This window comes from Pseudoalteromonas sp. Z9A6 (assembly GCF_011378805.1).
In the GTDB taxonomy this organism is placed as follows: domain Bacteria; phylum Pseudomonadota; class Gammaproteobacteria; order Enterobacterales; family Alteromonadaceae; genus Pseudoalteromonas; species Pseudoalteromonas distincta.
Window position 1 is genome coordinate 1 of the sequence record NZ_WTKZ01000009.1, and the last position, 57,369, is coordinate 57,369.

Below are 57,369 nucleotides of genomic sequence, written 5' to 3' on the forward strand. Positions count from 1 at the left end.
ATACTGTTAGTTCATTGATATGTAAAGGCTAATTCTGGGGATACTTTAGGTATCAACCTCAACTTTCATTAGGAGACTTGTCTTTAATTGGGTGTGAGGCATTACTTAGGTGGCCCACCGGTAACGGATCATATATATCGCCAGCGGTATTTGTTCCACTTGCAGAAGATGCGGGCTTGATTGTTGATATAGGGCAGTGGGTTTTAGAGCAAGCTTGCCAACAACAAAAGCGCCTAGAAAATATGGGTACCGAAATTTGTATTGCGGTTAATGTGTCTGTTCCGCAGTTTAAAGTAAAAGGCTATGCTCAAAACGTTAAAAATACATTATTAAAATATGGCGTTAAGCCAAAAAACATAGAATTAGAAGTCACTGAAAGCGTAGTAATGGATGAACTCGAAACTGTTATTAATACACTTAGAGAGCTTCAAGAGTTAGGGATGGAGGTTGCTATTGATGACTTTGAGACTGGCTTTTCATCGCTTAGTTATATACAAAGTTTACCCTTGGATAGATTGAAAATAGATCGTGCATTTATTAAGGATCTGCCAAATGATGACACTGGCGCTATTGCTGCCTTAGTTATTTCTCTTGGTGCTAAGTTGGGTTTAAAAACGATTGCTGAAGCCGTTGAAACACAAGAACAAGCCCAGTTCTTAAAAAACTTAGGCTGTGATGAGGTACAAGGTTTTATGTATGCTAAACCCATGCCTGAGCATGAATTGATAGAATTTATAAATAAACGCTAAAAAAGATTAACTTATTATTTAAGTTAGGGCGTGTTGAACTTTTGTGGTTAATTTTGCAGCAGATTGTTTGGTATTTAGGCAAGGCAGAGCCTATGTAGTGTGGTTGTTCCCCATAAATAGGCGATAACGCAGCATAAATGCCAAACATGCGCTGCCCTTTGGGTTCTTTCTAGGGACGATTAACTCTTTGTTGCTCGGTTTTTACTTAGCCCGCTAGGTTACAAACCTCGCGCCGCGATTAAATCGCCCCTAGATTGAACAAATTTCAATCCACAAAGATCAACACGCCCTAATGAACGATTTAGAATTTAAAGCGCGATATGCTTTGACTACTTTGTATATATAAAGAATTTAGTAGGGTATAATTCGCGCCTTTTGTTATTCTACGGCCACAATTATGAGCACACTCAAAGCTAAGCGCGCCTTATTTTCATACCCGAAATACTGGGCTGAATGTTATGGCACCGCGCCATTTTTACCAACTACACGTGAAGAAATGGATGCACTTGGCTGGGATAGCTGCGACATAATAATAATTAGTGGCGATGCGTATGTTGACCATCCTAGTTTTGGTATGGCTGTAATTGGCCGTGTACTTGAAGCGCAAGGCTTTAGAGTGGGGATTATTGCCCAACCTGCATGGGACTCTAAAGATGCATTTATGGAGCTCGGCAGACCGAATTTATTTTTTGGTGTAACAGCCGGCAACATGGATTCTATGATCAACCGCTATACAGCGGAAAAACGCATGCGCCACGATGATGCTTACACGCCTAATAACGTTGGCGGTAAGCGCCCAGATCGCGCCGTGATGATTTACTCGCAAAAATGCCGTGAAGCATACAAAGGTATCCCAATTGTTATTGGCGGTATTGAAGCCAGCCTTCGCCGTATTGCTCATTACGACTATTGGCAGGAAAAAGTACGTCGTAGTATTTTGTTTGATGCAAAAGCCGATATTTTAATTTACGGTAACGCAGAGCGCCCGCTAGTTGAAGTTGCACACCGTATTGCGGCGGGTGAAACGATGGATACGATTCAGGATATTCGCGGCACGGCTGTTATTCGAAAAGAGCCTCTACCTGGTTGGCGTGGCAGTGATTCTACCGCTATTGATAAAATTGGTAAAATAGACCCTATTCCAAACCCATATGGCGCGGATGATGTTGGCTGTAGTAAATCTGAATTTAAACAAGCGGGTATTGATTTAAAAGCAGAAGCGGCAAAACCAATCATGGTTCAGCCTGCACGTCCTAAGCCGTGGGAAAAAACCTATGTTAAGTTACCTGCTTATGAGCAAGTAAGTGTTAACAAACCTTTATACGCTCATGCCTCGCGAATTTTACATCAAGAAACAAACCCTGGTTGTGCAAGAGCGCTTTACCAACGACATGGCGATCGCTCTATTTGGGTAAACCCGCCAGCATATCCATTAGAAACACATGAAATGGATGCTGTATTTGGTTTGCCGTATCAGCGTATTCCTCACCCAAGTTATGGTGATGCTAAAATACCTGCTTACGATATGATTAAAACGTCAGTTAATATTATGCGTGGCTGTTTTGGTGGCTGTTCGTTTTGCTCAATTACAGAGCATGAGGGGCGCATTATTCAAAGTCGTTCGCAAGAATCTATTATTGAAGAAATTGAACAAATTAGAGATAAAGTCCCCGGCTTTACTGGTGTTATTTCTGATTTAGGTGGCCCAACGGCGAATATGTATAAGCTGCGCTGTACTAGTAAAAAGGCCGAGAGTACCTGTAGACGCTTATCATGTGTGTATCCAGATATTTGTAAACACATGGATACAGATCATACGCCAACAATAGATTTGTATAAAAAAGCACGTGAAGTTAAGGGTATTAAAAAGGTATTGATTGCTTCAGGTGTACGTTACGATTTAGCTGTACGCGACCCGCGTTACGTTAAAGAATTAGTAACGCACCATGTAGGCGGTTACTTAAAAATAGCGCCAGAGCATACAGAGGATGGTCCATTATCAAAAATGATGAAACCAGGTATGGGAGCGTACGATCAATTTAAAGAACTATTTGATAAGTACTCTAAAGAAGCCGGTAAAAAGCAGTATTTAATTCCTTACTTTATATCTGCTCACCCAGGTACAAAAGATGAAGACATGGTAAACATGGCTTTATGGCTTAAATCAAACGACTTTAAGCTTGATCAGGTACAAAATTTTTACCCATCACCTATGGCTAATGCGACGACTATTTACCATACAGAGATGAACTCTTTGCGTAATATAAAAAACAACTCAGAAGTTGTTCCAGTACCTAAAGGCGCACGCCAACGTAGATTACATAAAGCTATTTTACGCTACCACGATGCAGCTGGTTGGCCAATGATACGTGAAGCTCTACGTAAAATGGGTAAAGCTAATTTAATTGGTAAAGGGCCTAACTGTTTAGTTCCAGAAGAAGGGCGCGATGAAAAAGCAGGTAAAGGTGGTAAAAAAGGTGGGCGTCCAGCACTAACGCGACATACCGGTTTTAGCCAATTTAAAAAGGCAAACACTAAGCCAAAAGTAGGCGGTAATCGACAAAGCACACGTTAGTAATTTTATTTGCTAATAGATAAGGCTAATTGCGGCACGCGTTTTTTAGCTTTTGTATACGTAAATTAAGTCAGCTTTGCTCTTTATTATCTATATTATTGTAGGTGATATAGGGTGAGGTTTTAGAGCCCCTCTCCTTAGATATCCTGTGCTAAGTTTAGTTTTTTTTTAAAGCATTGATGATAACCACAAACGCAATTTAAGTGACCATAACGGCTGAATGCCGGTGAGTCCTTGCGTCATTTTATTATCTTTTAAGATTATATAAGATGGCGTGACTTGTCCCTGCCAATCGGAAAATATCTCCCCGTGTTGATCGTTAACAGTACTGAAGCTGTAGCCCTGCTCATTTAAATAATCATGCAGCTCTTGATCAGAGCCTGATTTTATCGCGATGCTCACAACGGGGTATTTATTCTCGTTTGCGAGTTCGTTTATGGCAGGGGAGGTAATACTACAAATAGGACACCAAGTTCCCCAAAAATACACAAGCGTGGGTTTATCTTGGCTCATTGCTGCTAAATCAATGTTTTGCCCTTTATAATCGATTAATTGTAATTGAGGATTTGCTGGCATGACAGGTTGCCGCCACCAATTGACGGCGGTATAAAGGACGAAAAATATAGAGCCATATACCAGTACACTTTTTAATATGGATACGCTTTTTTGTTTTAGCGTTTTTTTAGGTATGTCATTTTTATGTTTGGTATCCGTTGCCATAGCTACTGATTTACCCTAAGTATTTTTGCTGTAGTTTTTTACATTTAAAGCGTTTAATTTATATCAGCAACCATGTAGCAGTACCTAAAAAGGCGAATATACCAACAATATCAGTCACCGTGGTTAGCACCACACTCCCTGCAAGAGCAGGGTCTATATTCATTCTTTTAAGAATTATTGGAATACTTGCACCAGCAACACCTGCCACCACTAAGTTCATAAACATAGCGAAAGCGAGTACGCCACCAAGCATAAAGTCCCACTGCCATAGCGCAATAACACCCGCAATTAATAGTGACCACAAAATACCGTTTAGCGCGCCAATGGCCAGTTCTTTCATCATCAAGAAACGTTGGTTTGTTTGGTTTATATGACCTACTGCAATACCACGGATAACAAGCGTTAATGATTGGCTACCAGCAACACCACCCATAGAAGGGACAATACCGTTAAGCACAGCCAAAATAGGTAGCACATCTAAAGTGCCTTCAAAAAAGCTAGCTACAAAAGCAGCTGCAAGTGCGGTTAGTAAATTAACTCCTAGCCAAACTGAGCGTTTTTTAGAGCTTTTTAGTACAGGCGCGAATGTATCCTCTTCATCATCAAGACCGGCTAGGCTTAATAAGCTATGCTCGGCATCTTCTCGGATTACATCAACGATGTCATCGATAGTAACACGACCGAGGAGTTGGTCGTTATCGTCCACCACAGGGGCCGATATCCAATTATGGCGCTCAAATAATTGCGCTACTTCACTTTCATCCATTGAGATTGGGATAGACTCACAATCTTCATCCATTAAATCGCGCACAATTTTTTCTGGCGGATTAGTTAATAATGTACTCAGCGATAAAGCGCCTATAAAGCAGTTATGTTTATCAACAACATATAAATCATCTGTACCCTCTGGTAACTCACCACGCAGTCTAATATAACGAAGTACAACATCGAGTGTTACATCAGGGCGAATGGTCACCGTATCGGTGTTCATTAGCGCACCTGCTGAACGCTCTTGATATGACAGTGCTTGCGTGGCACGTTCACGGTCTTGAATGTCCATCGCGCTAACAACGTCTTTATAGACGGTATCTGGCAGGCTACGTAATACTTCACCTAAGTCATCGTGGCCCATGTCTTCAGTTGCGGCGGCAATGTGCTTAGGTTCCATTTGGGCAATAATGCCTAAACGAACATCTTCAGATAATTCTTCAAGAACATCACCCTGCACATCAGGATCGACCAATTGCCAAAGCAGTCGGCGAATTTTATGCGGTGATGATTCTAATAATAATGCGGTATCACAAGGAGCCGTTTTTGCGAGCATGCGCCTAACTTGAACAAATTGACCACTATTGAGTGACTTCGTCACCTGTTTTAGTTGCTGTAGTGGGTAATCTTGTTCAAAAGCTTCAGGCATTGGCGTCCTTTATAAATTGTTATATTACTTTATGGGGGGGAGGTGAGTTAACTGGCGTTACTAACCTATCTATTTTATATATCTGTTTTAATTGAAGCATTAGTAATGCGAATATTGTTTTTATAAAACAGGTTATTCTTGTTCATTAAAGCGTTGTGCTATTAATTCTCCAACAGCGTGTAAAGCTTGCTCAGAATCAGGGCCTTTACAAACAACTTTAACTTCTTTTCCTTGGCTACTTTCAAGTAACATTAGTGCAAGTACGCTATCGCCTGCTGCTTCTTTGTCATCTTGGAATAATGTGATTGTCGCATCAAATTGTACTGCTAATTGCGCAAGCACAGTAGCTGCTCTGGCGTGTAAGCCTAATTTGTTTTTTATTAAAAAGGTATCTTCACAATGCATAACTTACTCTACCTAAGCTGAACAGGTGATTATTCAGCTATATTATTTTTCTTGCTCGCGATGGCGAATTTTTACATTGGGATGTGTCATTGCGAAACTTTCACCGATAGTTTGCGCTAAATACACAGAGCGATGTTGCCCGCCTGTACACCCAATAGCAATGGTTAAATAACTGCGGTTATTTCGTTCTAAATGTGGTAACCACGTTTGTACAAATGTTTGAATTTGCCATGTGAATTTTTGCACTATGCTGTGATTAGCTAAATAGTCTTTAACCGGTTGATCTAACCCATTTAAAGGCTTTAACTCTGGTTCCCAGTGTGGATTTGGTAAAAAGCGTGCATCAAATACGTAGTCTGCTTCTTTTGGTATACCGTGTTTAAAACCAAATGATTCAAATGTGACAATCAGTTGCTTATCTTTTTTACCTAAAATCTTTTCACGAATAGATTCAGCGAGTTGATGAACACTTAAATCAGTCGTATCTATCATAAAGTCGGCGCGAGTGGTTAATACATCAAGTAATTCTTTTTCTTTTTTGATGGCTAAATCAAGGGGCAACGAGTCTATTGATAGTGGGTGTAATCTGCGTGTTTCAGAAAAGCGTTTGATCAATGTCTGATCGTCGCTATCTAAATAAAACAACGTAGGGTTTGCAAAGCCAGGCAAGTATTCAAGAATATCGTTAAATTCATCTTGTTCTTTAGGGATGTTGCGCACATCTATGCTAACAGCAATTTTATCGTAGCTATCAGACACACTGCGAACTAATGAAGGTAGTAGGTTTACTGGAATATTATCTACGCAATAATAACCTAAATCTTCTACAATGCGCAAAGCAACCGACTTTCCAGAACCAGAACGGCCGCTTATGATAATTAACTCCATTTAACACCCTTTATAAAACTATGATTGATCGACAATAACTTGGTAAAGCTCAGTATCAGATTTTGCACTGCGTAACTGTTTACAAAAATCTTTGTTGTTTAGTTTATCAGCAATGGTTGCTAGAGTCTTTAAGTGCTGCTGGTTATCGCCATCTGGTACGATGAGTGCGACAAAAATATCAACAGGGCGATTATCGATTGCATCAAAGTTTATTGGAGTTTCGCTAACGAGCACTAAAGCCAAAGGCTCTTCTGCACCGCTCATTCTTCCATGAGGAATAGCAATGCCACGCCCTATACCTGTACTACCTAATTTCTCTCTGCTCATTAAAGCGTTAAGAATATCTTGTTGCGGTAAATACGGAAGTTTGTCGTGAGCAAGTTCGCTAATGAACTCTAAAATTCTTTTTTTGCTATTAAAAAGGACCGCAGCTTTGCTGCAGTCCTGGCATATAAGTGAACTTAATTTCATCATATTAGTGTCGAGCAAGCTTCTCTTTGTGTTTGATTACTTGGCGATCGAGCTTGTCGATCAACGAGTCAATAGCGGCATACATATCTTGATGTTCTGTAGAGGCAAATAGCTCAGCACCGCTTACGTGTATTGTGGCTTCTGCTTTTTGATTTAATTTTTCTACATCGAGAATGACATGAACATTATTAATATGATCAGAGTGTCTTTCAAGCTTCGCAAATTTAGTATTAATATAGTCTCTTAGTGAATCGGTTAATTCTACGTGACGACCAGTTAAGTTTAGTTGCATAAGCATTACCCTCTTAGTTTAGCGTCTTAAATCAGACTTTTACGCTGATTTGACGGTGGAATAGCAAGAGATTCACGGTATTTTGCGATTGTACGTCTTGCTACTTTAATTCCTTGCTCAGCCAATATATCCGCTATTTTGCTATCACTCAATGGTTTTGCTGAGTTTTCTGCTGCGATTAATTTTCGGATAAGCGCACGTATTGCTGTAGATGAACATTCACCACCGTTTTCAGTACTTACATGGCTTGAGAAAAAATATTTAAGCTCAAATATACCACGGGGTGTATGCATGTACTTTTGAGTAGTCACACGCGAAATTGTCGATTCGTGCATTTCTACCATTTCAGCGACATCATTTAAAACCATTGGTTTCATGGCTTCAGGGCCATGTTCAAAAAATCCTTGTTGTTGCTTAACAATACAATTAGTAACTTTTAATAGCGTGTCGTTTCTACTTTCTAAGCTTTTAATAAACCATTTAGCTTCTTGTAAATGTGAGCGAATAAACTGGCTGTCGCCACTTGATTTTACAGTGCGAGACATTGCCGCGTATTGGCTATTAACACGAATTTTAGGCATGCTATCTGGGTTTAATTCGACAACCCAGCGACCTTTAATTTTTTTAACTGACACATCAGGAATAACATACTCAGATTCTTCCCTTACAATAGTATCTGCAGGTTTTGGGTTGAGAGTATGTATTAGTGTCATCACTTCTTTAAGCTCTTCTTCTTTAAGCTTAGTTTTTTTCATTAATGTACGATAGTCGCGAGCTGCTAATAGATCAATATGCTCGGTTAAAATCATTTTCGTTTCATTAATGTAAGGTGTTTCTTTATCAAATTGATTAAGCTGAATACACAAACACTCTTGTAAACTACGTGCAGCAATACCAACAGGATCAAACAGTTGAATGCGTTTTAATACCGCTTCAATTTCATCAAGTTCGACTTCGTTATCATCTTCGTTTTCTTGATTAAAGCTTTCTAAAATTTCTTCGCAACTGAGAGTTAAAATACCTGAATCATCGACGGCCTCTACAATCGCAATCGCGATGGCTTCATCGGTAGGGCTAAATGGCGTTAGTTGTAATTGCCACATTAAATACTCATGGAGCGTTTCAGTAGAGGCGCCTTGGTATATAGATTCGTCTTCAGGCATTGGACCTGATGAGGCTGCTGGGGCGGCACTCATGTACTCATCCCAACTAACATCCATAGCCATGTCGTCACTTAGCGTGTCTTTTGCAAGTGCTTCACCAGTATCTTGTTCGTATTCGCTCGGAGCATCATCAGCAGATGCGCTAACAGTTATGTCATCGGTATCAGCTTTTTGCTCGTTTTTACCAGCAGCGTCTTCAGAATAGTCTGCCTCTTCAACCTCTAATAGTGGATTACTGTCGAGAGCTTCTTGTATTTCTTGCTGGAGATCCAATGTACTGAGTTGCAACAAACGAATAGCTTGTTGCAACTGTGGAGTCATTGTAAGTTGCTGGCCCATGCGCAGCTGTAGTGATTGCCTCATGTATCTCTAACAATCCTTTTATGTTGTTATAATTAATACTAGCAGATGCTTAAAGACATGGCGTAAATGTTACAGCCTAAATTGCTCGCCTAAGTAAACATCGCGTACTGTTTTATCATTTAATACGTGTTCTGGAGTACCTGATGCAATCAGCTCCCCATGAGAAACAATGTAGGCTTTTTCACAAACATCAAGGGTCTCTCTTACGTTATGGTCGGTAATTAATACACCAATCCCACGATTTTTAAGATGTTCTATTATTTTCTTTATATCTAATACCGAAATAGGGTCAACACCGGCAAACGGTTCATCCAGTAATATAAATTTAGGATCTGCTGCCAGTGCTCGTGCTATTTCTACACGACGACGCTCTCCACCCGATAATGCCATACCTTGGCTATCACGAATGTGTTGTATGCTAAATTCATCTAATAAGTTATTGAGCGTGTCTTCTCTGGCTTGTTTATTTAGTTCTTTGCGCGTTTCTAAAATGGCCATTAAGTTTTGATAAACAGTCAGCTTTCTAAAAATCGATGACTCTTGTGGTAAGTAGCCTATGCCTAATCTAGCACGACTATGCATAGGTAAAAGAGTAATATCGTTATCATCAATAGATATTTTACCTTTGTCGCTAGGAACAAGCCCTACAATCATATAAAAAGTCGTTGTTTTACCAGCACCGTTAGGGCCAAGTAAGCCAACTATACTGCCAGCTTGTACTTCAAGGCCGACGTTTTTTACAACTTCACGACCTTTATAGCTTTTTGCCAATAGTTCTGCTTTTAATGTGCTCATGGTTGACCTTTATCGCCTTTTTTACTTTTTTTAGTTTCGATCGGTACTAAAATTGTGTGAACGCGGTCAGTTGAGTTTTCATCTTTTTCGGCACTGATGAGCTGCTGCTCTATGTCGTAGGTAATGCTTTTAGCATTTATTTTTTGTCCGGCTTGCGATACTTGTGCATTACCAACAAGCGTTAAAAAACGCTTAGATACATCATAACGTACTTCGTCAGCACTGGCGCTCATAGTCGTGCCGTCTGATTGCTTTTCTTCAAAGTGCGCAGGGCTACCTGTGGCAATTAATAATTGTTTATTATCACCAAGTTCATCACGTTTGTGTACTTCGAGGCGATCGGCTGTAATGCGGCGATTACCGTGAATAATCTCAACGTTTTTCTCAAAAATACCCACATTAGCTTTCAATTGACCTTCTTGCTTGTCGGCACTTATTGAAATTTGATTGGCAGCAGGTTGCGTGTTTTGCTCTGCAGCACTACTATTAAACGCTAGTATAAGTGTAGGAATTATAAGTGATTTTAATATTTTATTGGTCATAGTATATGGTTCGCGTATGGTTAATTAGTTTTATCACTTCGGCTTTTAAGTCGGCTTCTAGGCCTTTACCGGTGATTTTTAAATTGGGTCCAGTGATGATGACGGGTTGCTCCGAACGCATTGTTAATAGCTTTATATCAACCTGAATATTATCAGCATTGATTTTGTCTATCATGGCGTTATCGGTTAAATTTTTGGCAACCACATTACCTTCTAAAATTAATTGTTTATCTTCGTATAATGTTGCTTCGTCTGCATTTATTTGCCACGTTTGTTGTTCGTTATATAAAGTAAAAATGGGTTTTTCGAAAAACGTGAAACCTAATTGCTGGTATAGCTCCATTTTAGCCGCAGTGACTTTGTGGCTAATTTTACCTTGCTCATCATAGGCTGTCTGTTTGAGCTCAATAGCTATGTAATCAGGCTTAGCAATAACTTCAGGCTCAGCCTGAGGCACAATATTTGTTTGTGCAAAATAAGGGTACCAAAGCCAAACCATACAGCTAATGAATAAAACGCTTAATATTATGCGCGCTGCATTCATGAACTAGTGCCTTGTGTAGTCAATGCTTTACCATTTTCAAGCATGAGCAAATCGGTGAGTTCTCTCACAGCACCAAAACCACCAGGCATTTGCGTTACATAGTGTGACAAACGCTTAATAAGTGGGTGGGCATCATTTACTGCAACGGCAAAGCCTACTAACTCCATAACAGGCATGTCAGGACCGTCATCACCAATATAAGCAATTTGTTCATCGCTAAGGTTGAGTTTATCTTTTAATTCTTGATAGGCAATGAGCTTATTTTCTTGGCCTTGATAAATATGCTGTACGGTTAAGCTGCTCATACGTTGTTGTACTATCTGTGAATGACGACCAGTAATAACAGCTACTTCAAAGCCACTGTTTATAAGTGCTTTAATGCCAAAACCATCTTTTGTATTAAATGCTTTTAGCTCTTCACCTTGATTGCCAAGGTAAATACGGCCATCAGAAAATACACCATCAATATCGCATATAAGTAGTTTTACTTTTTTAGCGCGTGCTTTTGCATCATCGCTCAGCGGTTGATAGAGTTCTTCAAATTGCATTTATAACACTCCTGCTTTCAATAGGTCTTGCATATTTAATGCGCCAATAGGTTGGTTTTTCTCATTGACGACGATTAGGCCATTTATACGTTTACGTTCCATAATATTGAGCGCTTCAGCGGCTAAAATATCTTGCGTAGCTGTAGTGCATGACTTAGTCATAACAACATCTATTTGTGTTGTATGAATATCAATTCTTTGTTCTAAAATGCGACGTAAGTCACCATCGGTAAATAACCCTACGAGTTGCTGATTTTCACCAACAATGGCTGTCATACCTAATCCTTTAGCTGACATTTCTATTAGAGCATCTTTAACTGTTTGTGAAACATCAATAATAGGTGTATTTGCGCCGCTGTGCATAACATCTTTTAAAGTAAGTAATAAGCGCTTGCCTAAACTACCACCAGGGTGAGATAGCGCGAAGTCATCAGCTGTAAAGCCGCGAGCCTCTAATAATGCAACTGCCATGGCATCGCCCATCGCAAGCGTTGCAGTGGTACTTGATGTAGGGGCTAGACCCAATGAACAAGCTTCTTTTTCTACTTTAATGCACACATGTACATTAGCAAGGGTTGCCATTGTTGATTGTGTATTGCCAGTCATCGCTATCATTTTGGCACCAAGTCGTTTTAAAACCGGAATGATATTTAAAACTTCGCTGGTTTCCCCTGAATTAGAAATAAGCATAACCACGTCATTTTTAGTGATCATACCTAAATCACCATGACTTGCTTCACCAGGGTGAACAAAAAACGCAGGGCTGCCAGTGCTTGCAAGGGTTGCCGCTATTTTATTGCCAATATGGCCTGATTTTCCCATGCCAATAACAATAATACGGCCTTCACAGTCGTACATTAATTGGCACGCGTTATGAAAATTTTCATCTACATATTGTGCAATATCACTAAGTGCTTGGCGCTCAACATCTAAAACGCGAAGGCCTTGTTCAATAAAGTTTAGCGTTGCCATCATTTACCCTACTTGACTAAAAATATACCCTTGGTAACCCAAAAACGCTATTAGCAATAAGCCACCTTCTACCCTATTGATACGCTGGGTGCCTCTAAAGTTCAATGACATAATAATAAGAGCAAGTGTTGCACCAATCATAATTAATATATCTCGGCTTACTAACGATGGATCAATTGCTGAAGGATTAATAATACCTGCTAGAGGTAATACAGCTAAAATATTAAATATGTTTGATCCAACAATATTACCTAGTGCTAAATCATCTTCATTTTTAAGTACACCTGCAACCGAGGCGGCAAGTTCCGGCAAGCTAGTACCAATGGCAATAATTGTTAAACCAATGACTAAGTCGCTTAAGCCGAAGTATTTAGCAATATCAACAGCTGAGCCGATTAAAAAATGAGAACTAACCGGCAAGAGTATCATGCCGACAATTAACCAAAATACCGCTTTTTTAGTAGGTACATCGTTTGGTACATCGTCGCAGGCTTCTGAGACAAATGGGTCATCTTGGTTTTTTGCACGCATAGATACAATGATTAACCCACCGATGAATACGATAAAGCCAACTAAAAGCGCAACACCTTCACTAAATGAAAAGTAGTTATCTGAGAACACATACCAAGTAGCTAAAGATACGAGCATCACTAATGGCATTTCACGTTTTAACGTACTAGATGAAACTGAAAGAGGGCGAAATAGAGCAGTGATACCTAACACAAGTAAAATGTTTGTAATATTAGAGCCAACAGCATTGCCAACGGCTGTGTCGGTTTTGTTAGCCAAAGCGGCAGAGGCTGAAACCATCATTTCAGGGGCTGAAGAGCCCATGGCTACAACGGTCAAACCAACAATAAGTGTAGGTACACCAAAGTTTTTAGCAAGAGCCGCAGCCCCATAAACAAACCTATCGGCACTCCAAACAAGAGCTGCAAAACCAAGAATTAAAATAACAAACGAGGTAACCATTGTGTTAAGCCAGTTATACAAAATACGGATGGCGCGAATAGTAACAAAAGCCAAGATGAAAGTATAAATAAAAGAGTAAGGTCAACTAGGTAACAATGTTGCTTTTAAACAGCTAATTTAAAAATTTAAGCCGGGGTTAAGCTGTTTTAAGCGAGTCTTATAATCCTTTTCATGGGTGTATTACAAAATCTTACGAATTGTTTTTTCCATCTTTGACAAAAAAGCTTTAAAATAGGGGCACTAGTGAACATTTTTATGGAGAGCGACTTGTCGCAATCAATAGTAGAAGTCAAGGATGTTAGCTTTTCGAGAGGCAATAGAACCATATATAAAAATATGAGTTTTAGCGTTCCTAAAGGTAAAATTACTGCGATTATGGGGCCAAGCGGAATTGGTAAAACCACTATGTTGCGTTTAATTGGTGGTCAGCTTAAACCAGATTCAGGTGATATTTTATTTGAAGGTGGCAGCATTCCTAAAATGTCTCGTAAAGAGTTATACGAAGCACGTACTAAAATGAGTATGCTTTTTCAAAGTGGTGCGTTGTTTACTGATATGTCGGTATTTGACAATATCGCGTTTCCTATAAGAGAGCACACAAAGCTAAGTGAAGACCTGATTCGATTAGTTGTGTTAATGAAATTGCAAGCTGTTGGACTACGTGGCGCTAAAGATTTAATGCCCTCTGAGTTATCCGGCGGTATGGCAAGGCGTGCTGCGCTTGCACGCGCTATAGCACTTGATCCAGAGCTAATCATGTACGATGAACCATTTGCAGGGCAAGATCCTATTTCGATGGGCGTATTGGTTAAGCTAATTAAGTCGCTCAACGAAGTATTAGGTTTATCGTCTTTAATCGTGACGCACGATGTAACAGAGGTAATGAGTATTGCCGATCACGTTATAATTATCGCCGATCAAGGTGTAATTGGTTGTGGTACTCCAGATGAAATGCGTAATCATGAATCTCCTTTAGTTCAACAGTTTTTAAAAGGCTTGTCGGATGGTCCAGTACCATTTCATTTTCCGGCTCAGGCTTATGCAGACGAACTACTTGGAGAAAAAGCATAATGTTGGATTTATTTCAAAAGCTAGGGCATAAAACGCTAGGACGTTTTGCGGCCCTTGGTCGTTCTGCTTATATGCTGTTTAGTGCATTAGCGCATTTTCCTAATTTTAAAAAAGGCACACCTTTACTTGTTCGCCAGCTTTATATGGTTGGTTCGCAATCGTTACTCATTATTATGGTGTCGGGTTTGTTTATCGGCATGGTGTTGGCTCTACAAGGTTACACCGTATTGGTTGGTTATGGTGCTGAAGATAGTTTAGGGCCGTTAGTGGCACTGAGCTTATTGCGAGAACTAGGCCCGGTTGTTACTGCATTATTATTTGCAGGACGCGCAGGTAGCGCTTTGACAGCTGAAATTGGCTTAATGAAAGCAACAGAGCAACTTTCATCACTTGAGATGATGGCAATCGATCCGCTAAAACGTATTATTGCACCGCGCTTTTGGGCGGGTTTTATAAGCATGCCATTGCTTGCATTGATATTTTCAGCTGTAGCAATTATAGGCGCTCATTTAGTGGGGGTAGATTGGCTGGGGGTTGATACAGGTAGTTTTTGGTCAATCATGCAATCGCAAGTGTCGTTTCAGCAAGACATACTAAACGGTATTATTAAAAGCTTTGTATTTGCCATAGTGGTGACCTGGATTGCGCTTTATAAAGGATATGACTGTGTGCCGACCTCAGAAGGGATCAGCAAAGCAACCACCGAAACGGTTGTTCATTCGTCATTAGCAGTTTTAGGTTTTGACTTTATTTTGACAGCGGTAATGTTTACCAGCTAATAGGGTATAGATAATGAATTCACGGAAATTAGAAATTTTAGTTGGTTTTTTTGTAGCACTTGGCATTTTAGCTTTTGCGATGCTTGCACTTAAAGTTGCCAATTCAGGTATTAGTGGCTCTGGCGAAACATATACGCTTAATGCCAAGTTTGAAAACATCGGCTCGTTAAAAGCGCGTGCGCCGGTAAAAGTAGGTGGTGTTGTAATTGGTCGTGTTGAATCAATTTATGTTCACCCACAAGAATTTTTACCAGTCGTTAATATGACCATTGACGCACAGTACTTATGTCGTTTTTCAGACACAAGCTCAATCTCTATTTTAACGTCGGGTATTTTAGGTGAGCAGTACTTAGGTATTCACCCTGTAATTTCTCCAGATTCTGCTAAGCAACGTTGTTTAGGCGAAACAGTGACAGAAAACAAGCAAGATGAAGCAATTGACGATTTATTTGGTGTGGAAAGTAAAGCACTAGGTGATGGCGATTCAATCACTGATACTAAGTCTGCCATTGTACTTGAAGAATTAATCGGGCAGTTTTTATTCAACCAAGGTAGTGAGTAATTATTATGTTGAAAAAGTTTTTAGCTATTGTAGCAATTGGCACAATGACGCTAACTCAAAGCGTAAGTGCAGCAGATGTGAAATTAATCGATCCTAATAAAATGGTACGCCAAGTTGCCGATAATACATTTGCGCGCATTAAAAAAGATCAGCCATTAATTGTTAAAGATCAAGAGTACCTTCGCGTAATAGTCGAAGAAGAATTAATGCCTTACATCGACTATAAATATGCAGCACTTCGTGTACTTGGCAGTGAAGTATCTAAAGTTCGTGCAATTACCGACGAGGCTGAAAAGGCCAAAGCAATTAAAGAAATTCAACGCTTTATTGGTGTATTTAGAGAGTACTTAGTTGCTACTTATGCAGGTGTATTTACTCAATACACAAACCAGAAAGTTGAGTTTGGTGCAGAGCAAGCGTTTAAAGGCAAAGACGTTGTTGTTATTAAGACTAAAATTATTGAAGACGGTAAACCTGATATCAGAATCGATTTTAAAGTACGCGAAGACCGTGACGGTGAATGGCGCGCGTACGATATGATTGCCGAAGGTATTAGTTTACTAGACGCAAAACAAAGTGAGCTGCAAGGTATTTTGCGCCAGCAAGGTATTGATAATGTAAGTAACCTTTTAGAGCAAAAGAGTCAGCTACCAGTTCAGTTTAGAGGCAGTAACTCGAATGACTAAATTGGCAATAAGCCAAGTTGATGGACAACATTTTGGAGTAAGCGGTGAGCTTACTCGAAATTCAATTGGCGATGAACAGCTTCTGAACAATAAGTTATTAACTAAGCATAAAATCATCTATTTCGACCTAAGTGGAGTATCAAGGGTTGACACAGCAGGCTTAGCTTGGTTAATTCACTCTTTTGCAGAATTAAAGCAGCAAGGCATTCGCCTTGAATTGCAAAACCTACCTGAGCAATTGCAAAATTTAATGCAATTGGGTCAGGTTACAACCCTATTTGAGTGAGAGTTATGGAAACTAGCCAAGTCGAAACATTATTACGCGAAGAACTTCAATTAGCTGAAGTGCATGTAAAAGCCAATGGTAGTCATTATGAAGTTGTTGCGGTAGGCGAATGCTTTGACGGTTTAAGCCGAGTTAAAAAGCAGCAGCTAGTTTATGGTCCATTAATGAATACAATTTCAGATGGGACAATTCACGCAGTATCTATTCGTGCATTTACTCCTGTAGAGTGGAAGCGTGAACAAAAATTCATTTTACCGCAATAACTAGGGCCTCCTAATGGATCAATTTGTAATTCAAGGTGGCACTTCACTTGCTGGTGAAGTGACTATTTCGGGCGCTAAAAATGCCGCACTGCCTATTTTATTTGCTTCACTATTAGCTGATGGCAAAAGTATATTTACTAATGTACCGCGTCTTCGCGACATAGTGACCACTGAAGCCTTATTAAAAACTTTAGGTGCAGATGTTAATTGGCAGGGCGATACCCTAGTAATTGACGGTGCAACGGTTAATAAAACATTAGCGCCTTACGACTTAGTAAAGCAAATGCGTGCCTCTGTGCTTGCATTAGGACCTCTAGTTGCACGTTTTGGTGAAGCTCAAGTGTCTTTACCTGGTGGGTGCGCCATTGGCGCTCGCCCAGTTGATATTCATATTCAAGGTTTGGAGCGCATGGGCGCACAAATAAACGTTGAAAATGGTTATATTAATGCCAAGGTAAATGGTCGCTTAAAAGGCGCTGAAATTTTTATGGAAATGGTAAGTGTAGGCGCTACCGAAAACCTATTAATGGCAGCGGCCCTCGCTGATGGTAAAACCATACTTGATAATGCGGCACGCGAGCCTGAAATAATTGATTTAGCTAACTGCCTAATTGCTATGGGCGCTAAAATCACAGGTGCAGGTACTAGCCGCATTGAAGTTGAAGGCGTTGAGCGTTTAGCTGGCTGTGAACACAGTATTTTACCTGACCGAATTGAAACTGGGACGTTTTTAGTCGCTGCAGCAATGGCAGGCGGTGAAGTACTTTGTAAAAACACTGACTTTCATTCTCTTGAGCCTGTGATTGAAAAGTTACGCGCAACAAATGCACATCTAGAAGTGCATAACGACAGTATTTACCTTGATATGCGCGGCCGAGAACTGAAAGCCGTGAATATTAAAACAGCTCCACACCCAGGTTTTCCTACGGATATGCAAGCTCAGTTTACAGCATTAAATGTAGTAGCAAATGGTAGTGCGACTATTACAGAAACGATTTTTGAAAACCGTTTTATGCATGTACCTGAGTTGCAGCGTATGGGCGCTAATATTCGTTTAGAAGGGCATACCGCAATTTGTGGTGAGACTGAGAGCCTAACGGGCGCGCAAGTGATGGCAACCGATTTACGCGCTTCAGCTAGTTTAATTTTAACGGGTATAGTGGCACAGGGTGAAACGGTTGTTGACCGTATTTATCACGTTGATAGAGGCTATCAGCGCATTGAAGATAAGCTAAGTGCGTTGGGTGCAAACATTAAACGTAGAAGTAGATAACTAGTTAAGCTATTTTAAAAAGGTCGGATACGCAAATTGCTATCCGACTTTTTTATTGACGATTGGTATTACTATTTATTAAAGCTTTGTTTCAAGTTCAGCTACCACCACCATGATTTTTTCTATTTTTCCATCTCTGTATAGCTCAAATTCTATTTCTTTACCGGGCTCCGTATTACCTATTTTTTCAAGCACTTTTTGTGGGTTTGCTACCGAAAGCCCTGCAATTTTAATGACGATATCTTGCTCTTCAATACCCGCTTGCCATGCTGGCCCCAAAGGGTCTAAATTAGTAATGCGCATGCCGGTAACCGGCGTTAGGCTGTCGTTTACTTCTTTACCTGTACTATCTACTGCTGTGCCTTCAAAGCCTAAATAGCCGCGTACAACCCGACCGTGACGAATGAGTTTACCCATCACTTTTTTAGCAAGTGAGTAAGGAACCGCAAAAAATATTCCTTGAATATTCAAGTTCTCACGCGTTTTAAATTGTGCAGAAGTAATGCCGACTAAATCACCATTGGAGTTAACTAATGCCCCGCCGGAGTTGCCCACGTTAATAGCTGCATCCATTTGCAATAAGTTATTGTAAGGGCTATCTGTAATTTTTTGCTTACCGGTTGCACTAATAATGCCTTGAGTGATTGTTTGCCCTAAGTTAAGCGGGTTGCCTATAGCAAGTACAACATCGCCTACATTTGATACATAGCTATCGTTTACGGGAATTACCGGGAGGTGATCTGCATTGATTTTAAGTAAGGCTAAATCAGTAATGGTATCAAAACCAATTAGTTGCACATCAAAAAAGCGTCGGCCATCGGTTAAGATAACCATAATTTGGTCTGCATTATTCACAACATGGTAGTTAGTAAGAATATAACCGTCTTGCGACATAATGACGCCAGAGCCTAGCTCTTGTACCGTGTTTTTTCTTTTATAACGAGGTTCTTTGGAAATGCTTTCTGAAAAAATAGTAACTACAGAAGGAGCTGCTCGTTTAACTGCATCAGAAAAACTCAGGTGACTCGCACTCATCGCGCTTGGAAGGGGAACATTAGGGAGTAAGGCGGCTCGCATATTAGGGCTGAAAAAAACCACTAAAAAAGCAATACTTAGACCTGCAAATAAAGGGGGGAGAATAAATTTTATTAATTTCAGCACAGTTTTCTTATTATGTAAGTGAGCAATCTCTTTATGATGACATAAAAAAATAACAGCGGCAAGTGCCACTGTTATTTTTATTACATTAATAGTGCTATTTATTACTGAATTAAAATAAATATAGACTCACGACCACGTTGTACGCCAAGTACGATATTACCTTTAGTGTTTTCGATAATCTTATTCATATCACGAATAGTCTCTACTCGTTGGCGATTCACTTGCATAATAATATCACCTTCTTCAAGGCCAACACGGGCAGAAGGTGAGCGAGGGTCTACAGACGTAACCTCAACACCTTTATTACTATTTTTTTGCACGTTTTCAAGTGTCGCGCCTTGGAACGCAGGATGCAGCTCTTCGCCAGTCGCTGTAACACCTGATGCACCATCAAGAGTTACTTTTACCGTTTTAATTTTACCATCGCGGTAAATACCAAGTTTTATTTCGCGGCCTTCACCTAGCGTAGCAATTTTGCTGCGTAGTTCATGGAAACCACTAATATCACCGCCATTAATGCTAACAATTACGTCACCTGCTTTTATACCTGCTTTACTTGCAGCAGTGTCGTCCATTACTTGCATTACATAAGCACCTTGTTTAACGTCAAGTTGCTGCGCTTTAGCAAGGCCTGCATCAAGTGGTCGGCCAGAAATACCCAGCGAACCTCGGCGTACTTCACCGTGTTCAACAATTTGATCAACTAAGTTTTTCATCATGTTTGATGGAATGGCAAAACCAATACCCACGTTACCGCCAGAAGCACCTAAAATAGCAGTGTTAATACCAATCAATTCACCGTTTAAGTTAACTAGTGCACCACCAGAGTTGCCTTGGTTGATAGCAGCATCGGTTTGAATGAAATCTTCGTAGCCCTCAATATTTAAACCACTACGGCCAAGAGCGCTAACAATACCAGATGTAACTGTGTGGCTAAGTCCAAATGGGTTACCAATAGCGACGGCAAAGTCGCCCACTCGTAAACTATCTGAATTTGCGAGTTTTATTTCAGTTAAGTCATCAGCGTCTATTTGTAAAAGAGCGATGTCTGATTCTGTATCAGTACCAATTTTAGTTGCTTCAAATTCACGGCCATCTTCGAGGGTTACTACCATTTTTTCGGCATCTTGGATTACGTGATTATTAGTGACTACATAACCCTCATCAGCATCAATAATTACCCCAGAGCCTAACCCACTAAATTGACGCTTTTGACTGCGAGGCTGTTGCTGTCCAAAAAAGTATTCAAGCGGATCTGCACGGCGGCGTACTTCTTTTGAGCCTGAAACTTGGATACTTACAACACCTGGAGATATTTTCTCTAGCATGGGGGCAAGAGTTGGTAGTTGTTGACCATTTACTGCAATTGGCATTTTTGCATAAGATGCTACAGGGCTCATTAATAAGCTTGTAGATAGAATAGCTGCGCTGATAAGTGATAATTTCATTTTCATAGTCAGGGGTAACTCCACTTAAGATAAAGCAAAACAAAAAGGGCTACTTTACAGCAGCCCTTTTCGGTTTATTAAGATAAAACAACAAAGCTGTTATATCTAAAGACTATGGGGTCAAAAAAAAGTTCATCAAGATGCTTTAGAATGTTCTGAAACTTTATTTTGACCAGCAAATAAACCGGATTCACCTGATACATAATCAGCTGGTTGCGCTTCTGCAGAAGAGCGGTCTGAACGACGCTCTTTTAAAGATGCTTGTAATTGTTCGGTTGTTTCTTTAGAGAAATAAGGTTCAGCTGGTGCTTTATTTCTATCTTCTAGAAGAAGCTGGTTTGTTTCTTCAACGTGACTAAGCAGTTGATCATAGTTTTCTTTCATTTTATTTACGAGCTTACCAGTATTCGCTAAATGATCAGCGACATCTTGGCGATACTGCTCAAGCGCACTTTGTGCTTGTTCCGCTTGCTCTTTTAGTTCATCTTGTTTGAACTGTTTTTTAGTTACAAATGCACCAATAAAAAATGCTACAACAGCAACAATAACAATCAAACCTACCCACATAACTGTGCCCATAAAAACTACCCCTTTGGGAAAATAACTAACGAATGCCGATTCAATTATAAATCATACTAAGTGTAATATACCCCGAGTTATGATGCGTGTTAATATGCTTTGCAAATTAAACTGTGTTTTAACTGTAAATAGATATGACTCCTTGGCAAACATACCAACAAGACTTAAAGCGAGATGACTTTGTACACGACGCAGCACAAGAAAATGCTGTGCGCCATTTACAACGTCTATACGATGACCTAACTCAGACAAAGCCAAAACAAAAAGGCTTTTTTGCTAAGCTATTTAGTAAAGAAGAACCTGCGCCTGTAAAAGGTTTGTACTTTTGGGGGGGAGTAGGGCGTGGTAAAACTTATTTAGTTGACACTTTTTACGAATCATTACCGGGCACACGTAAAATGCGTGTGCACTTTCATCGATTTATGCACCGAGTGCATAACGAGCTTAAAAAGCTAAATAATACGGCTAATCCATTAGAAAAAATTGCTGACACTTTTAAAGCAGAAACAGACATTATTTGCTTTGATGAGTTTTTTGTACAAGACATTACTGATGCCATGCTATTAGGTGGCTTAATGGAAGCGCTATTTGCACGGGGCATAGTACTTGTAGCAACCTCTAATATAGTGCCTGATGAACTTTACAGAAATGGCTTACAGCGAGCGCGTTTTATGCCAGCAATTGAGCTTGTTAAAAAAAATACCGAGATAGTTAATGTAGATTCAGGTATTGATTACCGATTACGTACTTTAGAGCAAGCTGAAATTTTTCATAGTCCGTTAGATGAAGATGCGGATAAGAACCTATTTGAGTACTTCGATAAGTTATCGCCAGAGCCAGGGCAATTAGATGAGCCGATAGAGATAGAAGGGCGAAAAATCAAAACGCGTAAAGTAGCTAAATGCGTTGTGATGTTTGAGTTTAGTGAATTGTGCGAAACAGCACGTAGCCAGGTCGATTACATGGAGATTAGCCGCTTATACAATACGGTGATTATTTCTAACGTAAAACAGCTAGGGCAAACTAATGATGATGCTGCTAGACGCTTTATTGCTTTAGTGGATGAATTTTATGAGCGCCATGTAACTTTAATTATATCGGCTGAAAAACCTATTACCGAACTTTATACCCAAGGTAATTTAAACTTTGAATTTAAGCGTTGTATTAGTCGTTTACAAGAAATGCAATCCTTAGAATATTTAGCTAGAGAGCATTTAGTTTAAATAAGTAAGTAAATGTGTAATAGGGCAACTATAAAAAAGAGGTACATATATAGTACTTCTTATTTCTGAAATTTCTTGTGGAAAAAACAACCGGCGAGTAGCAATGTGTTTTAAGTGCTGGTATACTCCCGCGTCTGCCACGTTGCGTTCTATGTCCTCATATAGTCTAGCCACTTGTGAGCGGCGCAAAAGTCTAAAACTCGAAGGGGTTATAGCAAACTTAGAGCAGTAGTTAATATTAACTACTTGTGGTTTTAATTGAAAAACATTGGATTTTTATAAATGAAAACGTTTGTTGCTAAACCAGAAACAGTAAAACGTGACTGGTACGTAGTTGACGCTGAAGGTAAAACTTTAGGTCGCATCGCTACTGAAATCGCTCACCGCCTACGCGGTAAGCATAAAGCTGAATACACTCCTCACGTAGATACTGGTGATTACATCATCGTTATCAACGCTGAAAAAGTTACTGTAACTGGTAACAAATTCAAAGATAAAGTGTACTACGCTCACTCTGGTTTTCCAGGTGGCCTTAAGTCTACTACTTTTGATAAACTTCAAGCTGCAAAGCCTGAAATGATCATCGAGAAAGCTGTAAAAGGCATGTTGCCACGTGGTCCTTTAGGCCGCGCTATGTACCGTAAACTTAAAGTTTACGCAGGTACTGAGCATAACCATGCTGCACAACAGCCTCAGGTTCTAGACATTTAAGGAGCACCATCATGGCAAATCAATACTACGGTACAGGTCGTCGTAAAAGTTCAAGTGCTCGCGTATTCTTACGCCCAGGCACTGGTAACATCGTAATCAACAAACGCTCTCTAGAAGAGTATTTTGGTCGCGAAACAGCACGCATGGTTGTTCATCAAGCTCTTGAGCTAGTTGATATGACTGAAAAATTTGACCTTTACATCACCGTTTCTGGTGGTGGTACAACTGGTCAAGCTGGTGCTATCCGTCACGGTATCACTCGTGCACTTATGGAGTTTGACGAGTCACTACGTCCACAACTTCGTAAAGCAGGTTTTGTTACACGTGATGCACGTAAAGTTGAACGTAAGAAAGTGGGTCTTAAGAAAGCGCGTAAGCGTCCACAGTTCTCAAAACGTTAATCTATACGTTATCAAGAATTCAAAAACCCAGCTTATGCTGGGTTTTTTGTTTTCAAATCAAAAAGTTTACATTTGCTACTTAATTTAAATTTGTTTATAGCGGTCGCCATACTTGGTATTGCTGTAATTAATGATGATCAAATTTATTAATAACTGCGTATTAATCGAACGAAAGTTAAAAAACACTCAGATAGCTGCAAAAAAGTTAAATAATTATCGTAATTAGTTTAAATCCATCAGTTAATTGGTGGAATTTTTTGCTACAATTGGCGTGGAAGTAAAATGAGTGAGTTTAACGACACTATGTACAGTTTTTACTGTTTCCTCTTAGTGGTGTTGATCTCGGTCAGTATATTGTTTTTACAGAAGCGTTATTATAGTCGTTCGGCTTTATTCTCGAGCTAGCTTAATCAAATTTTTGATCAAGTCAGGTTTATTCGAGCATGGGGCTTTGAATAACCTTGTTTTAATCAAGGGTTTTAATTATGATCGCTTCTATTTTAAAAATTTCGAATAATTAACCTGCTGTAACTGATGTTCTCAATATAGCAAGTGTTGAGAATCATAGTGGAGATAAGTGGATGAGCAATGCGCCTGTAGACAATGGCCGACGTCGCTTTTTAACCATAGCTACCTCTGTTGTAGGTGGTGTTGGTGCGGCTGGGGCTGCTGTTCCTTTTATTGCGTCTTGGAATCCAAGTGAGCGAGCTAAATCTGCGGGTGCGCCTGTAGAAGTAGATATCAGCAAACTTGAGCCTGGACAATTAATACGTGTCGAGTGGCGTGGTAAACCTGTATGGGTTGTATCACGTACCCCAAAAATGCTTGAGCAGATGAAAGAACATGAAGGTCAACTTCGTGATCCGCAATCGCAAGAGCCACAACAATTAGAATCATCAACAAATGATTACCGTTCATTACGTCCAGAAATATTTTTGGCTGTAGGTATTTGTACGCATTTAGGATGTTCACCAGGCTTTTTACAAGGTAATTTTGGTGAGAAAGTAGAAGGGACTGATGACGGTTTCTACTGCCCGTGCCACGGTTCTAAATTTGATATGGCTGGTCGAGTATTTCAATCGGTACCTGCACCATTAAACTTAGAAATACCACCTTATACTTTTCTAGATGACACCACTATTTTAGTGGGCGAAGAAAGAGGGGTAGCCTAATGTTTGGTAAGATTATTGGTTGGATAGACGACCGAATCCCAATGACACGTGTTTGGAACATGCACATTGCACAGTATCCAGCACCTAAAAACTTTAACTTCTGGTACTTTTTTGGCTCACTAGCCATGTTAGTACTAGTCAACCAAATACTAACAGGTATTTGGTTGACGATGAACTTTGTTCCGTCTGCTGAAGGTGCTTTTGCCTCGGTAGAGTACATCATGCGTGATGTAGAATATGGCTGGTTACTACGTTACTTGCACTCAACAGGTGCATCAGCGTTTTTCATCGTTGTATATATGCATATGTTCCGTGGCATGATCTACGGTTCTTACCAAAAACCGCGTGAATTACTGTGGTTATTTGGTATGTTCATTTTCTTAGCGCTAATGGCTGAAGCATTCATGGGATACTTATTACCATGGGGCCAAATGTCGTTCTGGGGCGCACAAGTAATCATTTCATTATTCGGTGCTATTCCGGTTATTGGTGATGACTTAACACTTTGGATCCGTGGTGACTACGTAATATCAGGTGCAACGCTTAATCGCTTCTTTGCATTACATGTAATTGCACTACCACTGGTTATTGTAATCTTAGTTTTCTTACACATTGTTGCTCTACACGAAGTGGGTTCAAATAACCCTGAAGGTATTGAGATTAAACGTAAGAAAGGCTCAGTAGCTGAAGAAGATAAGCCTAAATTTAAATTCCATGAGTATTACACTAACAAAAAAGACATTGTTGATGCGATACCGTTCCACCCTTACTACACAGTTAAAGATATTGTGGGTGTGGTTGGTTTCTTAATACTGTTTTGTTGGGTTGTGTTCTTTATGCCGGCGATGAATGGCTTCTTTTTAGAAGGTCCAAACTTCGAGGCAGCTAACCCACTTAAGACACCTGAGCATATTTTCCCGGTTTGGTACTTTACGCCATTCTATGCAATCTTACGTGCAATCCCTGATAAGCTAATCGGTGTTGCGGCGATGGGTGCATCGATTGTAGTACTTGCATTACTACCTTGGATTGACCGTGGTAGAGTTAAATCGGTTCGTTACCGTTGTGGTTTCCATAAATGGAACATTGCAGGCTTTGTTGTAACTTTCGTTCTTCTTGGTTGGGTGGGTGCAACTCCACAAACTGATATGAAAACGATTATTTCTCAAATCTGTACTGTGACTTACTTTATGTTCTTCGTACTGTTGTTTGTATACAGTAAGAACGAAAAAACTAAGCCATTGCCAGAGAGGTTAACGAAATGATGAAGAAGCTTATTATTGGTTTATTTGCTTTATCAGTAAACTTGTTGCCTAACATGGTTATGGCAGCAGGTCCGTCGGTTCCTTTAATGGAAGCGAATAACGACCTTACTGATCAACCATCTTTACAACGCGGTGCAAAGTTGTTCATGAACTACTGTCTTGGTTGTCACCAAATGCAGTATCAACGTTATGAGCGTACTTTTCGTGATATCGGTATCCCAACAGAAGTTGGTTTAGAGCAGTTAATTTTTGACGGCTCTAAAGTCGGTAGCCATATCACAAACGCAATTACAAAAGACGATGCAGCAAAATGGTTTGGTGCGGCTCCGCCGGATTTAACTCTTATTGCACGTGTAAAATCACCAGATTATATTTACACGTACCTAAAATCGTTTTATAAAGATGAATCTCGCCCGTTTGGAGTTAACAATATTGTTTTTCCATCGGTAGGTATGCCTCATGTTCTTCAAGAACTACAAGGTTTACCAACGCCTATCACTAAAGAAGTAGAAGAACATGGCCACACTGTGACCAAAGTTATTGCTACTGAAACTGATGGTACGGGTGAATTAAGCGTAGATGAATACGACCAAGCGGCTCGTGATTTAACAAACTTCCTTGAGTACGTGGGTGAACCTTCACGTCTTGAATCGGAAGCGCTAGGTATTAAGGTAATAGGATTCTTAATAATTCTATTTATCTTGGCATTTATGCTTAAGAAAGAATACTGGAGAGATGTTCATTAAGTTGAACATTTTTAAAGGTAATTTTGCAATAGGGGCTTAAGCCCCTTTTGCTGTTTTAGTTATTTAATGGAGGTATAGGCATGGCCGTAGCTGCCAATAAGCGCCCTGTAATGACCCTTTTTTCTGGTGCTAACTGTATGTATAGCCACCAAGTACGTATTGTACTTGCGGAAAAAGGTGTAAGTGTAGATATTCATTTGGCTGAAAAAGATAACTTGCCAGAAGCACTTCACGAAATTAACCCTTACGGCACAGTGCCAACACTGATTGACCGTGAGCTTGGTTTATACCAGGCAAACATCATCATGGAATACCTTGATGAGCGTTTTCCTCATCCTCCACTAATGCCTGTTTACCCGGTAATGCGTGGTCGTAGCCGCTTAATGATGCATCGTATTGATACTGATTGGTACAGCCTAGCTGACAAAATCAGTAACAACACGTCAGATGCTGCTCAAGCTCGTAAAGAGCTAACAGAAGCATTACTTGCTGTAGCACCTATTTTTAGCGAAGCACCTTACTTTATGAGTGAAGAGTTTAGCTTAGTAGATTGTTATTTAGCTCCACTATTATGGCGTTTACCAGAGTTTGGTATTGAGCTTAATGGTGCAGGTTCTAAAGAGCTTAAAGAGTATATGATCCGTTTATTTGAACGTGAGTCATTCCAAGCCTCTTTAACTGAAGCTGAGCGTGAGATCCGTTTATAATGACGCCTAATCGTCCTTATTTATTACGTGCTTTTTTTGATTGGATAGTCGATAACGAGTGTACACCGCATTTAGTGGTAGACGCTGGGTTTGCAAATGTACAAGTGCCAACACAGTTTGTTCAAGACGGACAAATTGTTTTAAACATAAGTCCATCAGCGGTCACACAGTTTTCGTTAGACTTAACCCAACTTAGCTTCAATGCGCGCTTTGGTGGTCAGCCGATGCAAGTGTATGTGCCTCTAGGTGCTGTGCTTGCAATATACGCGCGTGAAAATGGCGAAGGAACAGTCTTTACTGCAGATGAGTTTTTAGAGGACGAAGACGATTTTGTGCCTGAGCTTGAAAGTGTTGATTCATCAGCTGAATTTATTGATGAAACACCACCAGAAAAGCCACAGAAGAAAAAAGGCTCTCATTTACGCGTTATTAAATAATAAGTAAATGCAAAAAAAAACCGCTTAATAAGCGGTTTTTTTATGTCTGTATTTTGTGTTTACAAGTATTCAAATACTTTAATTACACGCTCTACGCCAGATACATTTCGGGCAATGTTTACAGCTTGAGTAGACTCAGAGTCAGATACTAAACCCATTAAAAATACTTCAGCGTTTTCAGTAACTACTTTAATGTTATTACTGCTAATGTCTTTTGCTGTTAGTAGCTGAGCTTTTACTTTAGAAGTTAACCAAGAGTCATGCGTTTGTGTAGTAATGCCAATATTTGAGCCAATACGAATTTGGTTATGTATCTTACGAATACCTGAAACGCCCTCAATGGTACGCTGTGCTTCGTTTCTCATTTCTTCATTAGATACTTGGCCTACAAGTAAAACAATACCGTTAACGCTTACAGCGCTTATATTGGCAAACTTTTCAAGGCGTTCTACTTCGCTAAGTGCAATACTCGCTTTTATTTCAATATTGTTATCGTCAATTTGAGAGCCAATGGTACGGCGATCGTTCGCTGCAGTTACTGCACTGGCTGTACCTGCAACAACAGCAGCTGCGCAGCCTTGTAGTAATACAACAGTACCTAAAACAATAAGAGAGCGTTTAAACATAATTTTCATCCTGAGGGAAAAGCGTTAAATCAACAAGTTCGCTTAAACAATGTAAGTTAACTAAATGGGATTCGATAATGCGGCTAGGGCGTTTAGATGGGGATCTAATTTCAACATCGTTAGGGCCAAGTAGGCCAACCAACTCGCCACCATCATCACCAACCATAACTATGACCTTCATATCTTTAGTTAGTGCAGCTTCAACGGCAGAAATAACATGTTTTTCGTTACCGTTAATAGCCAGTACAAGCAATAAATCACCTTGCTGGGCAAAAGCGCGGACTTGACGAGCAAATGTATCGTGATCGTCTACCTGAGTACTTTGTCCAAGGTTAACGTTTTCTTGCGATAGAGCAATTGCCGGCAAACAAGGACGCTCGGTTTCATAGTGATTAACCAATACACCCGCCATGTGCTGGGCGAGCATGTGGCAATTAGCAGTACCGCAGCAAATGAGTTTATTTCCGTTGATCAGACTTTGTGCAATAGTAAATGCAGCTGACTCAAGCGCACTAGGTAGCACTTCACCAGCAGCGATTTGAACTTGAATGCTTTCTGTAAAAATTTCTTTAATTGTGTCTTGCATAGCCTACCAATAATTTATCTTTGTATTTGCGTTTAAAATACATTTTTAAGCCAATTAATATTAGGAGATGCTTCTCCTGTAATGGCTACATAATCAATTCTTAGTGCTTGGTTAGTTAAATTTTTAGCTGCTAAGTAATGATAAATACTACGTTTTAATCGAGCTTGTTTTTGTGGGCTAAGTGCATAGTTGGCACCGCCACGGGCATTATTTTTGCGAAACTTGACCTCAATGAATACAAGGGTGTCGCCTTCTTTCATAATGACATCAAGCTCGCCAAAGGGGCAGTAATAATTACGTTCAATGGGTGTTAAGCCCTGAGTAACTAAGTATTTTTGCGCTTCAAGCTCATAATACTGGCCTTTTTCGCGACTATTGTGCCACAGCTCTTTAAACCACGACATGCCGCCCCCTTAACTTAATAAAGTTTAATTTATAGTTTGTATATCACCCGCTGATTGCATAAACAATGGTACCGGGCGTTGTGTTTCTAATTGCACAGGCTTAATGCGACGGTTTGTATATTGAGCCCAGTCGAGCATACGTTCTATATGGCCGCTGGTATTAACAGATAGCTTACCGCTTAAACCACTATATTGGTTGCCTGGCATTACGCTTAACTGTCTAATGTCATGTAATATTGATACTGCATCGTACGCCATTGCAAATAAGCGTTGGCTAATATCAATTTGCTCAGGCCATAGAGAGTTGTACTGCTGGCGTAAATTATGTTGTTTAATTTGTGAATCAAGCATCCACGGTAATTCAGTGAAGTATAGGCCGTCTAAGTCGCCTTTGTCTGTACTGTCAATTTGTTTACTATGACTTTTAGAGCTTGCATAAAGTGGGATACGATCAGCAAATGTACTGACGTTTACATCAAGGTAAGGTTTAATTAAGCGAGTTTCTATTGCATCACCCAAAATATAAATAACGTCTATATCACTGCGTGAACGCGTTTCGTTTTCTACTTCTTGCTTAAATAATGCTTTAACTGTTTGTATGCGATCTTTTGACTTATCAACTTCTAATAAGCTGGTAATTGTGTTCGGCATATCTTTTTTATCGTTATAAAAACCGATTTGTGGCTTGGTTTCGCTGTAGCGTTGCCACTGTAGGTTAAAATAATCAACTAAACGTTGGCCATTTGCATTATTTGGCGCAAGCAGCATAGGCTTTTGATAGCCCTTAGTTAAAAAGTGTTCCAGAGCTTGCTGTACTTCGTGCTCAGGGTTCAATGCAAAGTAATAATGCTGAAGCGAAATGCGCTCACCATCAAAAGTGTTTAAATGCAGTACCGGAGTATCAATAAGAGTTTGTGCATTGGCTAGTTTATCAATATTTGCTTTAAGTAGAGGACCAATTACAAAATCAGGCTTTATTTCTTCAAGTTGCGCTGCGATTTCCTCAGTGCTTAGGTTTTCATCAATAAAAATAGTGTCGTTGATAGTTTGCGTATCAAGTGCAGCTAACACACCGGCTTTAAGCGCATCACCTAAGCGTTCGTTAGGGCCTGATTGTGGAAACAACACAACTAAACGCTCTATATTAATAGGGGCGAGCTCAGTAAGCATTTCGTCCTGTTCAGGTAATACAGAAAAAGCCGGATGCCCAATATAGCGTCTGCGCCAATTATTAATTGCTTGGTCTAGCTCCACGCCGCTACTTGCATATACTTGATAGTATAGACCAAGGTTTACCCAGCCTTGCTGGATAACCGAACCACGGTTAAAACGTTCAAGCGCATATGAAGAGAGCTGTTTTAAGTTATCCCACAAATTTTGATTGAGCTGAGGGATTTCTATATTGTTTTTTGTTGCTGTTTCAGAGGCTCTAAAGAAGTAGGGGGTAGCTTTTTTAGGAAAATTTTGCGATGCATAAATACTGGCTGTTAAAAACTGATGCCATGCAAAATGCTCAGGTTGAGTAAGTTGTCCGTCTAGCGATTGTAAAATCACCAAAGCTTGATCATTCTTATTCTGTTGTTTTTGTGCAAATGCAATATAAAGACGGTTTTGGATTTGATCAACACTTGCGGTTAATTCAAGCTCATTACCAATTCTCTCTAACAAAGGCCAATTTTGCTCACTAATCGCAGCATCACGGGCACTATACAATAACTGTATTTTATCGGCACCTTGGCGGTTTTGCGCCAATTGGTAGATAGATTGCGCACTGGTTGCCTGATTTTGCAGAGCATTAGTGCGGTTACTTACGTTATCGCTGTTTTTAGTTGGTTTTTCGGTTGTGCTACACGCCGATAACCCTGACAATATAATTAATAGACTAACTAGTTTAAGTCGCACAATGATTTCCCAATACGTTAACGCGATTTGCTTATATTACTGACTGACGCAGGAGACCTCAATGTTAAATGAGGAGAATTCACAGAAAATTGGCACTCTTTACATTGTTGCCACCCCAATTGGCAATTATGACGACTTAAGTCACCGTGCCATTGCGACATTATCGCAAGTTGACTTAATAGCTGCTGAAGACACTCGCCATACCGGCAAGCTACTTAGCCACTTTGGAATTAAGGCAAAAACGTTTGCATTACACGACCACAACGAAAAGCAAAAAGCACAGCAAATTATTGATCAACTTAATCAAGGTTTAAATATTGCTTTAGTATCTGACGCTGGTACACCGCTAATTAGTGATCCAGGCTACGCTGTGGTAAATCTATGTCGCGAACAAGGCGCTCATGTTACACCTGTTCCAGGTGCATGTGCTGCAATTACAGCCGTATGTTGTTCAGGCTTACCAACTGACCGCTTTCAGTTTATTGGTTTCACGCCAGCTAAAAGCAAAGCTCGCCAAGACTTTTTTACCGAAGCTGTTAACTCAGGCATTACCAGCATAATGTACGAAAGTACGCACCGTATTATGGCAAGCCTTGATGATTTAGCACTAGCCCTTGGTGATGAGCAGCAAGTCGTGTTTGCTAAAGAGCTAACCAAAACCTTTGAAACATTTTTTAATGGTAGTGTAAGTGAGCTTAAACAATTTTTAACTGATGATCCTACCAAGCAGCGCGGCGAAATAGTGCTTATGCTTGCGGGTAAACCAAAGCAAATAGACGATGTTCCGCCAGAAGCGCGCAAAATGCTGGCACTTCTTGAGAGTGAAATGCCAATGAAAAAAGCCTGTGGCGTTGTAGCCGAATACTTTGGTATGAAGAAAAACGCTTTATATAAAACAATTATTGAAGAAAAAGAGTAAATTTTACTGCGCTTAGTATTAGCCTCATGTATACTGCGCGCCGAGTCAGCCAAGATGATCGCTGCCTGTGACGAAAATGATCAGGGGGAGGAAAGTCCGGGCTCCATAGGGCAGAGTGCCAGCTAACGGCTGGGGGGCGTGAGCCTACGACAAGTGCAGCAGAGAGGAGACCGCCAATCTCGATTGGTAAGGGTGAAAGGGTGCGGTAAGAGCGCACCGGGCCGCTAGTAATAGTCGGTTGCAAGGTAAACTCCACTCGGAGCAAGACCAAATAGGGTTCTATCATTTTAAATAATGAACGCGTGGCCCACGTGAGAACCGGGTAGGTTGCTTGAGCCATAGAGCGATTTATGGCCTAGACGAATGATTATCACTTTCTTCGGAAAGGACAAAACCCGGCTTATAGGCTGACTCACTCATTCAATAAAAAGCCCGCAGTTAACACTGCGGGCTTTTTTGTGTCTAAATTTTAGTTAATACAACTTCAGCATCTTTAAATAATATTTTTACCTTGTTCTGGATCGCGAGATTGCTCTGCTTGTTCACGTATTTCGTCGGTATCACTGCTTACATCATCAAGTGTTTTAGTTTGATCAACTGTTTCATTCTTTTCGTTTTGTATTTGCGATGGTTGTTCTTCCCCTATACTAGAAACATTTTCATTAGGGTCGGTGAGTATAATTCTCTCTCGTGCGTCATCAGGCATGCTGATGTTTTGTTTTGTGAACTCATTGACTAATTCGCGCATAAGCTGGGAAGCTACTTTTAATGGACTGTGTTGCTCGCTATTAACCCAAAAATACAAAACGAAGTTAATAGTAGATGAGCCTAAGTTTTTTATTAAAACCTGCGCAGGTGGATCGCTAAGCACCGCATTTTGTTGATTGGCAATAGCTAGGGCGAGGGTTTGTGCGCTACGTATATCGTTATCATAGCCAATACCAATTTCTACTTTTCCGCGCATTTTTGGATTGGCAGTCAGGTTTTTAATAGTATTTTTATATACCGTCGCATTGGGTATTTGAATATGATTGCCATCGTAATCAACAAGTGTGGTTGCTCTTGCGGTTACTTTTTTAACAATACCTAAACGATTGTCTACTTCAATTACATCGTCGATTTTAAAAGGCCTTTGTATGCTCAGTAATAAACTGGCGATAAAGTTCTCAGCTATGTCTCTAAAGGCAAAACCTAATATAAGTCCTATTAGTCCCGTGCCACTCATAATGGCGACAGCAAACTCGGTAAGCCCTGCTAAACGCAGGAATAAGTACACGCCAAATAAAATAATTAAAGTGCTTATGCTGCGCCTTACAACTAAATGAACTAGTTTACTGTCAGTCATGTAGTCAATAGGCTTTATAAGCAATCGAGAAAGTGGCCCTGCAATTAAATAGCTTAATGCTAAAAGTATTATACCGAGTAATAGTGTGGGTAATATTTGCGCTGTTGCATGAAGTAATTGCACAGCTTGTTCATGAAAAAACTGCCACGTAAACACATCGCCTTGAAAACTTTGCGTGCTGGGAGGCGTATTGTTTAAAGCTATAATGTTTGATTGGCTACTAGGCATGGCTTATCGTCCGTGTTTGGTTTTTATAATCGTTAATATTAGGTAACAGCAAGTTTAGTACCAAATACTTTATTTAACTTGGCAAACATTTTGCTGTAGTAATGTAATACAAATATTGAGGTTTAGAATGAAAGAAGCTAAACGAGGACAGCAAGCTGAGCAGCCTGGTCATATCCCTTTTATAGGTTGGTGGGATATTGTTAAGCGCATTTTTAAGCAAATGAGTGAAGATAACTTATCTATAGTGGCAGCGGGTGTGGCATTTTATGCGTTACTTGCTATTTTTCCGGCCATTGCGGCGATGGTATCTGTGTATGCATACTTTTCATCCCCTGCAGATATTAGTGATCATTTAAGTAAAATAGTTACTTTGCTCCCACCAAGTACCAGTGAACTAATCTTATCTCAGGTTTCTAGCCTTGCAAAAACATCAAGTGCCAGCTTGAGCTTAAGTGCAATTGGTACGCTTATACTTACCATTTGGAGTAGTTCTAAGGGCAGCCAAGCACTTATTACTGCGTGTAATATTAGTTATCGTGAATATGATAAACGTTCATTTTTTAAAGCTCAATTAGTACGCTTTTTATTTTCGGTAGGGGCGATTGTTGTCGCAATTTTTGCGTTATTAATTATTGGTATTTTACCTATTGTGCTTAATTTAGTGGGGCTAAAAGAAAGTATAGATTTATTAATTAAACTCATCTCTTGGCCATTATTAGCTTTTACCTTTAATTTTGCATTGGTACTTTTATATCGTTATGCCCCACACCGTAAACCGGCCAAATGGCGTTGGATCACGATGGGTTCGTCTATTGCTACTGTACTTTGGATTTTGGCATCTATAGGTTTTTCTTTTTATGTGTCGCGTTTTTCTAGTTACAACGAAACTTACGGCTCACTAGGTGGTGTAGTGATCATGTTGATGTGGTTGTATATCAGCGCTTATATAATCACATTAGGTGCTGTTATTAATGCAGCTACTGAGCAGCAAACAGGTAAAGACAGTACTATAGGCCCAGCTAAAGAGCGTGGGCAGCGAGGCGCCTATGTGGCAGATCACCTCGATGTAAAAAACGAATAGCTATTAGCTAAAGTTAGTGAGAGCTATAAGCTGCTCTTTAAACTCTTGTGCTGCAGGACCAAGCCTGTCGTTGTCGTTGCACATTAAATATAAATTAAGGGTACGGGTTGTACCTTGGTCTAAATTAAGTGGGATGAGCGTTTTATCTTCAATTAAATGTGCTATTTGTGTTTTTGGCAGCCAAGCGTAACCCAAATTTTGACTAACCATATCAATAGAGTTGCGTAAATGGCTGACTGTCCAGCGCATATCAGCACCTAACCAGCCATCATTGTGACTGGTGTGGATTGCTGAGTCGCGAACTACTATTTGCCGGTGTAGCTTTAAATCGCGAAAGTTGAGTTGTTCAGTTTGTTGGTGTAATACATGGTCTTTATGCGCAACGGCTATAAACTCTATATCGCATAACGTACTGCAACTAATTCCATAGATAGGAATTGATGAAATGGCTAAATCAACCACTGAGTTATGTAGTAATTCGTTTGCACCGGTTAGCACGCTTTCTACTAAATCAATCTTTAAAAGCGGGTAAAGTTCACTCGTTTTAGCAAGTGCCTGGTATAAAATGGTGTGTGGAAAAACTTCATCAACAGCTATTTTTAATGTGCTTTCTACGCCTTCGCTTAGTGTGCTCGCTACCGATTCTATTTTAGTTGCTTCTTCAATTAAAAATTCAGCTCTGCGTAAAATTAGTTTACCGCTATCGGTTAAAAATGCTTTACGACCTTTTACTTCAAGCAACTTAATTTGCAAGGCGGCTTCAAGTTTTTGAACAGCATGGTGTACGGTTGACTGACTTTTATGTACAGCCGCACTTGCGCCTGCAAATCCGCCGTGATCCACAACCGCTTTAAACATTCGCCATTGCTCTAATGTTGCTTTTGCCATTTTTAAATCCTGTTACTACTTATATCTGATTGCTTAACTTGACCGCGCAGACGCATTATTTATTGCGTAACAGTAATTTTTTGTTTATTTATTTTAATAAAGCGACTTTTTTATCAGATAGAAGTGCCATAAAGCTGCTTTTATTTAAAGGTCTTGAAAATAAATAACCTTGTCCGTAATCACATCCGGCTTCAAGTAATAGCTGCATTTGTAATTTAGTTTCAATTCCTTCGGCGATTACTTTTAAGCCCAGTTGATGCGCCATAACAATTATTGCTTCACACAGTGCAAGTTCTTGACTGCCTACTTGGATATTATCAACAAAACGTTTATCTATTTTTAAATAATCGGTATCCATTTCTTGTAAGTAAGCGAGTGACGAATATCCTGTACCAAAATCATCAAGGGCAAGCTGCATACCTGATTTTACTATTTCTTTTAAGCGACGTTGCGTTAATGCTTCGGGGTTAATCATTAGGCCTTCAGTTATTTCTGCCACAATTGAGGATGCAGGTAATTTTGCAGCTTTTAGCATATCGTACCATTCATCTATACCACTCTCTGGCGTGGATAACTGCACTGGCGACACGTTTACACTTATTTGAAAAGTATCATCGGTTAGGGTTTTTATATCGTTAAGCGTTTGCAAGGTTTGAGCAAATACAAATTGGCCAATTGCATTTATTTGCCTGGTCTCTTCAGCAAGTGAAATAAATGCGACAGGGCTAATTAGGCCTTTTTCGGGATGTTGCCAACGAATAAGTGCTTCAGCTTTATGAATATGTAAATCATTCAAAGCAACAATGGGCTGATAAAACAATTCAAATTGTTCAAGTTCAATGGCACTTCGTAAGTCTTTTAATAGCACCATGCGCGCGTGTGCATATTCGCGCATGTCAGCAGAGAAAAACTCAAAACAGTTACGACCATTACTTTTTGCTTTATACATAGCCTGATCGGCTGCTTTTAAAAGCTGTTCAGTATTTTCACCATCATTAGGGGCGCATGCTATGCCCATGCTGGCGCTAATAAATAACTCTTCGTTTTCAAGATGCAAAGCCGACGATAGGCTAAGCAAAATATTACTGGCAATTTGATTAATATGACGCGTACTTTTTATACGATTAAACACAATAACAAACTCATCACCACCAATACGTGCCACAAACTCAGCATTTTTTGCCGACTGAACTATGCGTTGCGATACGAGTTTTAATAAGTTATCGCCATAGTGATGGCCTAATGTGTCATTAATATCTTTAAAGTGATCTATATCTAAAAGCATGACAACCAATTGATTGTCGGGAGTAACAATGCTTGAAAATCGTTGATTTAATCGCTCCTTTAACTCTAAACGATTTGGTAAGTCAGTTAGGTGATCATAGTGAGCTTGTCGCCAAATTGTTTCATCGGCTTGTTTTTTCTCAGTGAGGTCTGTAAATATCGCGATTCGACGAATAGGTGCGTTGTTTGTATCATAAACCGTATCGATTGTGAGCCACTCAGAGTAAAGCTGCCCGTTCTTTTTACGGTTAATAACCTCGCCTTGCCAGCGGCCTGTTTGCTGTAATTCAGACCACATTTTATTGTAAAAATTCTTATCATGTTTTCCTGATGAAAGAATTGAAGAGGAGCGCCCAATAACTTCTTCTTTACTATATAAAGTCGTTTTGCAAAACGCAGGGTTTACATCAAATATTATACCCGCTGGATCGGTGATTATCATGCCTTCACTACTGTTGTTATACACTAGCAAGGCAAGGTGGAGTGCTTCTTCATTTATTTTTCGTTGTGTTATATCCCTTAGCACAACAACGTATTCATTTATACTTTGCATTGCACTAATACGTGCTTCAAAGCTACGTTTAGGATCTGATTTTTCGAGTGTAAATTCTAAATTACTCGAAACATCAAGCTTAGATAACTGCGATAACAAAAGCTGCACATTGTTGTGAGAAAGTATTGATGATAAATGAGGTGCTGCAGTGCTGTTTGGGTTTACTTGAGGCTTAAATTGCCCCGTTATGTTGAGAATATCGCCATGGATGTTAATTCTAACGTAACTGTCGGGTAGAGTATTAAGCAAGCTGGTAAGCTCATCGTGCTTGTTTTTTAAATTAGCCTCGGCTGTTAACCTGGTTTGCGCCATTGATTTAAAGCGCTGATAGAGAGTATTTAGCTCTGGATTATTTGGCTGTATTTTTTGTGACGGCATTTCGCCTTTAGCCAACACGTTTGTTGCATTTGTTAGATTATTAATTGGGTCGATAATGCTGGTTTTAAGCAGCTTACGTGCAATTAAACATAGCACTAGCAGTGATAAAATAAACACACCAATCGCTATAAAAAAATTATTATTTATTTGCTTTAAAGCATGTGTAATAGGAAGTGCAATATATATATTTAAGCTGTTATTACTCGGATCTTTATAAATAATAGAGTGATGAAGCATTCGATCTTCACCCTTAATAGATTTTATTTTTGTTGATGCCTCATTATCAATCGAAGAATCAGTTGCTAATAAAGTCTTTGCAATATTATCGCCAAGGGCTGCAGTTGTTGGTGGGTAACGCGCTAAAATTTTTCCATTAGAATCAGCGATTGCAGCAATAGAGCCAGGTGGCAGTTCAATATTATTAAAAGCATTGTTCCACCAGTCAAGCGCAACAACGATAACTACAACGCCCTGAATTACATTTTTTTTATTAATGATAGGTAACGCAAAGTTAAGGGTGTTTTTTTGCAAGTTTCTTCCGTGCTGAAAATAACCTACTGACAATTGGTTACTTTTTAAGGCATTTTGAAAATACGCACGATCTGCAATACTTATTGTTTTGGTTAATCCGCTTGTTGTACACATAACAATGCCATTTGGATCTATAATCCCGATATTGGCAATATGGGCATAAATAGCTCTAAATTGATTAAAATAATTAGGGCATGACGTAGCTAGATTTTCTTTCTTACTTTCCTCTTTAGCCAAATAACGCGCTAAACGGTCAATATCATCGACTAAGTGCTTTTGCTGTAAAATTAATTGCTTAGCAATGTTTTCTACTTTTTTTTCACTTTGCTCAATAGAGTGGTGGCGTTCAAGCAGCAGAGTAAAAATAATTACAGCGGTGCCCGGAATACTTAGCAATATAAGCAAACGATAAAGCTGATGTTTGAGAGAATAAGTAAAAATAACCATTCCTTAGTTTCGTATTTTGCAATAACAATTGTAGCCAAATTCACTCCAAATAACCATAGTAATTATAAGGTTGAAAATGTAACCAATGAATCAATGTCGTTCTATTTTATAGAACCTTAAGCTCGATTTAAAGACATAGTTATTTTGTTTAATGAATGATTTAATAGCCTCATAAACTTATTCTTTAGAGTGAATTAAAAAATGAAAATATCAAAAATACTTACAGCTTATGCAACTCAAGATGGCGATGGCGTGAGCATTAGCCGTATACCTGGGTTTGATGGTAAATATTTAGATCCGTTTTTGATGATTGATGAACTTAAGTCAGACGACAAAAAAGATTATATGGGAGGCTTTCCAGAGCATCCGCACCGAGGAATTGAAACGTTTACTTATATTCTAAAAGGTGGCTTTGAACATCGTGACCAAATGGGTAACAAAGAAGCAATTAAAGCAGGCGATGTGCAATGGATGAGCACAGGGCGCGGCGTCATGCACAGTGAAATGCCACTCGCTGATGCTATAGATGGTCTGCATGGCTTTCAAATTTGGATAAACATGCCAAGCGCAGAAAAAATGCGTGATTCACGTTATCAAGATACGACTAAAAACCCAGCTCCTAGTTTTACAAATACGCAAGGCGTGACGTTAAAAGCACTTGCGGGATCGTGGCAGTTCGAAAGTGAAACGCTTGCAAGCGAGCTGCAAAGTTTAGCTGCTAATGCGGCGCTCGCTGATATTACATTACCTGCTGGTAAAAGCACTTATTTAGAGCCTCTTAGCCAACAAAAAGTAATGCTTTATATTCATAGCGGCTCACTAATAATGAGCGACAATCAAACAATACCAGCGGGTAAGTTACTTATTTTAGAACCAGGCAGTGATATTAATATTAGCTCTGAGCACGGCGCTGGTGTTTTGGTTTTAGCAGGCGATCCACTTAATCAACCTATTGCTCATATGGGGCCGTTTGTAATGACGACGCAAGCAGAAGTACAGCAAGCAGTGCGTGATTATCAAAACGGTGAGTTTGGCAAAATATAACGGTATTTTTAGGAGAGTTTTATGGGATTATTAGTTAACGGCCAATGGCAAGATAAATGGTACGACACAGATTCAAGTAACGGTAAGTTTGAACGCGAAACGGCGCAGTTACGTCACTGGGTAACTGTTGATGGTAGCGCTGGAATAACGGGCGAGGCCGGATTTAAAGCACAAGCGAACAGGTATCATTTATATGTGTCACTTGCGTGTCCTTGGGCGCATCGAACGCTTATATTTAGAGCGTTAAAAGGGTTGCAAGATTTAATTACGGTGTCGGTTGTTAGCCCTGATATGCTTGATAGTGGTTGGGCTTTTGATACGCAAAACCACAGTACTGGTGATGCTTTATCTAATAGTAACTACTTACATCAAGTGTATATAAAAAATAATCCTAAGTATTCCGGGCGAGTTACCGTACCCGTATTGTGGGATAAAAAGCTAAATAAAATTGTCAGTAATGAGTCTGCCGATATTATACGTATGTTCAATAGTGCATTTAATGAATTAACAGGTAATAACGATGATTACTACCCAGAGGCACTACGACCAAAAATTGATGAATTAAATGCGTTGATTTATCAAAATATAAATAATGGTGTTTATCGTACGGGATTCGCAACAACTCAAGATGCATACGAAGAGGCGTTTAACGATTTATTCAAAGCACTCGATAAAGTAGAAGGGATACTGAGCAAGCAGCGTTATTTAACAGGTAATAGGCTCACCGAGGCAGATTGGCGACTATTCACTACACTCATTCGGTTTGATAGTGTGTACGTTGGCCATTTTAAATGTAATTTACGCACAATTGAAAGCTATCCTGCATTAAGTGGATACCTTAGGGAGCTATATCAAGTTAAAGGAGTGGCTGAAACAGTTGATTTTTATCATATTAAGCGTCATTACTATTTTAGTCACACAATGATCAACCCAACACAAGTTGTGCCAAGTGGTCCAAGTATTGATTACTTATCTGATCACGGTAGAAATGTTTAGCGCTTAAGCTATTAAGTTCACTAGCCAGCCGTATTTTCTTACGAAGCTGGTTTCGCTTTTACCCGCTTGTACTGCTGCACCTGCGATAAAGGCACTTGAAAGCCCAACTTTGGTTACGGCAAAACGCTTTAGTCTATATTGGAACGCTGCATGATGTTGGCGTTTCAATTCACTGCGCGTATCCATTTGCTTACTTAGAGCATCAACGTTTTCATTAGGTGCTTTAATTAAGTAGTTAACTAACATACTAATTTCCTTGTAGGTTAAATAGCTGCTTTAAACTTTTAAGCGTTTTACTAAAGCCAATTTTATTGCTTAAGTAAACTGTATTTTTCCAAAGCCATATTAAACAAGCAACTTGTAGCAAAGTAGCTGTTGCAATACTTAGCCATACCGACCCAAAAACATCGTATACACCGTATCCAACAGCACCTAGAAATCCTGCCCACAACAAAACCAAACCACTGGCAAAGCATCCTAAAAATATAGTGATCAATGCAAGCGATCTAAGCGATAACCGCCATTCAGCTTTAGCAAGCTGGTGGGTGATCTTTCCTTGAGTTTGGTAATCATCCTTGAGCTGCTTAGAATACTCTAAAAGCATTGCAACATGATCTTGCCAATCGTCCTTTTGTCTATGTTGCTCAGTAGTTTGGTCTTGCGCATTACCATCCTTGGTTGCTGTTGTTTGTGGGTTATTCATCACTAATTACTTACGACGAAGTAGTGATGTGATTAGCATACCCGCAGCAAAAGCAATACCCGCAGTTGCTAATGGATTTTCAGAAGCAAAAGCACGAGTTTTTGCAGTACATTCGCTTAGTTTTTCACGTGCGATAAGTTGTTTTTCGCTCAATGCATCTGCTGAGCTAGAAGCTCCTTTACGCACACTGCTTTCAGCTGTTGCAGCTTTGCTAGAAAGTGCATCTACAGCATCGTGCGCCGCTGATGTTGCTTTCTCTGTAAGAGGAGACTCAGTATTTGTTAGTTTAACGTCAGGCTTAACATCTGAAGTTGTATTTGGTTTCGTATTCGTTGCAGTAGCCATAATCAATCCTTAATAAGTTAAAAATTTAAATAGTGATTTAGATGATGCAATGATTAAACCAAACTTGTTATTTATTTTAACTGACTGAATTTGATAGGTTTTGTTTGTAGTTTTTAATTTTTGATAATTAGTATTTTAAAATAAACAGTAACTATTACTACACGGCTAGGTAAATTTTACAAAGAGGATAAAAATGCCTTAAAAATTGTAAATATTCATTGGTTATTCAGTAAGCAAAGCATGTAAACAGAAAGTTATAAAAGCAAAGCTGATATTTTTCTTTACCTCAATCCCACTTTTTCCCACGTAATTCAAACGCTTCGCTTGAGCCCTTATTTTTTCTAGCTTTGGGACTCACTAAAGCTGGTCAGCTTACTTGACAAAATGGCTTGTCAAGCCCTAAACTGGAGCACTGTGGTAAAAAGTGGTTTTTAGTGGATCTCATTGGATAAAATAAACAAGAAATTGAATAAAACAATTTCAAAGTAGGTTTTTTATGTTTCGTGGCGCGAGTTCACTGAGTTTGGATGATAAGGGGCGTTTTGCGGTACCGACAAAGTACCGAGAATCTCTGTTGTCTGAAGATCAGGGGACAGTTATTTGTACCGTCGCATTAAATGAACCGTGTTTATGGTTATATCCATTGGCTGAGTGGCTCGAAATAGAAAGCCGTTTAGCGAAAATATCTAATATGAATCCACGAGCTCGACGAATGCAACGTATGTTGCTAGGTAACGCTACAGAGTATCAACTTGATAAAAATGGTCGAATTTTGCTTGCGCCGTCATTACGTGCCCATGCATCTCTTGGCAAAAAAATCATGCTGGTTGGTTTGATGAATAAGTTTGAAATTTGGGACGAGGCGCGTTGGCACGAGCAAATGCAGCAAGATACTGAGCTTGAAAGGCTTGGTGATTTTGAACCTAACCAAGATTTAGATAATTTTACACTCTAACGGCACAAAAAAAGGCACACAATAGCTAATGACAGCGCAATTTGAACACGTATCCGTATTAATGGATGAGACCATCGATGCCCTTGCAATTAAGCCAGACGGTATATACATGGATGGTACATTTGGACGTGGTGGCCACTCTGGGCAAATTTTAGCACGCCTTGGTGATGAAGGTCGCCTGCAAGCAATTGACCAAGATCCACAAGCAATACAATCAGCTGAAAAATTTGCTGATGACCCACGTTTTGCAATTGCACATACTCGCTTTTCAAACTTATACGAAGTAGCACAGCAAAACGATCTAATTGGTAAAGTCGATGGCATTTTATTAGACATTGGTGTTTCGTCACCACAATTAGATGACGCTGAGCGTGGCTTTAGTTTTATGAAAGACGGCCCACTCGATATGCGTATGGACCCTACAACAGGTCGCAGTGCAGCACAGTGGTTAGCAGAGGCTGAGTTGGATGATATTACCCACGTAATTAAAAAATTGGGCGAAGAAAAGTTTGGTAAACGCATTGCACACAAAGTACTTGAAGTTCGTGAGCACACGCCAATCACAACTACCAAGCAGCTTGCTGACCTTGTTGATGAAGCTGTACCGGTAAAAGATAAGTTTAAACACCCAGCTACCCGTACTTTTCAGGCTATTCGTATTTACATTAATAGTGAGCTTGAAGAAATTCAAACTGCGCTTCAGTCTGCAGTTAAAGTGCTAAAGCCAGGCGGACGTTTAGTGGTGATTTCGTTTCATTCTTTAGAAGACCGTATTGTAAAACAGTTTATTAGAAAACAGAGTAAGGGAGAAGCATTACCCAGAGGTCTGCCTTTAACTGATGCACAAATAAATAAAAATCTGACGTTAAAAGCAGTGGGTAAAGCTATTAAGCCAAGTGCTGCAGAAGTAGAGCGTAATCCACGTTCTCGTAGTTCTGTACTTAGGATTGCACAGAGGTTGGGATGAGTAAAAAAGCGAGCTATCGGCAACCTAATTTATTCTTTGAAATATTAAAAGGCCTAGGAGCTAATAAGCTAACCTCGGCCTTGTTGGTTGTGATATTCGCTTCTAGTTTAGCTGTTGTGCAAACAACCCACTTAGCTCGTGGCCAACTTATACAGCAAGATCAATTGTTACAAGAACGCGATGAGCTCGATTTAGAGTGGCGCTACTTACTTGTTGAAGAAGAATTTTATTCGCAACATGCACGCATTGAAGACGTAGCTACATCACAATTGAAAATGAAAAGACCTACGAGTCAAGATGAGCAGGTAATAATAGTACAATGAGAAATAGAGGCAAAAAACCAGTCACTAATTTAATCACATGGCGCTTTATGCTGGTGTGTGCAGTTGTGTTTATGGTGTTTGTAACACTCGTATCTCGCGCTGCTTATTTACAAGTAATAGAACCTGATAAAGCACGTTCAGAAAGTGACAAACGCACCGTGCGCGTTGAAAAACTACATGTGCAACGCGGGATGATTTTTGACCGTAATGGTAAAGAATTAGCGGTAAGTGTGCCTGTTGTAAGTGTATATGCTGATCCTAAAGCATTGCACAAATCGCTTGTCTCTAAAGTAATTAAACAAGCACGTAAAAGCGGCGAAGATCATTTATCTTTAGCTGAAAATACCGCTGAGCTTGATAAGCGTACTGCACTATATTATAAAAACGATTTACGCTGGCGTGAGCTTGCAGATGTATTGCGTATTGATCCTAAGAAGATTAACTCTCGACTATTAAACGATCCCTCGCGTCGCTTTGTTTATTTAAAGCGCCAAGTTACTCCTGCTGTAGCAAATTATATTGGCGATTTACGCCTACCAGGTATTCATTTACTAGATGAATCTAAACGCTATTACCCCGCCGGTGAGGTTACCGCGCATGTTATTGGTTTTACTAATATAGACGGTAAAGGCATTGAAGGCATTGAAAAGCTATACGAAAACGCTTTAACGGGCGAGGAAGGCCGCCGCACTATACGTAAAGACGCACAAGGGCGTGAAGTAGAAGTACTTGACGAGCGCGAGCGTGTAGAACCAGAAAGTATAGAATTAAGTATTGACCAGCGAATTCAAGCTATTGCCTACAAAGCTGTAAAATCAGCTGTACTGACTTACAAAGCCACATCGGGCTCAGCTATGGTAGTTGATGTTAAAACCGGTGAAGTGCTGGCAATGGTAAATAGTCCTTCATTTAATCCAAATAACTTAAGCGATGCTGCACCTCATAAGCGTCGTAATCGCGCAATTACAGATTTGTTTGAACCAGGCTCAACTGTTAAGCCTCTAGCCATTTTGGCTGGGCTAGACTACGGCGCCATTCAGGCAGATGACACGATTGATACCTACCCAGGTTGGATGCGTTTAGGTGGTAGTTTAGTTAGAGATACTCGTAATCATGGCGAACTAACACTGCGCGAAATACTAAAGTACTCCTCAAATATGGGGGTTGCGAAGGTTACTCAGTTAGTGCCTAAAGATTACCTTGTTGGCTTATATCAAAAAGTAGGCTTTGGCAGTGACACCGGTACTGGAATGGTAGGTGAAAGCAGTGGTTTGTTTTATCCAAATCGTCGCTGGTCAGACTTTGAAATTGCAACTTTATCATTTGGTTATGCAATTTCGGTAAGTACTGCGCAAATGGCGCGCTTTTATACCATGTTAGGCGCTGGTGGAGTTAATCGACCACTGACTATTTTAAAGCAAGATAATATACCTGAAGGCGAACGTATTTTTAAACAAAAAGACGTAGAAGCCGTAGTCCACATGATGGAAAGTGTATTTGAAAAAGACGGTACTGCTCGCAACATAAAAGTTGATGGGTATCGTGCTGCCGGTAAAACAGGTACATCTAAAAAAGCCGTAGCAGGTGGTTATGGTGATGAATATGTAGGTTACTTTGCAGGTGTAGCACCGGCAAGTAATCCTCGTTTAGCCGTGGTAGTTATGATTAATGAACCTGGTGGTGATGTGTACTATGGAGGTGCCACCGCTGGCCCTGCATTTGCAGAAATCATCTCTAACGCATTAAGAATATTAAACGTAGCGCCTGACAAGGAAGAGGTTGCGTACGTACAAGGTAAAGATAACGATGCGTGATTTAAAGGATATTTTAAAATACATCGAAATAGATGCGCCCTCGCAACTGGTTAAGCATTTACGCCTTGATAGCCGTGAAGTAACGCCAGGTGATGTATTTGTTGCTATTAAAGGCCATACACTTGATGGCGGACAATTTATTAATAAAGCAATTGAAAATGGCGCAATAGCTATCATTGCTGACAGATTATGTGAATTTGAAAGCAGTTTTGAGCCACTGTATTTAGTCTCAGAGCTTGATAAAAAGCTTCCAGAATTAGCTAGTCGCTTTTATAGCCAACCAAGTCAGACTCTTGATTTAATTGGTGTGACAGGTACAAATGGTAAATCGACCACCACAGCAATGATTGCCCACTTAGCACAATTTTGTAGTACTGAGTCGGCTATTATAGGTACTTTAGGTTATGGCCATCCTGATAACTTAATTCCACTGATAAACACAACGCCTTCAACAGTTGATTTACAGCATATTTTGAGCGATTTAAATTCGCAGCATAAAAAGCTGGTAGCCATGGAAGTATCATCTCATGGGTTAGTGCAACAACGCGTTGCTAAATGTCAGTTTAAAGCGGCTGTGTTTACTAATCTTTCGCGCGATCACTTAGATTACCATGGTGACATGGCAAGTTACGGTGATGCTAAATTAATGCTTTTCCGTGATTTTGAACCGCAAGTTGTAGTGCTCAATCAAGATGACTTTCAAGCTGAGCAATGGCTTGAAAAGTATGATTTTAATAACCTAATTTGTTATGGCCGCAAAAACTTAGCTCCTAAGAATGCCCGATACGTTTATTTTTCTGATGTTGAATATTCAAGTAAAGGTATTTCGGCGCAGTTGTCGACAAGTTGGGGTGATATTTCAATTAAATCGCCTCTGTTTGGCGAATTCAACTTATATAACTTAACGGCAGCGCTCGCTACATTACTAGGGCTAGGTTATCCGCTTGAGCAACTAGTTGCTGGTTGTGCGCAGTTACAGCCAGTTGCTGGTCGAATGCAAGCTTTTAGTCAAGCTGGCATGCCAACGTGTGTTGTTGATTACGCCCATACACCCGATGCACTTGCACTTGCATTACAAGCATTGCAGTTGCATGTGCCAGGTGGTGTAAGTTGTGTATTTGGTTGCGGTGGCGACAGAGACAAAGGTAAGCGCGCATTAATGGCGCAAGCTGCAGAGCAAAACGCTAATAAAGTGATTATTACCAGCGATAACCCTCGAACAGAAAACCCTGATGACATTATTGCAGATATAGCAGGCGGTCTAACCCATCCACAAAATGCACATTTAGAGGCAGATAGAGCAACTGCAATTCGTTTTGCTATAGAAAATGCTACAGCTGATGATGTTATTTTGATTGCAGGTAAAGGCCACGAAGATTATCAAATTATAGGCGATAAGCGCATCGACTTTTGCGATCGCCGCTATGTACAAGAACAACTAAAAAAAGCAGTAAGAGGGATAACACAATGATCCCAATGGATTTTGATTGGTTAGCTAATGTGCTAACAACTGATTATCAAGGTGATAATCAACACGTGCTAAATATAAATACTGATACTCGCACAGTGTGCGATGGCGAAGTGTTTTTAGCACTTAAAGGGCCAAATTTTGATGGCCATAAATTTATAGCTGAGGCTAAACAAAAAGGCGCTATAGGCGTTATTGTTCAGCACAAAGTTGATGTAGATATTCCACAATTTATAGTAAGCGATACACGTATTGCACTAGGTACAATTGGCACCGCTGTTATGGCCCAAGTGGCGCCTAAAACAATTGCAATTACAGGGAGTGTAGGCAAAACCACCGTAAAAGAAATGTGTGCAGCAATTTTGTCGGTTCACGGTGATGTATTAGCTACTAAAGGTAATTTTAACAACGATATTGGCGTCCCTCTTACGTTATTGCGCTTAGAGCCTCAACATCGTTTTGCTGTTATTGAGCTAGGTGCAAATCACTTAGGTGAAATTGCTTACACAACGGCAATGACAAAACCAGATGTGGCCGTTGTATGTAATGTTGCAGCAGCTCACTTGGAAGGTTTTGGTAGCTTAATGGGCGTTGCAAAAGCTAAAGGTGAGATTTTTGATGGCCTAAAAGATGACGGCGTTGCCATTGTTAATTGCGATAGTGAATTTAGCCAGTATTGGTTAGATAAACTTGAAGGGCGTAATGTTAAACGCTTTTCTACAACCGAAAAACTAGACATTTGGGCAGAGAACATCACGCTTGATGCCAATGCACGTGCAAGCTTTACGCTTTGCACTAAAAACAAGCAAGTGCCTGTTACTTTGGCACTACCTGGTAAGCATAATATTAGTAATGCACTTATCGCTGCGGCGCTGACCAGTGAATTTGATGTAACCCTTGAAGAAATAGCCAATGCACTTGCCACAATGGGTGATGTAAAAGGGCGCGTTAATTTAATTGAAGTATCTGATTTACTTACCGTGGTTGATGATACCTATAATGCCAATGTTAAGTCAGTAAAGGCTGCGATTGACTTGTTAAGTGATATGCAAGGTCACCGCATTTTAGCACTCGGAGATATGGGTGAGCTTGGTGAAGATGCACGTAAGTATCATCAAGAAGTTGGCGAGTATGCACTTGAACAAGGGATTGATGAGTTATTTACATTAGGCGTGTTAAGTAAATACGCAAGTGATGTGTTTGAACTTCCTAATCGCCACTTTTCGAGCCGCGAACAGATGCAGCAAAAAATTCAAGAAAGTATTAATAAAGTGAATAAAAAAACAACAATAGTAGTGAAAGGATCGCGCAGTTCTCGCATGGAATTATTAGTAACCGATTTAGTTAATGGCCAGCAACAAGCCATCAATGGAGTATCATAATGTTAGTTTGGCTGGCAGAGTATTTAACACAGTATTTTAGTGGTTTTCATGTTTTTTCGTATTTAACGCTACGTGCCATTTTAGGTATTTTAACTGCGTTAATTATGTCTCTTTATTTAGGGCCTAAGTTAATTCGTGGTTTGCAACGTATGCAAATAGGTCAAACAGTTCGCGACGATGGTCCGCAATCGCATTTGTCTAAGTCGGGTACACCGACAATGGGTGGCTTACTTATTTTGGCGGCTATTTTTACCAGCACGCTACTTTGGGCCGAATTATCAAATAAATATGTATGGGCAACACTGTTTGTAATTGGCTCGTTAGGTATTGTCGGCTTTGTTGATGATTACCGTAAAGTTATTCGTAAAGACCCAAAAGGTTTAATTGCTAAGTGGAAGTACTTTTGGCAATCGGTCATTGCATTAGTTGTAGCTACTGCTTTGTACTTTACCAGTGCACAAGCATCTGAGACATCACTTGTTGTTCCATTTTTTAAAGACGTGTTACCGCAATTAGGTTTGTTTTATATCGTGCTTACGTATTTTGCCATAGTAGGTACATCAAACGCGGTAAACCTGACCGATGGCTTAGATGGTTTGGCGATTGTGCCAATTATTTTGGTGGCTGCGGCATTGGCAATTATTGCTTATTTAACAGGTAATATTAACTTTTCGGCTTACTTACATATTCCACATTTACCGCTAGCGAGTGAGCTTGTCGTTGTGTGTACTGCCATTGTGGGCGCAGGGCTTGGCTTTTTATGGTTTAACACTTACCCAGCACAAGTATTTATGGGCGATGTTGGCTCATTAGCACTTGGTGGTGCATTAGGTATTATTGCTGTTTTAGTACGCCAAGAATTACTGCTTATTATTATGGGCGGTGTATTTGTAATGGAAGCACTATCGGTAATATTACAAGTGGGTTCGTATAAATTGCGCGGACAACGCATTTTTAGAATGGCGCCGATTCATCATCATTATGAATTAAAAGGTTGGCCAGAGCCTCGCGTTATTGTGCGCTTTTGGATTATTTCTGTTGTGCTAGTGCTTGCTGGCTTAGCTACTTTAAAGATTCGATAAATGCAGTATTTAAACGAGATAAAAAACAAACAAATAACAGTGCTCGGACTCGGTGTAACCGGTCTGGGCATTGTGCGTTTTCTATTATCTCATGGCCTCACACCAAAGGTCGTTGATAGCCGAGTAACCCCACCGGGGATTGATTGGTTAAAAGAGCACGCGTCAAATCTAGATACCCACTTTGGTAATTTGGATGACGCTGAGCTTTGTTCAAACGATATGATTATTATAAGCCCTGGGCTTAGCTTAAAAATACCAGCTGTTGAAAATGCAATTAACGCAGGTGTTGAAGTGATTGGCGACGTTGAGTTGTTTGCTCGTATTAATACAAAACCGGTTGTTGCTGTAACAGGCTCTAACGGCAAATCAACCGTGGTTACGCTTGCTTATGAAGTATTAAAAGAAGCCGGCTATAAAGTTGCTTTGGGTGGGAATATTGGCACCGCGGTGCTTGATTTGCTCAATGATGATTTTGATGTGTATGTACTTGAGTTATCTAGTTTTCAGCTAGACACCACAACGAGTTTAAAACCTGTGAGTGCAACGGTATTAAATGTGTCAGAAGATCATCTTGATCGATACGACAGTTACCAAGCTTATATAGACTCAAAGCTAAGTATTTATGACTGTGCAGAGCTGATAGTTGTCAATGCAGACGATATTCAAACTCATCCAGTTGAGCGCGGTACAACCCCCCTAATCAGCTTTGGTGCTCAACAAGGTGATTACCATTTAGCACAGCATAATGGCGAAACTCATTTTATGCTTAAAGGCGATGCATTTTTACCTGTTGATACCCTTGCGGTAGTGGGTAAGCACAATTATTTAAATACGCTTGCAGTAATGGCGCTTTTGAGTCCGTTTGAAGTAAGTAAAGCGCAATATAAGAACGCGTTAGGTCAATTTAATGGGTTGGCTCATCGCTGCCAATTTGTAGCTGAGCTTAACGGTGTAAAGTATTTTAACGATTCAAAGGCAACGAATGTTGGAGCGACCATTGCTGCAATAGATAGTTTGGCTAGTGATGGTGAAAACCTGATTGTTATTGCAGGTGGCGATGCTAAAGGCGCTGATTTAAACGCACTTAAACCCTACATAGAACAGCATGTAAAAGCATTAATTTGTTTTGGTAAAGATGCAAGTGACTTAGCTGCGATTACCAATAAGAGCTATTTAACTAACAACATGGAAGAAGCCGTTGCTTTGGCCAACGTACTTAGTAGTACAGGCAATATTGTTTTGTTAGCACCTGCATGTGCCAGCATTGATATGTATAACAACTATATGCAACGTGGTGATGACTTTATTCAACGTGTTATGGCAGGGCAACTATGATTGCTTTTGCCGATATAAGAGATGCATTAACACCAAAACCTTCAGGTCAGTTGTATGATGTACCGCTGCTGTACTGCGTAATTATGTTAATTGGTGTTGGTTTTATCATGGTAACCAGCGCTTCAATGCCGACCGCTGAGCGGTTATTTGATGACCCATACCATATTACTATTCGCCACAGCATGTTTTTGGCAATGTCTTTTGTGCTTTTTTGGATAAGTGTTTGTGTGCCAATGGATTGGTGGAAACGATCCAACCCTTATTTATTAATACTAGGCATGGTGCTGTTAATAGCGGTATTGATTGTTGGGCGTGAAGTGAATGGTGCTAAACGATGGATACCTATTGGACCTGTTGGTTTTCAGGTGGCTGAGGCCGCTAAATTATATTTTTTTAGTTATATTGCGGGTTATTTGGTAAGAAAACGCGAAGAAGTACAAGAAAATATTAAAGGCTTTGCAAAGCCAATAGCTGTATTTGCAGTGTATGCGCTGCTTATTTTGCTGCAACCTGATTTAGGCACAGTGGTTGTTATGTTTGTAACAACGGTTGGTTTACTGTTTTTAGCTGGCGCTAAATTATGGCAGTTCTTTGTACTTATTCTAACTGGCGTCGGTTTAGTTGTATTACTGATTATTGTTGAACCATATCGAATGGCGCGTGTTGTTGGCTTTTTAGACCCTTGGGATGATCCTTTTGGTAAAGGTTATCAGTTGGTTCAATCGCTAATGGCTTATAGCCAAGGTGGTTGGTTTGGCCAAGGCTTAGGTAACAGTGTACAAAAACTGCAATATTTACCTGAAGCGCATAACGATTTTATTTTTGCTGTAATAGGTGAAGAACTTGGTTTAATAGGCGTTGTAAGTATTTTAATGGTATTAGCTACTTTAGTATTTAGAGCGTTATTAATAGGCCAACAAGCGCTTAAGTGTGGCAAAGAATACGAAGGCTATTTTTCGTTTGCCATTGGTATTTGGTTTGCATTTCAAACCATGGTGAATGTAGGTGCGAGCGCGGGTATTTTGCCAACTAAGGGTTTAACCCTGCCATTTATTTCTTATGGTGGTTCAAGCTTGTTAATTATGACCATTGCCACGGGCATTTTATTGCGCGTTGATTTTGAAACCAAAATGGCAACCAAACAAGCCACCTCACGTGGAGGCAAGCGATGAGTAAAAAATTAGTAGTAGTGGCTGGTGGAACTGGCGGACACATTTTTCCTGGTATTGCAGTGGCTGATTATTTAAAACAGCAGGGCTGGCAAGTTAGCTGGATTGGCACACCAGATCGAATGGAAGCAAGCGTTGTACCTAAGCATAATATAGATATTGATTTTATTAATGTAAAAGGTGTTCGTGGTAACGGATTAAAACGTCTTATTAAAGCCCCATTCATGGTAGTTAATGCAGTATTGCAAGCGCGTAAGGTATTGAAAGAACAGCGTCCAGATGTAGTACTCGCAATGGGCGGTTATGTTACGGGACCCACGGGAATTGCCGCAAAGAGTTTAGGTATTCCGTTAATTATTCACGAGCAAAACGCTGTAGCGGGTATGAGCAATAAACTGCTAGCTAAGGTGGCTACACGTGTATTAGCAGCATTTCCAAGTGCTTTTGCACAGGGTCAAGCCGAGCTAGTAGGTAACCCAGTTCGCCAAAGCGTTATGAATATAGCCAAACGCGATGTATCAAGCCCTATTAATATTTTAGTGGTAGGGGGCTCGCTCGGTGCACAAGTGCTTAATCAAACATTACCAGAAGCATTTAAAGTACTAAATAATACAGCTCCTATAAGCGTATGGCATCAAACCGGTAAAGGTCATTTATCTACTGTAGAAACAGCTTATAAAATGCATGGCTTTGCGGATGGTAATACAAAAATAGCTGAATTTATTGATGATATGGACGCGGCGTATAGCTGGGCTGATATTGTTGTTTGCCGCGCTGGTGCATTAACTGTTAGCGAAATTGCAGCAGCAGGTAAAATGGCTGTTTTTGTTCCCTTTCCACATGCCGTGGATGACCATCAAACAGCAAACGCACAATATTTAGTGATGGCTAATGGCGCATTATTAATGCCACAAGGGCAGTTTAATAAACAATCAATTGTTGAACTATTAAGCCCATATTTAGCCCAACCTTCATTAATTACTGAAATGGCTACAAATGCAAAAAAACAAGCCATTTTAGATGCCACAGCAAGCGTAGCAACGCACTGTGAGCAAGTAACAAATAAGAGAAAATAAGTGAAAGAAACGTCAGTACAAGAAAAACACACGCGCCCAGCAATGCGCCGAATAGAAACCATTCACTTTATTGGTATTGGTGGAGCCGGTATGGGCGGTATTGCTGAAGTACTCGCTTTTGAAGGCTACCGTATTACAGGTTCTGACATTGCTCATAGCGCTATGACAGATCGCTTAATTAAAGCCGGTGCTGAGGTATTTATTGGCCATCATGAAAATAACGTGAAAGATGCCAATGTAGTGGTTGTTTCAAGCGCGATTGATGAAACAAACCCTGAAATTATTGCAGCTAAGGCCGCAAGAATCCCTGTTGTGCGCCGCGCAGAAATGCTCGCAGAACTAATGCGTTTTCGCCACGGTATAGCAATTGCGGGTACGCATGGTAAAACAACGACAACAAGCCTAATTGCAAGTATTTATGGACAAGCAGGGCTCGATCCAACTTTTATTATTGGTGGCTTGTTAAATAGCGCAGGTAGTAACGCAAAAGTAGGCAAAAGTGATTTTTTAATAGCAGAAGCTGATGAAAGCGATGCGTCGTTTTTACACTTGCAGCCAATGGTCTCGGTGATCACAAATATTGAAGAAGATCACATGGATACTTATGGCGGCAGTCTTGAAAAAATGAAGGACACGTATGTCGATTTCATTCATAACTTGCCGTTTTATGGTTTAGCTGTTGTATGTATTGATTCTGAAGTTGCAGCTGAGCTTATCCCGCGCTTTGGTCGCCCAGTTATTACGTATGGCGAATCGAAAGATGCTGATTATCGCATGAGCGACTTTAGCCAATCAGCTAATACGTGCACATTTACAGTAACTAACAAACAAGGTGAGTGTTTAACTGCCACATTGAATATGCCAGGTAGACACAACGCACTTAACGCAACCGCTGCGATTGCTGTTGCAAAAGATCAAAACATTGCGAATCATGCAATTTTAGAAGCGCTGCAGAAGTTTGAAGGCATTGGTCGTCGTTTTCAGCACTATGGTGAATTTGAAAACGAGCGGGGCAATGTGATGTTAGTTGATGATTACGGGCATCACCCTTCAGAAGTTGCAGCAACAATTGCAGCAGTGCGTGAAGGTTGGCCTGATAAGCGTTTAGTAATGGTATATCAACCTCATAGGTTTTCTCGCACACGCGACTTATACGAAGATTTTGTAAAAATTCTTGCTGATGTAGATCAGTTACTATTGCTTGATGTGTATAGCGCTGGTGAAGATCCTATTGCAGGGGCCGACAGCAAAAGTTTATGTCGTAGCCTTCGCCAACGTGGCAAAGAGCCGCTGCACGTAGCAACAAATGCTGAGCTTGCAGGTGTTTTGGCCGCAAATTTACAAAACAATGATTTAGTATTAACCCAAGGCGCTGGTAATATAGGTCAGTTAGTTAAAACATTAGCTGCAACGGGTATGTCGATAGAAAAACTTAAGCAAGGTGAAGTATGACTCAGGTAAACACACAATTTGGTAAAGTAGCGGTACTGCTAGGTGGTAACTCAGCAGAGCGTGAAGTGTCTTTACGATCGGGTCAGGCTGTTTTAAATGCGCTGCAAAATTGTGGTATTGATGCAATTGCATTTGACCCACAAAGTCGTTCTTTGTGGGAGTTAAAAGAATTAAATGTAGATCGCGTTTTTATCGCTTTGCATGGCCGTGGTGGCGAAGACGGCACAGTGCAGGGTGCACTTGAATTTATGAACTTGCCTTACACGGGCAGTAATGTACTCGGTTCAGCACTTGCTATGGATAAAGTACGTTGTAAGCACTTATTTAAATCAGCGGGTTTAAGTACTGCACCTTATACCGTAGTTGATGCTAAAAAAGGTTTTGATGCTAAAGCCATTATGGATGAATTTAAAAAGGTAATGGTTAAGCCATCGCATGAAGGTTCAAGCATAGGTATGGCGCAAGCAAGTACAACACAAGAGCTTGAAGATGCACTAGCTAATGCATTTAAGTTTGATAACCAAGTACTTGTAGAGCAGTGGATCACTGGTCGTGAGTTTACAATCACGGTGCTTGGCGAGGATGTACAACCAGTCATTGAGATGACGACACCTAATGGCTTTTACGATTACCAAGCTAAGTATCAATCAAATACAACCCAGTATCATTGCCCTGCAGATTTATCAGAGCAAGATACTAAGTACTTACAAGCCATATCGCTAGATGCGTTTGATTTAGTGGGTGCAAGTGGTTGGGGTCGTGTTGATGCAATGCAAGACGAGCAAGGGAATTTTTACCTGCTTGAAGTAAATACAGTACCAGGCATGACTGAAAAGTCACTAGTACCGATGGCTGCAAAAGCGAACGGGGCAACTTTTGAACAATTAGTTGTTCGCATTTTAGAGCAAACGCTTTAATATGCATCCCCTTTTAGAAAAAGCTCAACAACTAAAACAGCAACTTAACTTTAATTGGTCGCTGATTTTTGGAGTGAGTTTTTTTCTGGTTGTAGTTATAGGCTTAGTACAAATAACCACCGGTGTATCTGATTGGTTAGTTGAAAATAAAGATGCTCAAATTAAGCACCTTACAGTGCAAGGGCATCCCAAATACACAGATGAAACGGCAATTATAAAAGCAATTAAAAAAGCCGATTTAAGTAGTTTTTTTGAACTTGATGTTAAGCACGTGCAGCAGCTAGTTCAAGACTTGCCTTGGGTTGCTACCGCTTCGGTACGTAAACAATGGCCTGATACTATACAGGTGTATGTAGTTGAACATGAAGTAGTTGCCCACTGGAATAGCGACTTGTTGCTCAACCAAAGTGGCCAAGCATTTCAAGCCAGCAGCGATAAGTTAGATGATAACTTACCGCAGTTATATGGCCCAGAAGGTAGCGAAGAAGAGGCGTGGGTTGCTTTTAAGCAATTTGATGAAATGCTCAGAGTTAATGGTTTAACATTAACAAGTTTGGCATTATCGGAGCGTTTTTCGTGGCAACTTTGGCTAGATAACGGGATTCGCTTAAATTTAGGGCGTAAAGATAAAGCCAAGCGTGTACAACGTTTTATAGACGTTTATCCACGAATGGAACAACGTGCAGATGCACAAGTAGATACAATCGATTTACGGTATGATACCGGCCTTGCAGTAAGCTTTAAGCCAATGCAAGAAGAACAATTACAAAATAAGAGTAAGGCATGACTAAGTCAGCAGAAAGAAACCTAGTAATAGGATTAGACGTTGGCACCTCGAAAGTGGTTGCCACGGTAGGTGAAATCACCGCAGATAACAAGCTCAGCATTGTTGGTGTGGGCAGCCAAGTATCTCATGGTATGGATAAAGGCGGCGTTAACGATTTAAACTTAGTGTCTGAGTCTATTCGACGAGCAATAGACGA

At 40.0% G+C, this 57,369-nt stretch carries 60 protein-coding genes, 1 other RNA gene and 1 pseudogene (1 of these 62 only partly in view); 36 read left to right on the plus strand and 26 right to left on the minus strand.

The window, feature by feature from the left end:
- Positions 1-50 precede the first annotated feature (50 nt).
- Together GQR53_RS05355 and GQR53_RS05360 are read left to right on the plus strand one after the other, a co-directional pair.
- Positions 51-749 (plus strand): annotated as a pseudogene (locus GQR53_RS05355) (EAL domain-containing protein); the annotation flags it as partial.
- 397 nt (positions 750-1,146) lie between these two features.
- Positions 1,147-3,324: a YgiQ family radical SAM protein gene (locus GQR53_RS05360; RefSeq protein ID WP_002957933.1), complete on the plus strand. Its 2,178-nt coding sequence runs from the start codon at positions 1,147-1,149 to the stop codon at positions 3,322-3,324.
- Between the two features lie 168 nt (positions 3,325-3,492).
- Here GQR53_RS05360 and GQR53_RS05365 read toward each other — a convergent pair whose 3' ends face one another.
- The 13 genes from GQR53_RS05365 to GQR53_RS05425 all read right to left on the minus strand — a co-directional run bounded on the left by GQR53_RS05365 (position 3,493) and on the right by GQR53_RS05425 (position 13,416).
- Positions 3,493-4,044, minus strand: coding sequence for a protein disulfide oxidoreductase (locus GQR53_RS05365; protein ID WP_165743092.1), 552 nt, complete (start codon positions 4,042-4,044; stop codon positions 3,493-3,495).
- A 58-nt stretch (positions 4,045-4,102) separates the two neighbouring features.
- Positions 4,103-5,461: a magnesium transporter gene (gene mgtE / locus GQR53_RS05370; protein ID WP_002957935.1), complete on the minus strand. Its 1,359-nt coding sequence runs from the start codon at positions 5,459-5,461 to the stop codon at positions 4,103-4,105.
- 132 nt (positions 5,462-5,593) lie between these two features.
- Positions 5,594-5,866: an HPr family phosphocarrier protein gene (locus tag GQR53_RS05375; protein WP_002957937.1), complete on the minus strand. Its 273-nt coding sequence runs from the start codon at positions 5,864-5,866 to the stop codon at positions 5,594-5,596.
- Between the two features lie 42 nt (positions 5,867-5,908).
- On the minus strand, positions 5,909-6,754 hold the full coding sequence (gene rapZ, locus GQR53_RS05380; RefSeq protein ID WP_165743093.1) for an RNase adapter RapZ: 846 nt from the start codon (positions 6,752-6,754) through the stop codon (positions 5,909-5,911).
- A gap of 18 nt (positions 6,755-6,772) precedes the next feature.
- A complete protein-coding gene (gene ptsN, locus GQR53_RS05385) occupies positions 6,773-7,225 on the minus strand; it encodes a PTS IIA-like nitrogen regulatory protein PtsN (protein WP_024595797.1) in 453 nt (150 codons plus the stop codon).
- Between the two features lie 4 nt (positions 7,226-7,229).
- Positions 7,230-7,517 carry a ribosome hibernation promoting factor gene (hpf, locus tag GQR53_RS05390; protein ID WP_007580301.1) on the minus strand — a complete coding sequence of 96 codons (288 nt, stop codon included), beginning with the start codon at positions 7,515-7,517 and terminating at the stop codon, positions 7,230-7,232.
- Between the two features lie 26 nt (positions 7,518-7,543).
- Positions 7,544-9,043 (minus strand): RNA polymerase factor sigma-54, encoded by a 1,500-nt coding sequence (locus GQR53_RS05395; protein WP_002957941.1) that lies wholly within the window; start codon positions 9,041-9,043, stop codon positions 7,544-7,546.
- Positions 9,044-9,112: 69 nt separating this feature from the next.
- Positions 9,113-9,838, minus strand: coding sequence for an LPS export ABC transporter ATP-binding protein (gene lptB, locus GQR53_RS05400; RefSeq protein ID WP_002957942.1), 726 nt, complete (start codon positions 9,836-9,838; stop codon positions 9,113-9,115).
- Positions 9,835-10,380 carry a lipopolysaccharide transport periplasmic protein LptA gene (gene lptA / locus GQR53_RS05405; protein ID WP_002957943.1) on the minus strand — a complete coding sequence of 182 codons (546 nt, stop codon included), beginning with the start codon at positions 10,378-10,380 and terminating at the stop codon, positions 9,835-9,837. The genes lptB and lptA overlap by 4 nt, the downstream gene beginning before the upstream one ends.
- Complete coding sequence (gene lptC / locus GQR53_RS05410) at positions 10,370-10,924, minus strand: LPS export ABC transporter periplasmic protein LptC (RefSeq protein ID WP_165743094.1); 555 nt, start codon at positions 10,922-10,924, stop codon at positions 10,370-10,372. The genes lptA and lptC overlap by 11 nt, the downstream gene beginning before the upstream one ends.
- Positions 10,921-11,472 (minus strand): 3-deoxy-manno-octulosonate-8-phosphatase KdsC, encoded by a 552-nt coding sequence (kdsC, locus tag GQR53_RS05415; protein WP_007580311.1) that lies wholly within the window; start codon positions 11,470-11,472, stop codon positions 10,921-10,923. The genes lptC and kdsC overlap by 4 nt, the downstream gene beginning before the upstream one ends.
- Positions 11,473-12,444, minus strand: coding sequence for a KpsF/GutQ family sugar-phosphate isomerase (locus GQR53_RS05420; protein ID WP_165743144.1), 972 nt, complete (start codon positions 12,442-12,444; stop codon positions 11,473-11,475).
- Positions 12,445-12,447: 3 nt separating this feature from the next.
- On the minus strand, positions 12,448-13,416 hold the full coding sequence (locus GQR53_RS05425; protein WP_002957947.1) for a calcium/sodium antiporter: 969 nt from the start codon (positions 13,414-13,416) through the stop codon (positions 12,448-12,450).
- 255 nt (positions 13,417-13,671) lie between these two features.
- Between GQR53_RS05425 and GQR53_RS05430 the strand changes: the two genes are divergently transcribed.
- From GQR53_RS05430 to murA, 7 genes are read left to right on the plus strand one after another with little or no spacing between them, the layout of a single operon-like run.
- Positions 13,672-14,487: an ATP-binding cassette domain-containing protein gene (locus tag GQR53_RS05430; RefSeq protein ID WP_076915496.1), complete on the plus strand. Its 816-nt coding sequence runs from the start codon at positions 13,672-13,674 to the stop codon at positions 14,485-14,487.
- Complete coding sequence (gene mlaE / locus GQR53_RS05435) at positions 14,487-15,266, plus strand: lipid asymmetry maintenance ABC transporter permease subunit MlaE (protein WP_165743095.1); 780 nt, start codon at positions 14,487-14,489, stop codon at positions 15,264-15,266. Before GQR53_RS05430 ends, mlaE begins: the two co-directional genes overlap by 1 nt.
- Before the next feature lie 13 nt (positions 15,267-15,279).
- Positions 15,280-15,828, plus strand: a complete 549-nt coding sequence (mlaD, locus tag GQR53_RS05440; RefSeq protein ID WP_002957950.1) for an outer membrane lipid asymmetry maintenance protein MlaD — start codon at positions 15,280-15,282, stop codon at positions 15,826-15,828.
- A 5-nt stretch (positions 15,829-15,833) separates the two neighbouring features.
- A complete protein-coding gene (locus GQR53_RS05445) occupies positions 15,834-16,514 on the plus strand; it encodes an ABC transporter substrate-binding protein (protein ID WP_165743096.1) in 681 nt (226 codons plus the stop codon).
- Positions 16,507-16,800, plus strand: coding sequence for an STAS domain-containing protein (locus GQR53_RS05450; RefSeq protein WP_002957952.1), 294 nt, complete (start codon positions 16,507-16,509; stop codon positions 16,798-16,800). The genes GQR53_RS05445 and GQR53_RS05450 overlap by 8 nt, the downstream gene beginning before the upstream one ends.
- Positions 16,801-16,805: 5 nt before the next feature.
- Positions 16,806-17,063: a BolA family protein gene (locus GQR53_RS05455; RefSeq protein ID WP_002957953.1), complete on the plus strand. Its 258-nt coding sequence runs from the start codon at positions 16,806-16,808 to the stop codon at positions 17,061-17,063.
- A gap of 13 nt (positions 17,064-17,076) precedes the next feature.
- Positions 17,077-18,336 carry a UDP-N-acetylglucosamine 1-carboxyvinyltransferase gene (murA, locus tag GQR53_RS05460; RefSeq protein WP_165743097.1) on the plus strand — a complete coding sequence of 420 codons (1,260 nt, stop codon included), beginning with the start codon at positions 17,077-17,079 and terminating at the stop codon, positions 18,334-18,336.
- A gap of 78 nt (positions 18,337-18,414) precedes the next feature.
- On the opposite strand, the gene GQR53_RS05465 is transcribed toward murA, so the two are convergent.
- From GQR53_RS05465 to GQR53_RS05475, 3 genes are all read right to left on the minus strand, one after another.
- Positions 18,415-19,497, minus strand: a complete 1,083-nt coding sequence (locus GQR53_RS05465; protein WP_024595792.1) for a trypsin-like peptidase domain-containing protein — start codon at positions 19,495-19,497, stop codon at positions 18,415-18,417.
- A 101-nt stretch (positions 19,498-19,598) separates the two neighbouring features.
- Entirely contained in the window at positions 19,599-20,951 is a 1,353-nt protein-coding gene (locus GQR53_RS05470) for a Do family serine endopeptidase (RefSeq protein WP_024606350.1), read from the minus strand.
- 129 nt (positions 20,952-21,080) lie between these two features.
- A complete protein-coding gene (locus tag GQR53_RS05475; RefSeq protein ID WP_024595790.1) occupies positions 21,081-21,524 on the minus strand; it encodes a YhcB family protein in 444 nt (147 codons plus the stop codon).
- Between the two features lie 134 nt (positions 21,525-21,658).
- On the opposite strand from GQR53_RS05475, the gene zapE reads away from it, so the two are divergent.
- The 8 genes from zapE (at position 21,659) to GQR53_RS05515 (ending at position 28,186) form a co-directional block, all read left to right on the plus strand.
- Positions 21,659-22,747 carry a cell division protein ZapE gene (gene zapE / locus GQR53_RS05480; protein ID WP_002957958.1) on the plus strand — a complete coding sequence of 363 codons (1,089 nt, stop codon included), beginning with the start codon at positions 21,659-21,661 and terminating at the stop codon, positions 22,745-22,747.
- A 282-nt stretch (positions 22,748-23,029) separates the two neighbouring features.
- Positions 23,030-23,458, plus strand: a complete 429-nt coding sequence (gene rplM, locus GQR53_RS05485; protein ID WP_002957960.1) for a 50S ribosomal protein L13 — start codon at positions 23,030-23,032, stop codon at positions 23,456-23,458.
- Positions 23,459-23,466: 8 nt separating this feature from the next.
- Positions 23,467-23,859 carry a 30S ribosomal protein S9 gene (rpsI, locus tag GQR53_RS05490; protein ID WP_024595789.1) on the plus strand — a complete coding sequence of 131 codons (393 nt, stop codon included), beginning with the start codon at positions 23,467-23,469 and terminating at the stop codon, positions 23,857-23,859.
- Positions 23,860-24,440: 581 nt separating this feature from the next.
- A complete protein-coding gene (petA, locus tag GQR53_RS05495; RefSeq protein WP_002957962.1) occupies positions 24,441-25,031 on the plus strand; it encodes a ubiquinol-cytochrome c reductase iron-sulfur subunit in 591 nt (196 codons plus the stop codon).
- Complete coding sequence (locus GQR53_RS05500) at positions 25,031-26,296, plus strand: cytochrome b N-terminal domain-containing protein (protein ID WP_002957963.1); 1,266 nt, start codon at positions 25,031-25,033, stop codon at positions 26,294-26,296. Before petA ends, GQR53_RS05500 begins: the two co-directional genes overlap by 1 nt.
- A complete protein-coding gene (locus GQR53_RS05505) occupies positions 26,293-27,042 on the plus strand; it encodes a cytochrome c1 (protein WP_002957964.1) in 750 nt (249 codons plus the stop codon). The genes GQR53_RS05500 and GQR53_RS05505 overlap by 4 nt, the downstream gene beginning before the upstream one ends.
- An 80-nt stretch (positions 27,043-27,122) precedes the next feature.
- The gene (gene sspA / locus GQR53_RS05510) at positions 27,123-27,749 is read left to right on the plus strand and encodes a stringent starvation protein SspA (RefSeq protein WP_002957965.1); all 627 of its coding nucleotides are present in this window, start codon (positions 27,123-27,125) and stop codon (positions 27,747-27,749) included.
- Positions 27,749-28,186, plus strand: coding sequence for a ClpXP protease specificity-enhancing factor (locus tag GQR53_RS05515; protein WP_002957966.1), 438 nt, complete (start codon positions 27,749-27,751; stop codon positions 28,184-28,186). The genes sspA and GQR53_RS05515 overlap by 1 nt, the downstream gene beginning before the upstream one ends.
- A 59-nt stretch (positions 28,187-28,245) precedes the next feature.
- On the opposite strand, the gene dolP is transcribed toward GQR53_RS05515, so the two are convergent.
- The 4 genes from dolP to GQR53_RS05535 are packed head-to-tail and all read right to left on the minus strand — an operon-like array spanning position 28,246 to position 31,704.
- On the minus strand, positions 28,246-28,812 hold the full coding sequence (gene dolP / locus GQR53_RS05520) for a division/outer membrane stress-associated lipid-binding lipoprotein (protein WP_002957967.1): 567 nt from the start codon (positions 28,810-28,812) through the stop codon (positions 28,246-28,248).
- Positions 28,805-29,398 carry an SIS domain-containing protein gene (locus GQR53_RS05525; RefSeq protein ID WP_002957968.1) on the minus strand — a complete coding sequence of 198 codons (594 nt, stop codon included), beginning with the start codon at positions 29,396-29,398 and terminating at the stop codon, positions 28,805-28,807. Before GQR53_RS05525 ends, dolP begins: the two co-directional genes overlap by 8 nt.
- 32 nt (positions 29,399-29,430) lie before the next feature.
- Positions 29,431-29,802 carry a YraN family protein gene (locus GQR53_RS05530; RefSeq protein WP_002957970.1) on the minus strand — a complete coding sequence of 124 codons (372 nt, stop codon included), beginning with the start codon at positions 29,800-29,802 and terminating at the stop codon, positions 29,431-29,433.
- 24 nt (positions 29,803-29,826) lie between these two features.
- Positions 29,827-31,704, minus strand: a complete 1,878-nt coding sequence (locus GQR53_RS05535; RefSeq protein ID WP_165743098.1) for a penicillin-binding protein activator — start codon at positions 31,702-31,704, stop codon at positions 29,827-29,829.
- Between the two features lie 61 nt (positions 31,705-31,765).
- Here GQR53_RS05535 and rsmI point away from each other — a divergent pair, with 61 nt between their 5' ends.
- A complete protein-coding gene (gene rsmI / locus GQR53_RS05540; protein ID WP_024595588.1) occupies positions 31,766-32,623 on the plus strand; it encodes a 16S rRNA (cytidine(1402)-2'-O)-methyltransferase in 858 nt (285 codons plus the stop codon).
- Positions 32,624-32,664: 41 nt separating this feature from the next.
- An RNA gene (gene rnpB, locus GQR53_RS05545) (RNase P RNA component class A) lies at positions 32,665-33,042 on the plus strand.
- A gap of 74 nt (positions 33,043-33,116) precedes the next feature.
- Here the strand turns inward: rnpB and GQR53_RS05550 are convergent.
- A complete protein-coding gene (locus GQR53_RS05550) occupies positions 33,117-34,196 on the minus strand; it encodes a mechanosensitive ion channel family protein (RefSeq protein ID WP_165743099.1) in 1,080 nt (359 codons plus the stop codon).
- 127 nt (positions 34,197-34,323) lie between these two features.
- Between GQR53_RS05550 and GQR53_RS05555 the strand changes: the two genes are divergently transcribed.
- Positions 34,324-35,277 carry a YihY/virulence factor BrkB family protein gene (locus GQR53_RS05555; protein WP_024595416.1) on the plus strand — a complete coding sequence of 318 codons (954 nt, stop codon included), beginning with the start codon at positions 34,324-34,326 and terminating at the stop codon, positions 35,275-35,277.
- 3 nt (positions 35,278-35,280) lie between these two features.
- Here GQR53_RS05555 and GQR53_RS05560 read toward each other — a convergent pair whose 3' ends face one another.
- Positions 35,281-36,165, minus strand: a complete 885-nt coding sequence (locus tag GQR53_RS05560) for a LysR family transcriptional regulator (protein ID WP_165723745.1) — start codon at positions 36,163-36,165, stop codon at positions 35,281-35,283.
- Between the two features lie 88 nt (positions 36,166-36,253).
- Positions 36,254-39,358, minus strand: a complete 3,105-nt coding sequence (locus tag GQR53_RS05565; RefSeq protein WP_165743100.1) for an EAL domain-containing protein — start codon at positions 39,356-39,358, stop codon at positions 36,254-36,256.
- 201 nt (positions 39,359-39,559) lie between these two features.
- Between GQR53_RS05565 and GQR53_RS05570 the strand changes: the two genes are divergently transcribed.
- Complete coding sequence (locus GQR53_RS05570; RefSeq protein WP_165743101.1) at positions 39,560-40,402, plus strand: pirin family protein; 843 nt, start codon at positions 39,560-39,562, stop codon at positions 40,400-40,402.
- Positions 40,403-40,423: 21 nt separating this feature from the next.
- Positions 40,424-41,398 (plus strand): glutathione S-transferase family protein, encoded by a 975-nt coding sequence (locus tag GQR53_RS05575; RefSeq protein ID WP_165743102.1) that lies wholly within the window; start codon positions 40,424-40,426, stop codon positions 41,396-41,398.
- Between the two features lie 3 nt (positions 41,399-41,401).
- Here the strand turns inward: GQR53_RS05575 and GQR53_RS05580 are convergent, their stop codons facing one another.
- From GQR53_RS05580 to GQR53_RS05590, 3 genes are read right to left on the minus strand one after another with little or no spacing between them, the layout of a single operon-like run.
- Entirely contained in the window at positions 41,402-41,644 is a 243-nt protein-coding gene (locus GQR53_RS05580) for a hypothetical protein (RefSeq protein ID WP_024596383.1), read from the minus strand.
- Between the two features lies 1 nt (position 41,645).
- Positions 41,646-42,101 carry a hypothetical protein gene (locus tag GQR53_RS05585; RefSeq protein WP_165743103.1) on the minus strand — a complete coding sequence of 152 codons (456 nt, stop codon included), beginning with the start codon at positions 42,099-42,101 and terminating at the stop codon, positions 41,646-41,648.
- Positions 42,102-42,107: 6 nt separating this feature from the next.
- On the minus strand, positions 42,108-42,446 hold the full coding sequence (locus GQR53_RS05590) for a hypothetical protein (RefSeq protein WP_002957982.1): 339 nt from the start codon (positions 42,444-42,446) through the stop codon (positions 42,108-42,110).
- 496 nt (positions 42,447-42,942) lie between these two features.
- Here GQR53_RS05590 and mraZ point away from each other — a divergent pair, with 496 nt between their 5' ends.
- The 14 genes in view from mraZ to ftsA are tightly spaced (at most 28 nt apart) and all read left to right on the plus strand, a layout consistent with a single transcriptional unit that may run on beyond the window.
- Positions 42,943-43,401, plus strand: coding sequence for a division/cell wall cluster transcriptional repressor MraZ (gene mraZ, locus GQR53_RS05595; protein ID WP_007582904.1), 459 nt, complete (start codon positions 42,943-42,945; stop codon positions 43,399-43,401).
- A gap of 28 nt (positions 43,402-43,429) precedes the next feature.
- Positions 43,430-44,368: a 16S rRNA (cytosine(1402)-N(4))-methyltransferase RsmH gene (gene rsmH / locus GQR53_RS05600; RefSeq protein ID WP_024606338.1), complete on the plus strand. Its 939-nt coding sequence runs from the start codon at positions 43,430-43,432 to the stop codon at positions 44,366-44,368.
- Complete coding sequence (gene ftsL / locus GQR53_RS05605) at positions 44,365-44,691, plus strand: cell division protein FtsL (RefSeq protein ID WP_165743104.1); 327 nt, start codon at positions 44,365-44,367, stop codon at positions 44,689-44,691. Before rsmH ends, ftsL begins: the two co-directional genes overlap by 4 nt.
- On the plus strand, positions 44,688-46,505 hold the full coding sequence (locus GQR53_RS05610) for a peptidoglycan glycosyltransferase FtsI (protein WP_002957987.1): 1,818 nt from the start codon (positions 44,688-44,690) through the stop codon (positions 46,503-46,505). Before ftsL ends, GQR53_RS05610 begins: the two co-directional genes overlap by 4 nt.
- The gene (murE, locus tag GQR53_RS05615) at positions 46,498-47,976 is read left to right on the plus strand and encodes a UDP-N-acetylmuramoyl-L-alanyl-D-glutamate--2,6-diaminopimelate ligase (RefSeq protein WP_165743105.1); all 1,479 of its coding nucleotides are present in this window, start codon (positions 46,498-46,500) and stop codon (positions 47,974-47,976) included. The genes GQR53_RS05610 and murE overlap by 8 nt, the downstream gene beginning before the upstream one ends.
- Complete coding sequence (murF, locus tag GQR53_RS05620) at positions 47,973-49,355, plus strand: UDP-N-acetylmuramoyl-tripeptide--D-alanyl-D-alanine ligase (RefSeq protein WP_165743106.1); 1,383 nt, start codon at positions 47,973-47,975, stop codon at positions 49,353-49,355. Before murE ends, murF begins: the two co-directional genes overlap by 4 nt.
- The gene (gene mraY / locus GQR53_RS05625) at positions 49,355-50,437 is read left to right on the plus strand and encodes a phospho-N-acetylmuramoyl-pentapeptide-transferase (RefSeq protein WP_024606334.1); all 1,083 of its coding nucleotides are present in this window, start codon (positions 49,355-49,357) and stop codon (positions 50,435-50,437) included. The genes murF and mraY overlap by 1 nt, the downstream gene beginning before the upstream one ends.
- Positions 50,438-51,772, plus strand: a complete 1,335-nt coding sequence (gene murD, locus GQR53_RS05630; RefSeq protein WP_165743107.1) for a UDP-N-acetylmuramoyl-L-alanine--D-glutamate ligase — start codon at positions 50,438-50,440, stop codon at positions 51,770-51,772. It begins immediately after the preceding gene.
- Positions 51,769-52,944 carry a cell division protein FtsW gene (ftsW, locus tag GQR53_RS05635; RefSeq protein ID WP_024606332.1) on the plus strand — a complete coding sequence of 392 codons (1,176 nt, stop codon included), beginning with the start codon at positions 51,769-51,771 and terminating at the stop codon, positions 52,942-52,944. The genes murD and ftsW overlap by 4 nt, the downstream gene beginning before the upstream one ends.
- Positions 52,941-54,017, plus strand: a complete 1,077-nt coding sequence (gene murG, locus GQR53_RS05640) for an undecaprenyldiphospho-muramoylpentapeptide beta-N-acetylglucosaminyltransferase (RefSeq protein WP_165743108.1) — start codon at positions 52,941-52,943, stop codon at positions 54,015-54,017. The genes ftsW and murG overlap by 4 nt, the downstream gene beginning before the upstream one ends.
- A complete protein-coding gene (gene murC, locus GQR53_RS05645; protein ID WP_024606331.1) occupies positions 54,018-55,469 on the plus strand; it encodes a UDP-N-acetylmuramate--L-alanine ligase in 1,452 nt (483 codons plus the stop codon).
- On the plus strand, positions 55,466-56,386 hold the full coding sequence (locus GQR53_RS05650; RefSeq protein WP_165743109.1) for a D-alanine--D-alanine ligase: 921 nt from the start codon (positions 55,466-55,468) through the stop codon (positions 56,384-56,386). Before murC ends, GQR53_RS05650 begins: the two co-directional genes overlap by 4 nt.
- A 1-nt stretch (position 56,387) precedes the next feature.
- Complete coding sequence (locus GQR53_RS05655) at positions 56,388-57,173, plus strand: cell division protein FtsQ/DivIB (RefSeq protein WP_002957996.1); 786 nt, start codon at positions 56,388-56,390, stop codon at positions 57,171-57,173.
- Positions 57,170-57,369, plus strand: the 5' end (the start) of a protein-coding gene (gene ftsA / locus GQR53_RS05660; protein ID WP_007582937.1) for a cell division protein FtsA. 1,033 nt of this gene lie beyond the right edge of the window; 200 of the gene's 1,233 nt are visible here — the first part of the coding sequence; its start codon is at positions 57,170-57,172; the stop codon falls past the right edge of the window. Before GQR53_RS05655 ends, ftsA begins: the two co-directional genes overlap by 4 nt.

Bases quoted from the DNA above. Each gene is read 5' to 3' on its own strand.
- ptsN (WP_024595797.1), bottom strand. From the start codon at position 7,225: ATGAAATTAAGTTCACTTATATGCCAGGACTGCAGCAAAGCTGCGGTC.
- GQR53_RS05430 (WP_076915496.1), top strand. From the start codon at position 13,672: ATGGAGAGCGACTTGTCGCAATCAATAGTAGAAGTCAAGGATGTTAGC.
- GQR53_RS05650 (WP_165743109.1), top strand. From the start codon at position 55,466: ATGACTCAGGTAAACACACAATTTGGTAAAGTAGCGGTACTGCTAGGT.
- GQR53_RS05515 (WP_002957966.1), top strand. From the start codon at position 27,749: ATGACGCCTAATCGTCCTTATTTATTACGTGCTTTTTTTGATTGGATA.
- mgtE (WP_002957935.1), bottom strand. From the start codon at position 5,461: ATGCCTGAAGCTTTTGAACAAGATTACCCACTACAGCAACTAAAACAG.
- GQR53_RS05590 (WP_002957982.1), bottom strand. From the start codon at position 42,446: ATGGCTACTGCAACGAATACGAAACCAAATACAACTTCAGATGTTAAG.
- GQR53_RS05550 (WP_165743099.1), bottom strand. From the start codon at position 34,196: ATGCCTAGTAGCCAATCAAACATTATAGCTTTAAACAATACGCCTCCC.
- GQR53_RS05365 (WP_165743092.1), bottom strand. From the start codon at position 4,044: ATGGCAACGGATACCAAACATAAAAATGACATACCTAAAAAAACGCTA.
- murG (WP_165743108.1), top strand. From the start codon at position 52,941: ATGAGTAAAAAATTAGTAGTAGTGGCTGGTGGAACTGGCGGACACATT.
- GQR53_RS05610 (WP_002957987.1), top strand. From the start codon at position 44,688: ATGAGAAATAGAGGCAAAAAACCAGTCACTAATTTAATCACATGGCGC.
- lptA (WP_002957943.1), bottom strand. From the start codon at position 10,380: ATGACCAATAAAATATTAAAATCACTTATAATTCCTACACTTATACTA.
- GQR53_RS05505 (WP_002957964.1), top strand. From the start codon at position 26,293: ATGATGAAGAAGCTTATTATTGGTTTATTTGCTTTATCAGTAAACTTG.
- mraZ (WP_007582904.1), top strand. From the start codon at position 42,943: ATGTTTCGTGGCGCGAGTTCACTGAGTTTGGATGATAAGGGGCGTTTT.
- GQR53_RS05470 (WP_024606350.1), bottom strand. From the start codon at position 20,951: ATGAAAATGAAATTATCACTTATCAGCGCAGCTATTCTATCTACAAGC.
- GQR53_RS05450 (WP_002957952.1), top strand. From the start codon at position 16,507: ATGACTAAATTGGCAATAAGCCAAGTTGATGGACAACATTTTGGAGTA.
- GQR53_RS05360 (WP_002957933.1), top strand. From the start codon at position 1,147: ATGAGCACACTCAAAGCTAAGCGCGCCTTATTTTCATACCCGAAATAC.
- kdsC (WP_007580311.1), bottom strand. From the start codon at position 11,472: ATGCAATTTGAAGAACTCTATCAACCGCTGAGCGATGATGCAAAAGCA.
- sspA (WP_002957965.1), top strand. From the start codon at position 27,123: ATGGCCGTAGCTGCCAATAAGCGCCCTGTAATGACCCTTTTTTCTGGT.
- GQR53_RS05475 (WP_024595790.1), bottom strand. From the start codon at position 21,524: ATGGGCACAGTTATGTGGGTAGGTTTGATTGTTATTGTTGCTGTTGTA.
- mraY (WP_024606334.1), top strand. From the start codon at position 49,355: ATGTTAGTTTGGCTGGCAGAGTATTTAACACAGTATTTTAGTGGTTTT.
- GQR53_RS05575 (WP_165743102.1), top strand. From the start codon at position 40,424: ATGGGATTATTAGTTAACGGCCAATGGCAAGATAAATGGTACGACACA.
- murE (WP_165743105.1), top strand. From the start codon at position 46,498: ATGCGTGATTTAAAGGATATTTTAAAATACATCGAAATAGATGCGCCC.
- murA (WP_165743097.1), top strand. From the start codon at position 17,077: ATGGATCAATTTGTAATTCAAGGTGGCACTTCACTTGCTGGTGAAGTG.
- GQR53_RS05375 (WP_002957937.1), bottom strand. From the start codon at position 5,866: ATGCATTGTGAAGATACCTTTTTAATAAAAAACAAATTAGGCTTACAC.
- GQR53_RS05655 (WP_002957996.1), top strand. From the start codon at position 56,388: ATGCATCCCCTTTTAGAAAAAGCTCAACAACTAAAACAGCAACTTAAC.
- GQR53_RS05570 (WP_165743101.1), top strand. From the start codon at position 39,560: ATGAAAATATCAAAAATACTTACAGCTTATGCAACTCAAGATGGCGAT.
- lptB (WP_002957942.1), bottom strand. From the start codon at position 9,838: ATGAGCACATTAAAAGCAGAACTATTGGCAAAAAGCTATAAAGGTCGT.
- GQR53_RS05395 (WP_002957941.1), bottom strand. From the start codon at position 9,043: ATGAGGCAATCACTACAGCTGCGCATGGGCCAGCAACTTACAATGACT.
- dolP (WP_002957967.1), bottom strand. From the start codon at position 28,812: ATGTTTAAACGCTCTCTTATTGTTTTAGGTACTGTTGTATTACTACAA.
- GQR53_RS05585 (WP_165743103.1), bottom strand. From the start codon at position 42,101: ATGAATAACCCACAAACAACAGCAACCAAGGATGGTAATGCGCAAGAC.
- murF (WP_165743106.1), top strand. From the start codon at position 47,973: ATGATCCCAATGGATTTTGATTGGTTAGCTAATGTGCTAACAACTGAT.
- GQR53_RS05455 (WP_002957953.1), top strand. From the start codon at position 16,806: ATGGAAACTAGCCAAGTCGAAACATTATTACGCGAAGAACTTCAATTA.
- petA (WP_002957962.1), top strand. From the start codon at position 24,441: ATGAGCAATGCGCCTGTAGACAATGGCCGACGTCGCTTTTTAACCATA.
- ftsL (WP_165743104.1), top strand. From the start codon at position 44,365: ATGAGTAAAAAAGCGAGCTATCGGCAACCTAATTTATTCTTTGAAATA.
- GQR53_RS05560 (WP_165723745.1), bottom strand. From the start codon at position 36,165: ATGGCAAAAGCAACATTAGAGCAATGGCGAATGTTTAAAGCGGTTGTG.
- GQR53_RS05420 (WP_165743144.1), bottom strand. From the start codon at position 12,444: ATGGCAACGCTAAACTTTATTGAACAAGGCCTTCGCGTTTTAGATGTT.
- GQR53_RS05445 (WP_165743096.1), top strand. From the start codon at position 15,834: ATGTTGAAAAAGTTTTTAGCTATTGTAGCAATTGGCACAATGACGCTA.
- murD (WP_165743107.1), top strand. From the start codon at position 50,438: ATGCAGTATTTAAACGAGATAAAAAACAAACAAATAACAGTGCTCGGA.
- lptC (WP_165743094.1), bottom strand. From the start codon at position 10,924: ATGAATGCAGCGCGCATAATATTAAGCGTTTTATTCATTAGCTGTATG.
- GQR53_RS05525 (WP_002957968.1), bottom strand. From the start codon at position 29,398: ATGCAAGACACAATTAAAGAAATTTTTACAGAAAGCATTCAAGTTCAA.
- GQR53_RS05530 (WP_002957970.1), bottom strand. From the start codon at position 29,802: ATGTCGTGGTTTAAAGAGCTGTGGCACAATAGTCGCGAAAAAGGCCAG.
- hpf (WP_007580301.1), bottom strand. From the start codon at position 7,517: ATGCAACTAAACTTAACTGGTCGTCACGTAGAATTAACCGATTCACTA.
- GQR53_RS05580 (WP_024596383.1), bottom strand. From the start codon at position 41,644: ATGTTAGTTAACTACTTAATTAAAGCACCTAATGAAAACGTTGATGCT.
- rapZ (WP_165743093.1), bottom strand. From the start codon at position 6,754: ATGGAGTTAATTATCATAAGCGGCCGTTCTGGTTCTGGAAAGTCGGTT.
- GQR53_RS05565 (WP_165743100.1), bottom strand. From the start codon at position 39,358: ATGGTTATTTTTACTTATTCTCTCAAACATCAGCTTTATCGTTTGCTT.
- rsmH (WP_024606338.1), top strand. From the start codon at position 43,430: ATGACAGCGCAATTTGAACACGTATCCGTATTAATGGATGAGACCATC.
- GQR53_RS05555 (WP_024595416.1), top strand. From the start codon at position 34,324: ATGAAAGAAGCTAAACGAGGACAGCAAGCTGAGCAGCCTGGTCATATC.
- rplM (WP_002957960.1), top strand. From the start codon at position 23,030: ATGAAAACGTTTGTTGCTAAACCAGAAACAGTAAAACGTGACTGGTAC.
- rsmI (WP_024595588.1), top strand. From the start codon at position 31,766: ATGTTAAATGAGGAGAATTCACAGAAAATTGGCACTCTTTACATTGTT.
- ftsW (WP_024606332.1), top strand. From the start codon at position 51,769: ATGATTGCTTTTGCCGATATAAGAGATGCATTAACACCAAAACCTTCA.
- zapE (WP_002957958.1), top strand. From the start codon at position 21,659: ATGACTCCTTGGCAAACATACCAACAAGACTTAAAGCGAGATGACTTT.
- GQR53_RS05500 (WP_002957963.1), top strand. From the start codon at position 25,031: ATGTTTGGTAAGATTATTGGTTGGATAGACGACCGAATCCCAATGACA.
- mlaD (WP_002957950.1), top strand. From the start codon at position 15,280: ATGAATTCACGGAAATTAGAAATTTTAGTTGGTTTTTTTGTAGCACTT.
- mlaE (WP_165743095.1), top strand. From the start codon at position 14,487: ATGTTGGATTTATTTCAAAAGCTAGGGCATAAAACGCTAGGACGTTTT.
- GQR53_RS05425 (WP_002957947.1), bottom strand. From the start codon at position 13,416: ATGGTTACCTCGTTTGTTATTTTAATTCTTGGTTTTGCAGCTCTTGTT.